The sequence below is a fragment of the Streptomyces sp. NPDC025721 genome (assembly GCF_055558595.1).
Genome location: NZ_JBVHMF010000016.1, coordinates 135603 through 182457, shown reverse-complemented (window position 1 = coordinate 182457; position 46855 = coordinate 135603). Strand labels below are relative to the sequence as shown.

At 73.6% G+C, this 46855-nt stretch carries 34 protein-coding genes and 2 pseudogenes; 16 read left to right on the top strand and 20 right to left on the bottom strand.

Annotated features, from left to right (window positions below; all coding sequences use genetic code 11):
* Positions 1-401 precede the first annotated feature (401 nt).
* Both ACZ4EF_RS22795 and ptsP read left to right on the top strand, forming a co-directional pair.
* Positions 402-851: a PTS sugar transporter subunit IIA gene (locus ACZ4EF_RS22795; protein WP_402711294.1), complete on the top strand. Its 450-nt coding sequence runs from the start codon at positions 402-404 to the stop codon at positions 849-851.
* Positions 852-941: 90 nt separating this feature from the next.
* Entirely contained in the window at positions 942-2612 is a 1671-nt protein-coding gene (gene ptsP, locus ACZ4EF_RS22790; RefSeq protein WP_391050064.1) for a phosphoenolpyruvate--protein phosphotransferase, read from the top strand.
* Between the two features lie 133 nt (positions 2613-2745).
* On the opposite strand, the gene ACZ4EF_RS22785 is transcribed toward ptsP, so the two are convergent.
* Together ACZ4EF_RS22785 and ACZ4EF_RS22780 are read right to left on the bottom strand one after the other, a co-directional pair.
* Entirely contained in the window at positions 2746-3729 is a 984-nt protein-coding gene (locus ACZ4EF_RS22785) for a hypothetical protein (protein WP_401724820.1), read from the bottom strand.
* Between the two features lie 38 nt (positions 3730-3767).
* Positions 3768-5075, bottom strand: coding sequence for an MFS transporter (locus ACZ4EF_RS22780; RefSeq protein ID WP_467506270.1), 1308 nt, complete (start codon positions 5073-5075; stop codon positions 3768-3770).
* A 94-nt stretch (positions 5076-5169) separates the two neighbouring features.
* Between ACZ4EF_RS22780 and ACZ4EF_RS22775 the strand changes: the two genes are divergently transcribed.
* Positions 5170-6498, top strand: a complete 1329-nt coding sequence (locus ACZ4EF_RS22775; RefSeq protein ID WP_467506269.1) for an aminotransferase class I/II-fold pyridoxal phosphate-dependent enzyme — start codon at positions 5170-5172, stop codon at positions 6496-6498.
* A gap of 118 nt (positions 6499-6616) precedes the next feature.
* Complete coding sequence (locus ACZ4EF_RS22770; protein ID WP_401724811.1) at positions 6617-8212, top strand: cellulose binding domain-containing protein; 1596 nt, start codon at positions 6617-6619, stop codon at positions 8210-8212.
* A 40-nt stretch (positions 8213-8252) separates the two neighbouring features.
* On the opposite strand, the gene ACZ4EF_RS22765 is transcribed toward ACZ4EF_RS22770, so the two are convergent.
* Entirely contained in the window at positions 8253-10271 is a 2019-nt protein-coding gene (locus ACZ4EF_RS22765; RefSeq protein ID WP_467506268.1) for an acetoacetate--CoA ligase, read from the bottom strand.
* A gap of 422 nt (positions 10272-10693) precedes the next feature.
* Here ACZ4EF_RS22765 and ACZ4EF_RS22760 point away from each other — a divergent pair, with 422 nt between their 5' ends.
* Complete coding sequence (locus ACZ4EF_RS22760) at positions 10694-13054, top strand: glycoside hydrolase family 31 protein (RefSeq protein ID WP_467506267.1); 2361 nt, start codon at positions 10694-10696, stop codon at positions 13052-13054.
* A 3-nt stretch (positions 13055-13057) separates the two neighbouring features.
* Here the strand turns inward: ACZ4EF_RS22760 and ACZ4EF_RS22755 are convergent, their stop codons facing one another.
* Genes ACZ4EF_RS22755 through ACZ4EF_RS22735 form a run of 5 tightly spaced genes read right to left on the bottom strand, consistent with a single transcriptional unit; the run spans position 13058 to position 17997 of the window.
* A complete protein-coding gene (locus ACZ4EF_RS22755) occupies positions 13058-13582 on the bottom strand; it encodes an NUDIX domain-containing protein (RefSeq protein ID WP_467506266.1) in 525 nt (174 codons plus the stop codon).
* Between the two features lie 9 nt (positions 13583-13591).
* Complete coding sequence (locus ACZ4EF_RS22750) at positions 13592-14926, bottom strand: adenylosuccinate synthetase (RefSeq protein ID WP_467506265.1); 1335 nt, start codon at positions 14924-14926, stop codon at positions 13592-13594.
* On the bottom strand, positions 14926-15936 hold the full coding sequence (locus tag ACZ4EF_RS22745; protein ID WP_467506264.1) for a hypothetical protein: 1011 nt from the start codon (positions 15934-15936) through the stop codon (positions 14926-14928). The genes ACZ4EF_RS22750 and ACZ4EF_RS22745 overlap by 1 nt, the downstream gene beginning before the upstream one ends.
* A 37-nt stretch (positions 15937-15973) precedes the next feature.
* The gene (locus ACZ4EF_RS22740) at positions 15974-17092 is read right to left on the bottom strand and encodes a protein kinase family protein (RefSeq protein ID WP_467506263.1); all 1119 of its coding nucleotides are present in this window, start codon (positions 17090-17092) and stop codon (positions 15974-15976) included.
* Positions 17089-17997, bottom strand: a complete 909-nt coding sequence (locus ACZ4EF_RS22735; protein ID WP_467506262.1) for an NUDIX hydrolase — start codon at positions 17995-17997, stop codon at positions 17089-17091. Before ACZ4EF_RS22735 ends, ACZ4EF_RS22740 begins: the two co-directional genes overlap by 4 nt.
* A gap of 122 nt (positions 17998-18119) precedes the next feature.
* On the opposite strand from ACZ4EF_RS22735, the gene ACZ4EF_RS22730 reads away from it, so the two are divergent.
* The 5 genes and pseudogenes from ACZ4EF_RS22730 to ACZ4EF_RS22710 all read left to right on the top strand — a co-directional run.
* Entirely contained in the window at positions 18120-18485 is a 366-nt protein-coding gene (locus tag ACZ4EF_RS22730) for an Mpo1-like protein (RefSeq protein ID WP_467506261.1), read from the top strand.
* A gap of 119 nt (positions 18486-18604) precedes the next feature.
* Positions 18605-19081 (top strand): Zn-ribbon domain-containing OB-fold protein, encoded by a 477-nt coding sequence (locus ACZ4EF_RS22725; RefSeq protein WP_467506260.1) that lies wholly within the window; start codon positions 18605-18607, stop codon positions 19079-19081.
* Complete coding sequence (locus tag ACZ4EF_RS22720) at positions 19078-20265, top strand: lipid-transfer protein (RefSeq protein WP_467506259.1); 1188 nt, start codon at positions 19078-19080, stop codon at positions 20263-20265. Before ACZ4EF_RS22725 ends, ACZ4EF_RS22720 begins: the two co-directional genes overlap by 4 nt.
* 302 nt (positions 20266-20567) lie before the next feature.
* Positions 20568-20765: pseudogene (locus tag ACZ4EF_RS22715) on the top strand (FGGY family carbohydrate kinase); the annotation flags it as partial.
* 53 nt (positions 20766-20818) lie between these two features.
* Positions 20819-21439: pseudogene (locus ACZ4EF_RS22710) on the top strand (FGGY family carbohydrate kinase); the annotation flags it as partial.
* Positions 21440-21569: 130 nt separating this feature from the next.
* Here ACZ4EF_RS22710 and ACZ4EF_RS22705 read toward each other — a convergent pair.
* The 4 genes from ACZ4EF_RS22705 to ACZ4EF_RS22690 all read right to left on the bottom strand — a co-directional run bounded on the left by ACZ4EF_RS22705 (position 21570) and on the right by ACZ4EF_RS22690 (position 25847).
* Positions 21570-22181 carry a GTP-binding protein gene (locus tag ACZ4EF_RS22705; protein ID WP_355344059.1) on the bottom strand — a complete coding sequence of 204 codons (612 nt, stop codon included), beginning with the start codon at positions 22179-22181 and terminating at the stop codon, positions 21570-21572.
* 131 nt (positions 22182-22312) lie between these two features.
* Positions 22313-22708, bottom strand: a complete 396-nt coding sequence (locus ACZ4EF_RS22700) for a DUF742 domain-containing protein (RefSeq protein WP_355344056.1) — start codon at positions 22706-22708, stop codon at positions 22313-22315.
* A gap of 32 nt (positions 22709-22740) precedes the next feature.
* Positions 22741-23163 carry a roadblock/LC7 domain-containing protein gene (locus tag ACZ4EF_RS22695; protein ID WP_188286155.1) on the bottom strand — a complete coding sequence of 141 codons (423 nt, stop codon included), beginning with the start codon at positions 23161-23163 and terminating at the stop codon, positions 22741-22743.
* Positions 23160-25847, bottom strand: coding sequence for a nitrate- and nitrite sensing domain-containing protein (locus ACZ4EF_RS22690; protein WP_402711306.1), 2688 nt, complete (start codon positions 25845-25847; stop codon positions 23160-23162). The genes ACZ4EF_RS22695 and ACZ4EF_RS22690 overlap by 4 nt, the downstream gene beginning before the upstream one ends.
* Before the next feature lie 166 nt (positions 25848-26013).
* Between ACZ4EF_RS22690 and ACZ4EF_RS22685 the strand changes: the two genes are divergently transcribed.
* Positions 26014-26421 carry a hypothetical protein gene (locus ACZ4EF_RS22685; protein WP_391050091.1) on the top strand — a complete coding sequence of 136 codons (408 nt, stop codon included), beginning with the start codon at positions 26014-26016 and terminating at the stop codon, positions 26419-26421.
* 120 nt (positions 26422-26541) lie between these two features.
* On the opposite strand, the gene ACZ4EF_RS22680 is transcribed toward ACZ4EF_RS22685, so the two are convergent.
* From ACZ4EF_RS22680 to ACZ4EF_RS22670, 3 genes are all read right to left on the bottom strand, one after another.
* Positions 26542-31494, bottom strand: a complete 4953-nt coding sequence (locus tag ACZ4EF_RS22680; RefSeq protein WP_467506258.1) for a hypothetical protein — start codon at positions 31492-31494, stop codon at positions 26542-26544.
* Positions 31495-31609: 115 nt separating this feature from the next.
* Positions 31610-32524 carry a hypothetical protein gene (locus tag ACZ4EF_RS22675; protein ID WP_355344044.1) on the bottom strand — a complete coding sequence of 305 codons (915 nt, stop codon included), beginning with the start codon at positions 32522-32524 and terminating at the stop codon, positions 31610-31612.
* Positions 32525-32633: 109 nt separating this feature from the next.
* On the bottom strand, positions 32634-34145 hold the full coding sequence (locus ACZ4EF_RS22670; protein ID WP_355344041.1) for a hypothetical protein: 1512 nt from the start codon (positions 34143-34145) through the stop codon (positions 32634-32636).
* A gap of 207 nt (positions 34146-34352) precedes the next feature.
* Here ACZ4EF_RS22670 and ACZ4EF_RS22665 point away from each other — a divergent pair, with 207 nt between their 5' ends.
* From ACZ4EF_RS22665 to ACZ4EF_RS22655, 3 genes are read left to right on the top strand one after another with little or no spacing between them, the layout of a single operon-like run.
* Entirely contained in the window at positions 34353-35186 is an 834-nt protein-coding gene (locus tag ACZ4EF_RS22665; RefSeq protein WP_467506257.1) for a LamB/YcsF family protein, read from the top strand.
* Positions 35183-35833, top strand: a complete 651-nt coding sequence (locus ACZ4EF_RS22660; protein WP_467506256.1) for a 5-oxoprolinase subunit B family protein — start codon at positions 35183-35185, stop codon at positions 35831-35833. Before ACZ4EF_RS22665 ends, ACZ4EF_RS22660 begins: the two co-directional genes overlap by 4 nt.
* Positions 35830-36762: a 5-oxoprolinase subunit C family protein gene (locus tag ACZ4EF_RS22655; protein ID WP_467506255.1), complete on the top strand. Its 933-nt coding sequence runs from the start codon at positions 35830-35832 to the stop codon at positions 36760-36762. Before ACZ4EF_RS22660 ends, ACZ4EF_RS22655 begins: the two co-directional genes overlap by 4 nt.
* On the opposite strand, the gene ACZ4EF_RS22650 is transcribed toward ACZ4EF_RS22655, so the two are convergent.
* The 4 genes from ACZ4EF_RS22650 to ACZ4EF_RS22635 form a co-directional block, all read right to left on the bottom strand.
* Positions 36663-37652, bottom strand: coding sequence for an SGNH/GDSL hydrolase family protein (locus tag ACZ4EF_RS22650; RefSeq protein ID WP_467506254.1), 990 nt, complete (start codon positions 37650-37652; stop codon positions 36663-36665). The two genes, ACZ4EF_RS22655 and ACZ4EF_RS22650, sit on opposite strands and share 100 nt — an antisense overlap.
* The gene (locus ACZ4EF_RS22645; RefSeq protein WP_467506253.1) at positions 37649-39073 is read right to left on the bottom strand and encodes a glycosyltransferase; all 1425 of its coding nucleotides are present in this window, start codon (positions 39071-39073) and stop codon (positions 37649-37651) included. Before ACZ4EF_RS22645 ends, ACZ4EF_RS22650 begins: the two co-directional genes overlap by 4 nt.
* Entirely contained in the window at positions 39070-40191 is a 1122-nt protein-coding gene (locus ACZ4EF_RS22640) for a glycosyltransferase family 4 protein (RefSeq protein ID WP_391164184.1), read from the bottom strand. Before ACZ4EF_RS22640 ends, ACZ4EF_RS22645 begins: the two co-directional genes overlap by 4 nt.
* A gap of 191 nt (positions 40192-40382) precedes the next feature.
* Positions 40383-41810: a HEAT repeat domain-containing protein gene (locus tag ACZ4EF_RS22635; protein ID WP_467506252.1), complete on the bottom strand. Its 1428-nt coding sequence runs from the start codon at positions 41808-41810 to the stop codon at positions 40383-40385.
* Positions 41811-42195: 385 nt separating this feature from the next.
* On the opposite strand from ACZ4EF_RS22635, the gene ACZ4EF_RS22630 reads away from it, so the two are divergent.
* Positions 42196-43665 (top strand): PP2C family protein-serine/threonine phosphatase, encoded by a 1470-nt coding sequence (locus tag ACZ4EF_RS22630; RefSeq protein ID WP_467506251.1) that lies wholly within the window; start codon positions 42196-42198, stop codon positions 43663-43665.
* A 214-nt stretch (positions 43666-43879) separates the two neighbouring features.
* Here ACZ4EF_RS22630 and ACZ4EF_RS22625 read toward each other — a convergent pair whose 3' ends face one another.
* Positions 43880-45361, bottom strand: coding sequence for a DNA-binding protein NsdB (locus tag ACZ4EF_RS22625; protein ID WP_355344015.1), 1482 nt, complete (start codon positions 45359-45361; stop codon positions 43880-43882).
* Positions 45362-45587: 226 nt separating this feature from the next.
* Between ACZ4EF_RS22625 and ACZ4EF_RS22620 the strand changes: the two genes are divergently transcribed.
* Positions 45588-46676: an aminoglycoside phosphotransferase family protein gene (locus ACZ4EF_RS22620; RefSeq protein ID WP_355344012.1), complete on the top strand. Its 1089-nt coding sequence runs from the start codon at positions 45588-45590 to the stop codon at positions 46674-46676.
* Positions 46677-46855: the final 179 nt, after the last annotated feature.

The window sequence follows — 46855 nt, the reverse complement described above, 5'->3', positions numbered from 1 at the left end:
ACGCTGTTGAGTTCTCAAGGAACGGAAGCTTCCTTCAGACCGTTTCACCGGCCCTCCGGGCTTTCCCTTCGTCGTGTCTCCGACTTTAGCAGAAGCTATTCGGTCGGAATTACCAACCCCGTTCCGAGCACACACGTTTCCGCGGGTCTCGTCGAGGCGGTTGTGCCAACGTACTGGACTCCCTCGCTCGGAGCAAATCGACCGCGGCCGTTACGGTCGCGGTGACAGTCACGGTGGCTGAGGGTGGCCGGATGACAGACTTCCGATCGGGAAGGGTCATCATGTGGTCGCTTCCGCTCGGGCGGAATCCATACTTGACATGACTTAGGCTGCTCTCGCGGCCTCGCCGTCCGGTGACAGGCAGTGACGGCGTCTTGAGCTCCGCATATAGGAGGCTTCCCATGACGACCGTTTCTTCTCCGCTGGCCGGACGGGCCATCGGGCTCGCGGCAGTGCCCGACCCCGTGTTCTCCGGCGCCATGGTGGGACCGGGTACGGCCATCGACCCCGTGCGCGAGTCGACGGTGGCGGTGTCCCCGGTGGACGGAGTCGTTGTTTCTCTGCACCCGCACGCGTTCGTCGTCGTGGACGACGAAGGGCACGGAGTGCTGACGCACCTCGGCATCGACACCGTTCAGCTCAATGGCGAGGGATTCGAGTTGCTGGTGTCCAAGGGCGACACCGTCAGCCGCGGCCAGGAGGTCGTCCGGTGGAATCCGGCGGCCGTCGAGGAGGCCGGGAAGTCGCCGGTGTGCCCCGTGGTCGCGCTCGAGGCCACGGTGGAAGCGCTCGGCGAGGTCGCGGAGAGCGGCGAGATCGAAGCGGGCGGCACTCTCTTCATCTGGAAGTAGTCCCGCGCTCCGCCAGGAGTCAGGCCAGCGGGGGCACGCAACCTAAGCGGCGGCGTCATCGACCCGCCGCATCGACCGGAGACGGGTGAGATGGAGACAACGCTGCGAGGCGTCGGTGTCAGCCACGGTGTGGCGATCGGCGAGGTACGGCACATGGGCACCGCTGTTCTGGAGCCGCCCGCCAAGCAGATCCCGGCGGACGACGCTCCGCGCGAGCAGGGTCGGGCGCGGCAGGCCGTCGAGGCGGTGGCCGCCGATCTGACCGCGCGTGGTCATCTCGCGGGCGGCGAGGCGCAGGCGGTGCTTGAGGCGCAGGCGCTGATGGCGCAGGACCCGGAGCTGCTGGCCGACGCCGAGCGCCGGATCGCGGTGGGGAGTACGGCCGAGCGCGCGGTGTACGACGCTTTCGCCTCCTACCGGGCGCTGTTGGCGGGCGCTGGTGAGTATCTGGCCGGTCGGGTCGCGGATCTGGACGACGTGCGGAACCGGATCGTGGCGCGGCTGCTGGGTGTGCCGATGCCGGGTGTGCCGGACAGCGACGAGCCGTATGTGCTGATCGCGCGTGATCTGGCGCCTGCGGACACGGCGCTGCTCGACCCTGCGTTGGTGCTCGGTTTCGTCACCGAGGAGGGCGGGCCGACCAGTCACAGCGCGATTCTGGCGCGGGCGCTCGGGGTGCCGGCCGTGGTGGCGCTGCCGGGTGCGGGTGAGCTGGCCGAGGGGACGCTGATCGCGGTCGACGGCAGCACCGGTGAGGTGTTCGTCGAGCCGGACGAGGAGAAGCGGACCGCGCTGTCCGAGGCGGCCGCGGCCCGGAAGGCGGCGCTGTCGGCGTCGTCGGGTCCTGGTGCGACGTCGGACGGGCACAAGGTGCCGTTGCTGGCGAATGTCGGCGGGCCGGCCGACGTGCCCGCGGCGGTGGCGGCGGGGGCGGAGGGCGTGGGTCTGTTCCGTACGGAGTTCCTGTTCCTGGACGACTCCTCGAAGGCGCCGACGGAGGACAAGCAGGTTCAGGCGTACCGCCAGGTGCTCGAGGCGTTCCCCGAGGGCCGGGTGGTGGTGCGCGTGCTCGACGCGGGCGCCGACAAGCCGCTGGAGTTCCTGACGCCCGCGGACGAGCCCAACCCGGCGCTGGGTGTGCGGGGGCTGCGGTCGCTGCTCGACCACCCGGAGGTGCTGCGGACGCAGCTCACCGCGCTGGCGAAGGCGTCGGAGGGGCTTCCGGTGTATCTGGAGGTCATGGCGCCGATGGTGGCGGACCGTCAGGACGCGAAGGCGTTCGCGGACGCGTGCCGTGCGGCGGGGCTGCGGGCGAAGTTCGGTGCGATGGTGGAGATTCCGTCGGCGGCGCTGCGGGCGCGGTCGATTCTCCAGGAGGTCGAGTTCCTGTCGCTCGGCACCAATGACCTGGCGCAGTACACCTTCGCGGCGGACCGGCAGGTCGGTGCGGTGTCGCGGCTTCAGGACCCGTGGCAGCCCGCGCTGCTCGACCTGGTGGCGGCGTCCGCGGACGCGGCTCGGGCCGAGGGCAAGAGCTGTGGTGTGTGCGGTGAGGCGGCGGCGGATCCGTTGCTCGCGTGTGTGCTGACGGGTCTGGGTGTCACCAGCCTTTCGATGGGTGCGGCGTCGATTCCTTATGTGCGGGCGACGTTGGCGAAGTACACGCTGGCGCAGTGCGAGCGTGCGGCTGCCGCGGCTCGGGCGACCGACAGCGCCGATGATGCGCGGCGGGCGGCGCAGGGCGTGCTGTCCGGCGAGTGAGCCGACGACGGCTACGACGGCGGTCGGGCCGGTTGGCGGAGGGCGTTCCACCCGTGCGGGGTGGGGCGCCCTCCGCCGTTTTGTCATCGGCCCGGTGTTCCGCGCCAGCCGGTCCCGTACTGCGGCCTCTCCCTCATGTGAGGGGTCCGAAGGGACCCGTCGGGCCGATGTGGTCGACGGGCGGTGGCGGCAGGGGGAGTCCCGCGCGGTAGACGACGCCGTGCTCGGGCGGTACGGGGTCGCCGGTGGCGGCGTCGGTGCAGTAGGCGTTGAAGACCTCCGCTTCGGTGAGCGGGTGGAGGTGGCCGTCGCGCAGGGACCAGCCGCGTACGGTGTCGGGCCGTTCGTCGTCGTGGGTGGTGCGCAGGACGACGCCTCCGGTCCGGCCGGTGGCGGTGCTGGCGGCCATGACGGTGCAGAGCACGAGGGCGTCGTTCTCCGCGAGTTCGATCGTGTCGTCGGTGTCGGCGTGTACGTGGACGGCGGCGAGCAGTGGGCCGTCGTCGGCGGGGAGGCTGCACACGACGTGGTGGGTGCCGGGGCCGACGGTCTCGATGAGGCGCAGCAGGGTGTCGGAGGCGCGGTCGAAGGCGCAGTGGGCGAGGTCCTGTCCGCAGTCGGGGCAGGTGCCGGCCCGGGTGAGGGCGTCGGTGGCGCTCTCCCAGGTGGCGCGGCGGTCGGCTTCGTGGGCGAGTTGGGCGCGCAGCAGGGTGAGGGACTGGCGGGTGTAGGCGATGGAGGGGCCCGCGGCGGTCGCCTCCGCGGTGTAGTGGGTGCGGGTGGTGGCGCTGTCCGGGGGCTGGCGGGTGGTGGTGCAGTAGGCGGCGTAGGCGTCGGGGTCGAAGAGTGTGACGGCGATGTGGTGGCCCTGGGCGTGCAGGTGGCGGAGGAAGGCGTCGACGGCGTGCAGATACTGTGCGTAGTTGTCGAAGGCGAAGCTGCGGTGGTCGGTCAGGGCCGCGAAGTCCTCGTCGTCCAGGAGCAGGGCGACGACAGTGGGGGCTTCGCGGCGCAGCGCCCTGCGGTGGGCCGCGCGGTGCCGGGGCGGGCGTTGTGCCTGGTCGGCGCGGGCGTGGCGGTTCTTGCGGTGGGTGGTGCGGTTCTTGGTGCTGGACATGCTTCCCCCTCGGTGTGGCACCGGGGTCCCGATGACCCCTAGTGCTCACTCACCGTAACCGGGGGCACTGACAACGGCGGTTCTGCGGCGGTCGGGTGCGGTCGGTCGAGGCGGCGCAGGACCAGGCGGCGTTGCAGGAGCGCTGCGGCGGCGAGTACGGCGCCGAGCGCGATCCAGCCGGTCGGTCCTGTGGCGATGACGACGGAGGTCATGAGCAGCGGGCCGACGCAGCGTGAGGTGGACTGGGCGAGGCCGTGCACGCCGACGTAGCTGCCCTGTGCGTCGTCGGGTGCGAGGGCGACGGACAGTTCCCAGGAGATGGCGGACTGGATCATCTCGACGACGGTGAAGGCGATGGCGGCGGCGAGGATCGCGGCGGTCGCGGCCCATCGCGTGTGGACGACGGCGACGGCCGTGGCGGCTCCGGAGAGCAGGAACCATACGGCGACCCGGCGCAGAGAGTCGGCGGCGACGCGTGGGGTCCTGCCGTGCCGGGAGAGCCGGACCTGGAAGGCGACCACGATGACGGTGTTGACGACGAAGATGGCGGCTGCGAGGCCGTGCGGGGCGTCGGTGCGGGTGATGATCCACAGCGGCATGCCGACGCTGAGCGCGCAGCCGTACAGGAACATCGCCGAGTCGAGGGCGGCGTAGAGGAGGTATCCGCGGTCCCGCCAGGGGTTCGACCGGGCGCCGACTTCGCGGTGCGGGAGGGAGGTTGTGGCCGTGGTGGCGGTCGGGCCGGTGTGGGCGGCGACGGTTCTGCTGGCCGAGGGGGGTTCGGCGCAGCGGGCGACCAGGGCGGCGACGAGGACGAAGGACAGGGCGTCGCCGAGGAGCAGGCCGCGGTAGACCGCGCTGGTGCCGATGGCCAGGGCGGCGGAGGCCCCGAGGCCGCCGACGGTGTAGCCGACGTTGACGACGGTGCGCTGTACGGCCTGGTAGCGGGCGCGGTCGGGTCCCGCGACGCGGGCGGCGAAGAGTTTGGTGAGGACGGAGGCGGAGCGTTCGCCGAAGCTGCCGAGGGCGACCAGGGGCAGCAGTTGCCAGAAGCCGTGGGCGAGCAGGAGCAGCAGGCTGGAGGCGCCGCGCAGGAGTTGGACGGCGAACAGCACGCGGGTGAGCGGCACGCGGTCGGCCAGGCGGCCCGCGACGGGCGCGCCCGCGATGCCGGCCGCGCCGCCGAGGCCGAGCAGCAGTCCGGCCTGGCCGGTGCTGAGTCCGCCGATGAGGACGAAGTAGAGGGCGGTGACGGCGACCCAGAGTCCTGAGCCGGTCTTGTCGATGAGGTTGATCCAGAGCATCCGCCGCCCGTCCGGGCCTCCTGGTATCGGCGGTATCCGCATCGTGTCCGCTCCCCCTCGTCACCGGGTCCGTTCGCCGCTCGTCCGCCACGTACTCGCTTGCCGTACGGCTTTGTATTGGTACATACTCATGTATGTGGCAACACAATATGCGATCAGCGGTGCGACGGCCAGGGAGATTGCCGCGTCGGCCGAACGGGCGGTGACCGAAGGGCGGTTGCGGCCGGGGGACGCGCTGCCGCCGGTGCGGACGCTGGCGGACGGGCTCGGCGTGAGTCCGGGGACGGTGGCGACGGCGTACAAGGAGCTGCGGCGGCGCGGGATCGTGGTGACGCGCGGGCGCGGCGGGACGGTGGTCGCGTCGGCGCCCTCGGTGGCCTCGCGGCGTCCGCCCCGGGTGCCAGAGGGGCTGCGGGATCTGGCGGGCGGCCATCCGGACCCGGCCTTCCTGCCGGATCTGGTGCCGCCGGGACGGCTGTCGCCCGGCGCACGTTCGCACCGCGCCTCGCCCCGGCTGCCGCAGTTGGAGGAGCTGGCGCGGGCGTGGTTCCGCCGGGACGGGGTGCCCGACGCGCAGGTGACCTTCGCGCACGGCGCGCTGGACTGCGTCGCGCGGCTGCTGTCGGTGGAGCTGCGGCCCGGCGACGCGGTGGCCGTCGAGGACCCCGGCTTCCACCATCTGCTCGATCTCGTACCGGCGTTGGGGCTGCGGACGCTCGCGGTGGCGGTGGACGACGAGGGGATGCGGCCGGAAGCGCTGCGGTCGGCGCTGCGGGCCGGCGCGCGGGCGGTGGTGCTGTGTCCGCGCGCGCAGAATCCGTACGGGTCGCGGGTGTCGGAGGCGCGCCGGGAGGAGTTGCTCGCGGTGCTGGCGGGGTCGCCCGAGGTGCTGGTCGTCGAGGACGACCACAGCGCGGACACGGCGGGCGGTCCGCTGCACTCGCTGACCACGGCGGGGGCGCGGGGTCCGGGGCGATGGGCGCAGATCCGTACGGTCTCCAAGCATCTGGGCACCGATCTGCGATGGACGGCGATGGCCTGCGACCCGGTCACGCTCGCCCGGCACGACGGCCGGATGCTGCTGACGTCAGGCTGGGTCAGCCATGTGCTCCAGGAGACGGTGGTCCGGCTGGTGACCGATCCGGCGACGGCGGAACTGGTCGCCGCGGCGGGGACGGCGTACACCGAGCGCCGCGAGGCGCTGATCGCGGCGCTCGCGGAGCACGGGATCACCGGGGCCGGGGTGAGCGGTCTGAATGTGTGGGTGCCGGTGCGCGACGAGGCCGCGGTCGTCAACGGCCTGCGGTCGCAGGGCTGGTGGGTGGCGGGCGGCTCGCGGTTCCGGATCGGTGCGGGTCCGGGCGTACGGATCACCGTCGCGGACCTTCGGGTGCCGGAAGCGGCCGTGCTGGCCGCCGACTTCGGTCGCGTGCTCGCCGACTCCGCGAGCACGTACGGGGGTTGAGGCACCGCACCGTGACGGGGGTGGTCAGTGAGGTGCCAGCGGCGCTATTGACGGGGGCGGCGCCGGTCAAGTATCCAGATCCTGGGCGGCATTGGTACAGACCAAATGGGAGTCCGGCATGCGAAGATCCCTCACACTCCTCCTCGCGCTCTTCGGCACGCTCGTCCTGTTCCTCGTTCCTCCCGCCTCGGCGGCCGGCGGCGTCGGCGCGGCCTTCGCCAAGACCTCGGACTGGGGCAGCGGCTACCAGGCGCAGTACACGATCACCAACGGCAGCGGTTCCGCGATCAGTTCCTGGAAGGTCGAGTTCGACCTGGCCTCCGGCAGCAGCGTCGGCAGCTACTGGGACGCGCTGCTGACCCAGTCCGCCACGTCCGGCGGCACGCACTACACGTTCACCAACCGCGACTACAACGGGACGCTCGCGCCGGGCGCCTCGGCCGTCTTCGGCTGGGTGGGTTCGGGAACCGCCACCCCCGCCAACTGCAAGCTCAACGGGGCTTCTTGCGACGCGGGCGGCGGTGGCGGCGGTTCCGACACCACGCCTCCGACCGTGCCCGGCGGCGTCACCGTGGGCTCGCCGACCAGCTCCTCGCTGACGGTGAAGTGGAACGCCTCGACCGACAACTCCGGTTCCGTGGCCGGTTACGAGGTCTCACGCAACGGCGGCACGCCGGTCGCCGTGACCGGCACCTCGTACACCGCGACGGGTCTCGCGGCGTCCACCGCGTACTCCTTCCAGGTCCGCGCCAAGGACGCGGCGGGCAACTACTCGGCGTACAGCGCGGCCGTCAGCGGCACCACGAGCGCGACCGGTGGCGGCGGGAATCCGAGCCCCGGCGTGATCCGTACCGCGCCGTACGTGGACATGGGCGCCTGGCCGACGCCGAGTCTCACGGCGATGTCCCAGGCAAGCGGCGTGAAGAGCTTCACGCTCGCCTTCGTCACCTCGGCGGGCTGCAAGGCGTCGTGGTTCAACGCCTATGACCCGCGCCAGGCGTGGGCGAAGGACCAGATCGACGCCATCAGGGCGGCCGGCGGGGACGTGAAGGTCTCCTTCGGCGGCGCGAGCGGCATCGAGCTGGCCCAGGCGTGCGGTTCGGCCAGTGCGCTGGCCACCGAGTACGGCGCCGTGGTCGACGCGTACAACCTGTCCTACGTCGACTTCGACATCGAGGGCTCGGCGGTCGCGGAACCCGCGTCGATCGCCCTGCGCTCACAGGCGTTGGCGCTGCTCCAGCAGTCCCACCCGAGTCTGCGGATCTCGCTGACCCTGCCCGTGCTGCCCAACGGTCTCGACACGAACGGGTTGAACGTGGTCACCTCCGCGAAGAACGCGGGCGTCAACCTGGACATGGTCAATGTGATGGCCATGGACTACTACCAGAGCGTCGACTACGGCGACGCGGCGGTCCAGGCCGCCAACAGCCTGTTCGGACAGCTCAAGTCCCTCTATCCGACCAAGTCCGACGCGCAGCTCTGGGCGATGGTCGGCGTGACGCCGATGCTCGGCCAGAACGACGACGGACACGTCTACGACCAGGCCGACGCCCGTCAGCTCGTCGCCTTCGCGCAGAGCAAGCACCTGGGCATGCTCTCGTTCTGGGAGGAGGGCCGGGACGCAAACGCGTGCACCGGCGCCACCTACAAGTGCACCAACATCTCGCAGACGCCGTACGAGTTCTCGAAGATCTTCGCGGCGTACACCGGATGACGGCGACGCGGACGTGACCGTCGGCGCCTGAAGTGACCTTCTACGAGCGGCCCTTCGCGCGTTCGGCGGCGAGCCGCTCGTAGAAGCGCAGCACCCCGAGGTCGTCCACCGAACCCGGGTTGACGGCCTTGTCGAGCGCGGTGCCCTGGAGAAGCCGTTTGACGGGGACCTCGATGCGCTTGCCGGTGAGGGTGTGGGGGACGCCGGGGACGGCGATGACCTCGTCGGGTACGTGGCGCGGCGAGAGCTGGGCGCGGATCGCGGTGCGGATCCGGTCGCGCAGCGCGTCGTTCAGTTCCGCGCCGTCGGCGAGCTGCACGAACAGCGGCATCCAGTAGCCGCCGTCGGGCTGTTCGATCCCGATGACCAGCGACTCGCGGATCTCCGGCAGGCGTTCGACAACCTCGTAGATGTCGGAGGAACCCATGCGGACGCCCTGGCGGTTGAGGGTGGAGTCGGAGCGGCCGTGGATGACGACGCTGCCGCGCGCGGTGAGGGTGATCCAGTCGCCGTGCCGCCACACGCCGGGGAACATCTCGAAGTAGCTCTCGCGGTAGCGGGCGCCGTCCGGGTCGTTCCAGAACCTGATGGGCATGGACGGCATGGGGTTGGTGACGACCAGCTCGCCGACCTCGTCGACGACCGGGCGGCCCTGCGCGTCCCACGCCTGCAAGTCGGTCCCCAGGCACGGCGCTTGGAGCTCACCGATGTGCACGGGGAGGGTGGGGACACCGCCCGCGAAGCAACTGCACACATCGGTGCCGCCGCTGACCGACGCGATCCACAGGTCTTCCTTGACCTCGTCGTGCAGCCAGCGGAAGCCGTCGGGCGGCAGCGGCGAGCCGGTGGTGGCCACGCACTTGACGGCCGACAGGTCGACGTCACGGCCGGGGTGGATGTCCGCCTTGCGGCAGGCGATCACATACGCGGCGGAGGTGCCGAAGACGGTGGTGCCGGTCTGTTCCGCCACCCGCCACTGGGCGGCGACGTCGGGGTAGCCGGGGCTGCCGTCGTAGAGCACGACGGTGGAACCGGCCAGGAGCCCGGAGACCAGGAAATTCCACATCATCCAGCCGGTGGAGGTGTACCAGAAGAAGCGGTCGTCCGGGCCGAGGTCAAGGTGGAGGCCGGTCTGCTTGAGGTGTTCGAGCAGGATGCCGCCCTGGGACTGCACGATGGCCTTGGGCAGTCCCGTGGTGCCGGAGGAGTAGAGCACCCACAGCGGGTGGTCGAAGGGCACGGCCTCGTAGGCGGGCGCGGTGTCGTCTGCGGTCAGGTCCGCCCAGTCCAGGGCGCCTTCGGGGGCGGGCGTGCCGAGCAGCGGGATGTGCACGGTGGCGCGCAACGAGGGCAGCCCGGCGCGCAGTTCGGTGACGACGTCGGTCCGTTCGTGCCGCTTGCCGCCGTAGCGGTAGCCGTCCACGGTGAACAGCACGACGGGCTCGACCTGCTGGAAGCGGTCGAGGACGCTGCGGGCGCCGAAGTCCGGGGCGCAGGAGGTCCATACGCCGCCGACGGCCGCGGTGGCGAGCAGCGCGACGACGGCCTGCGGGATGTTGGGCAGGTAGCCGCTGACGCGGTCGCCGGGGGTGACGCCGAGGCGGCGCAGGGCCGCGGCGAGCGAGGCGACCTGGCGGCTGAGTTCGGTCCAGCTCACCGTGCCGGTCTCGTGGCTCTCGTCCAGGTGCAGCAGGGCGGGGGTGTCCGCGCGGGCCGGGTCGAGGGCCGGGCGCAGCGCGTGCTCCGCGTAGTTGAGGGTCCCGCCGGGGAACCAGCGGGCGCCGGGCATCGAGGCGTCGGCGAGCACCGTCTCGTACGGGGTGCTGAAGCGGACGTCGTACCACTCGGTGATCGCGCGCCAGAAGGCGTCGGGGTCGCGGACCGACCAGGCGTGCAGCGCGTGGTAGCTGGCGGCGGGGTCGCCGGGCACGGCGGCCGGGGCGCCGTACCGCTCGGCCGTCCAGTCCTGGAACCGGGTCACCTGCGCGCGGGCGATCCGCTCGGGTCCCGGCGTCCACAGGGGTTCCGGGCTGTCGGCGGGCTCGGGCGTGGTGCTCATATGGGCGGCTCCCCGGACGGTACGCGTCGTCGCGTATCTGCGGCTGGTCCCCTGCGGGCGGAATGTCCCGCCCCGGGCCTGGGCAGGACGATGCCATGTGATCGTCTTCGGCGCCAGGGCGGGGTGGCCACGGGTCGCGCGGCGGGTGTCGGCGGGGGCTTTGACGAGGGGTTCCGAGGGGGTGGTCCGGGCGGCGGGGCGGCTCTGTTTCCGGCTCCCGCCGGGGTTCCCGCCAAGATCCCTGGGAAGATCACTCACCGGGCCCGCGCGGGCCCGGCCCCGCCGCCGGGAGGGCACGGGCGCGCGGGGTGCGGTCCGGGTCGGCGGCGCCGGCGACCGGCGCGGGTCGCGCACCGCCCCCTCCAGGTGAACGGTGGCTGAACGAGCGGCGCGACCGGCGGTTTCGATGGAAGGGTGGGGGCATGGACGCTCGGGACCTGCTGCGGTCGGTGCGGACGGCGGGTTCCGCCGAGGGCCGGCGTGCCACACGCTCGGCCTGGCGGCGGCGGCGCACGGACGCGCGGGATCTGCCGCGGCGCGGCGCCGAGCGCGCCCGGGTGCCGGGCGCCGCGCAGGAGGTGGAGCCGCTGCCCGGCGGCGGCCGGGTGCGGTTCGCGCGCTCGGTGCTGCGGGTACGGGTGGCGATCGGCGGCGCTGTCTTCTGCGGCTGGGACGGCGCGGATCCCGACCCGTCGTACGCGCTGGCCGGCGGGCGGCCCGAGGCGGATCTGCGGGCGATCCTCGAACCGGACAAGGACGGCTGGCGGGTGGTGTCCGAGCGCGTCACCGTCCTGGTGTCGCGGCACGGCGCGGTGGAGATCCGCACGCCCGGCGGCGTGCTGCTGCGCAGGGAGCTGCCGCCGCGCTGGTGGGAGCCGACCGGCGGTGAGCCGGGGGTGGGCGCGCGCTGGGTGCAGCGCTCGGAGACCCCGGCCGACGCGCGGGTGTACGGGCTCGGCGGCCGGGCCGTGGGACCGCGGCTGCCCGCGGGCGGCTACCGGTTGTGGAACACCGACCCCGACGGCTCCTTCGAGCCGGGCGACGACCCGCTGTACATCACCATGCCGGTGCAGCTCGTGGTCGCCGACGCGGGCTGCCACCTGGTCTTCCACGACAACACGTGGGACGGCAGGGTGACGCTGCGGGACGGTGAGGAGGGTGCGGGCTCGGGCCACGACCGGCCGGGCGGCTGCGAGCTGCGGATGGACGGCGGGCCGCTGCGCTACTGGGTGATCACCGGTACACCGTCACGGGTGCTCAACGGCTGGACGGCGCTGACCGGCAGGCCCGCGCTGCCGCCGAGCTGGGCGCTGGGCCACCACCACTCGCGCTGGGGCTTCGGCAGCGAGCGGGAGGTGCGGCGGGTCGTGGCGGGCTACCGCGAGCGCGAACTGCCCCTGTCGGTGCTGCATCTGGACATCGACCACTTCGACGGCCACCAGGTCTTCACCGTCGACAAGGGCCGGTTTCCCGATCTGCCCGGTCTGGCCGCGGAGTTGGCCGAGTCCGGGATCCGGACGGTGTCGATCGTGGACCCGGCGGTGAAGGCGGAGCCCGGCGTGGCGGTCTACGACAGCGGCACCGAGGAAGGCGCGTTCGTGCGGGACGCGCGGGGCCGGGAGGTCAACGGCGTGGTCTGGCCGGGCGATGCGGCCTTCCCCGACTTCACCGACCCCCAGGTGCGGGCGTGGTGGGGCCGGTTGTACGCCGAGCGCCTCGATCAGGGCTTCTCCGGGGTCTGGCACGACATGAACGAGCCGGTGTCCTTCGTGTCCTTCGGCGAGAACACCCTGCCGCGCTCGGCGCGGCACTCTTTGGAGGGCCGAGGCGGCGACCACCGCGAGGCGCACAATGTGTACGGCCTGACGATGGCCCGCGCGGGCTACGAGGGGCTGCGCGAACTGCGCCCCGAGCAGCGGCCGTTCCTCTTCTCGCGCTCCGGCTGGGCGGGCATGCAGCGGTACGGCGGCACCTGGTCGGGCGATGTGGCGACCGGCTGGCCGGGGCTGCGCGCGTCCCTGTCGCTGGTCCTCGGGCTCGGCCTGTGCGGGGTGCCGTACTCGGGCCCCGATGTGGGCGGCTTCACCGGTTCACCGTCGCCGGAGCTGTATCTGCGCTGGTTCCAACTCGCCGCGTATCTGCCGTTCTTCCGCACCCATTCGGCGATCGACGCGGGGCGGCGCGAGCCGTGGGAGTTCGGCCCCGAGGTGCTGGAGCACGCGCGGGCCGCGCTGACCGAGCGGGTGCGGCTGCTGCCGTATTTGGAGTCGCTGGCGCACGTCGCGCACCGCACCGGCGCCCCGTACGTCCGCCCGCTGTGGTGGAACGCGCCGGGTGACCGGGCGTTGCGCGAGTGCGGTGACGCTTTCCTGCTAGGCGACGCGCTGTTGGTGGCTCCGGTGCTCGAACCGGGTTCGCTGACGCGGGCGATACGGCTGCCGCGCGGCCTGTGGTACGACACCGCGACCGGTACGGCGCACCGCGGGCCCGGTCAGGTGCTGCTCGACGCGCCGCTGGGCCGGATTCCGGTACTGGCGCGGGCGGGTGCGCTCGTGCCGGTGGCCGGGGCGGACGGCGAGGTCGAACTGGAGGTGTGGGCACCGCGACTCGGCCGTACCGGGAGCGGTGTCGTCTTCAGCGGCGACCCGGAGGGCTGGGGCACGGCACGGATGGAACGGTTCACCTCTCGGTGGGCGGACGGCGAGGTCGTGGTGGAGCGGGACGGCGCGGACGCCGGGGAGCCGGTCGGCTACCGGGTGCGGGTGCGCGGCACGGCGTCGTAAAAGTTACCGGGTGCGCGGTGCCGTGTCGTAAGCGCCGTCGAACCAGCGGCGGGCGGCCAGGGTGTGCAGGGGAAAGCCCAACTCGGCCGGGCGCGGCAGGATCTGGTGCCCATCGGTCTCGTCGGTCGGTACGGACGGCGGCAGTTCGGCCGCGTCGCGCTCCGGCAGCAGGCCGAACAGCAGCAGATATCCGCCGTCCTCGTCGGTGAGCGCGTCGGCGAGGGTGACGTCCGCCGCCGAGGCGCGGATGCCGGTCTCCTCCGACAGCTCCCGGACGACGGCCTGTTCCCAGCTCTCGCCGAAGTCGATGAAGCCGCCGGGCAGGGCGAGTCGGCCCAGGCGCGGCTCGATCGTCCGGCGGATCACGACGAGCCCCGTGCCGTCGGTGTGCCGTACCGGGAGCAGGGCGACGGCGACGGGCAGCGGGTTGCGGTAGCTGACGGCCCCGCAGTTTCCGCAGGTGCGCGGCCATCCGGGGTCGGCGCCGAAGGGCGCGCCGCATGACGAGCAGTGAGAGTCCTTGGCCACGGCGGGACCTTATCGGACAGCGGTCGTGCGGGTGGGGTGCCGAACCGCTTCAGAGGCGGGCTCACGGGTCGGGCCGGCTTTTGGGCCGCGGGGCGGCTTGCGCAGGACCTGGCGGGTCGGGGACGAGGACTCCAGCAGGACGGGGGCGCCCAGGGCCGCGCCGATCGCGTCCGACCAGCGGCGCGGGTCGCGTCCGGGCGTGTCCCACAGGGCCGGTCGGGCGCGCTGGAGGCGCGCGGTGAGGGCGGCCTGGCGGGCCAGGTCGCCGGGCGGACCCGGCGGGAGGCGTTCGACGAGGGTGCCGTCGATGCCGTAGGCGCGGCAGATGCGCAGGCCGCGGGCGCGGGCGGGCGCGTCGAGGTGGGTGACGGCGAGGGCGTCCACTCCCCCGCAGACCTCCACGGCGTACGCGTGCGCGACGGCGTCGAAGTGGCCGGTGCGGAAGGCGCCTTGCCAGCGGCCGTGGCCGTTGTGCGGCTCGGGCAGCAGCGGTGTCAGCTCCGGGTCCTCGGTGACGAGCGGGCCCGGCCCGTGCCGGGTGGTGTAGGTGCGCACGACGCCCAGCCGCCGTGCCTCGCCCGGTGTGCCCACCTCGGCCAGCAGCGTCTCGGCGTTGGCGAAGGTGGTGGTGGACCAGGTGGTGTACGGGTGGAAGCCGTGCCATTCGTCCAGCAGGACGCCCTGGGCGCCCTCGAAGACCACCGGGCCCCGCCGCAGGAGGTCGTGCAGCGCGGCCCCGTCGGTCAGGGTGACCGTACGGGCGAAGGCGGCGAGGACTTCCGCGCAGTCCTCGACCGGCGGCGCGGAAAGCGGGCCCAACTCGTCCGCCAACCGGTCGCGCAGCAGGCGCAGTTGGCGCAGCAGCCGGGGGCGTGACGCGCAGTCGCCGACGGTCGGCGCGTCGCCGGGGTGGGCGAGCGCGTACGCGGCGGCCTCGCCCACGCCCATCCCGCAGGAGCCGTGCCGGTCGGCGCCGCGCGCCTGCTCCCGCAGCCGGTTGGCGGCGGCGTGGTACGGGGTGGCGATCGGCGCCGCACGGTCGACGGACAGCAGGGCGTACGGGTCGGGGACGCCGACCGTGCGCAGGTGGTCGGCCTCGGCGGCCAGCGCGAGCGGGTCGACGGTCATGAACCGCGACAGGTGGGTGCGGACCCCGCGCAGCGTGCCGGAGCCGAACTGCGCGAAGGTGTGGTGGCGGCCGTCGGCGGTGACGACGTTGTGCGCGGCCTGGGCGCCGCCGTTGAACCGGACGACCGCCTGGACCGTACCGTCCTGGCAGAGCCGGTCGACGGCGACGCCCTTGCCCGCGTCCCCGAATCCGAGGTCGACGACGATGGTGTGCACTACAGCCTCGTGGTGGTGGCGGGACCCGCGTCGCCGTCGGTGAGGGGCGCGTCGGAGACGGCGAGGGCGCTGCCGCGGGCCGCGCCGTCCCTGCCGCGGTCGAGTCCGGCGAGCGCCTTGCTGACGCTGTCGCCCGCCGCCGAGCCGACGTCGGCCAGGTCGGCCAGGCCCGCGGCGAGGTCGATCGCCTCCTCGCCGAGGCCGACGGTCAGCGCGATGGTCTCGCAGACCGCGTCGAGGTCGTCCAGCTCGATGACGTTCTGGCCGAGCAACTTCCGCCAGATGCCGAGCACTTCGGTGTTGCCGACGTAGGAGGAGCCCGCCGGGAGGATGTAGTGGACGTGGTAGGTGCGCTGGAGTTCGGTGACGATGTCGGTGATCGGGATGTCCTGCGGGATGCGCTCGCCGAGGACGTCCCACACCTCGCGCGCCTTGACCTTGCCGTACGGCATCTCGTCGCCGATCAGGAACAGGTAGCCTCGCCGCCCGCGCTTCTCGTGGCAGTCCAGCGCGGTGTGCCGGGCCATGGTGTAGAGCGCGAGTTCGTACGACTCGCTCATCTGGCCGCCGCCCCCGCCCTCCAGGAGGATGTTGCCGAGGTCGTCGTCCATCCGGTTGTCGGACTCGAACTGCCCGATCTGGAGGGGCACCCGGTCGCAGGTGGCGTCGCCGACCGCGCCGAACATCACCTGCGGGTGCTCGGTGTAGCCCTTGCGCAGCAGCAGGCCGAACAGCTCGGGGAGCTTGGTCTGGAGCACCTGCGGCACGGTGCGCATCGAGCCGGTGACGTCGAAGAGCACGGCGATGGCGAGCGAGGTGGGGTGTTCCGCGGAGTCGCGGCTCTCCCGCAGGGTGATGTTCTTGGGGTCGAGTGACGGGTGGGCCGCCCAACTGCTGCGCGGGGACGAGCCGGTGACGTGGTCGCTGTAGGCGAAGGCGCCGGAGCCGGACGCGGCGCGGTAGCGCGCGGCGGCGTCGTAGACATTGGTGGACCAGCTTCCGCTGCCCATGGTGGTTCCCCCTTGTGTCGTGGTGGTGTCGCGGTTGTCAGATGTGCGGCATGGCGAACGGGCGGAAGGTGCGCGGCCCGTAGAGCCGTTCCAGCAGGTCGTCCAGCTCGCCGAGGAGCTGCCAGGCGTCCTGCGGGCGTGCGTTCTGCGAGGGCAGTACGCACGCGCGCAGGAAGGCGCGCATCGGCGCCGGTGCCCGGTCGCCCATGAGCTGCCGCACGCAGAGCGCGGCGAGGTGGATGTCGGTGGCCGGGGAGGCCGGTCGGCGCTCCGGGACCTCGGGCGGATAGGCGTCCCTGTGCCGGTCGACGAGGACCGGCACATGGGTGTCGAAGGCGGTCGCGTAGCACCAGTCGACCAGGACCAGGCCGTGCAACTCGGGGTGGATGAGGACGTGTTCGGGGAAGACGGCGCCGTGCACCAGCCGGGCGCGGTGGGCCCAGCCGAGCGCGGTCAGCAGGCGGCGCCACATCCAGGCCGCGTCGCGCGGGTCGAGGCCGCCGGGGTGGGCGGCGGCGACCTCGGCGAGCGTGTGGAAGCCGGTGAGCGGTACGAGCGCGTTGACGTGCCGCTCGACGCCGTCGGTGTCGCGGTGCCTGAAGCTCTCGATCAGTTGCGGGGCGTACGCGCGGTGCCGCCGTTCGCCGACGGTGTCGAGGCGGCGCAGCACGTCGGCCTCGTGCTCCAACAGGTCGTTGTCGCGGGGCCGTTGCGGGATCTTCAGTACGGCCTCGCGCCGGTCGCCGTTCTCGTCGTAGTGGGCGGTCCGCAGGACGGCGAGGTCGCCGGTGGCCAGGACCGGGCCGAGGACGTAGCGGCGGTCCGCGGTGGTGACGATGGGAGCGGTGGCCCTTTCGTCGGTGTGGTGGTGGCGGGCGGACAGCCGGGCGAAGGCCGCGGCGGCCTCCGCGGTGCGGCCGGGCGGTGCGGCGTCGGGGTGCAGCAGCCGGGCGAGCCGCCGGTAGTGGCGGACCGCGTCGTGGGCGTCGGCCGGGAAGTCGGCGTCGAGGGCGGCGAGGGCGTCCTCGAAAGTGCGTATCGGTGCGCCCGCCGGGTCGTTGCCGGGGTCGCCGAGGGGTCCGCGACTCGCGCCACGCGTCGGGCCGTTGGTCCGGTCACCGGCCGGGTCACCGAGCGGATTCGTGGTGGCGGTCATCGGACGTCGTCCTCCCGGTCGGGGCGGAGCAGCGCCGGGTGCAGCAACCGGGCATCGCCTGCCCGGTAGAGACGGGCGCGCGGACCGCCCTTGCTGCCGGGGCGGCTGTCGGTCTCGCCGGTGGACTCCACGAAGCCCGGCACGGAGAGCACTTTGCGGTGGAAGTTGCCCGCGTGCAGCGGCGCGCCCCACACCGTCTCGTAGACCGCGCGCAATTCGCTGATGGTGAAGGTCTCGCCGAGGAAAGCCGTGGCCAGCGGGGTGTACTCGATCTTTCCGCGGGCGCGTTCCAGACCGTCCGCGAGGATGCGGTCGTGGTCGAAGGCGAGCCGGGGAGCGCTCCCGTGAGAAGCGGGCCGGCGGCCGGTACCACCCCCGTAGATTCCGGTCCGCCGACCCTGCTCGAAGGGACGCGGCGGCGCCGTGTCCGGTTGCCCTTTCGGGAGGATTGCTTCGACGGGGATCCAGGCGGCGCCCGCGGCGTCGCTCCCCGGCGTGGCATCGGGCAGTCCCGGCGCGAAGGCGAGGTACGCGATCGAGACCACGTGCATGCGCGGGTCGCGGTCGGGGACGCCGTAGGAGCCGAGCTGTTCCAGGTGGACCCGGCCGAGCGCCGTGGCGTCCAGGCCGGTCTCCTCGGCCAACTCCCGCGCCGCCGCCTCGTCCAGGGACTCGCGTCCCGCGCGGACGAATCCGCCCGGCAGTGCCCGCTCCCCCGCGAACGGCGGTCCGCCCCGCTCGACGGCCAGTACGTGCAGCCGGTCGGCGCGCAGGGTCAGCGCGACGATGTCGACGGTCACGGCGATCGGGTCGAAGGTGCGCGGATCGTAGGAGTCGAGGAAGTCCCGCTCCCGCCGCGCCGCCGACTCCCCCGCCGACTCCGGCGTGTTCACCGCGTCCGTCATGATCGCCCCCATCTCGCGCCGAACCCACCCCGTATGTTGTTCTCAGGGTGAGTCATTCTCACTACGAGAAGACCATAGCACCGACCCCTGACACCGTCCAGCGGCGGCGCTACTCTGCGGTAATGACGAAGCAGACGTTCAGCACTTTCGAGGAGTTCTGGCCGTACTACGTGGCGATGCACTCGAAGGCCGCCACCCGCTGGGTGCACCTGGTGGGCACGCTCACCGGCCTCGCGGTCACCGGGTACGGCCTGGCGCGGGGCCGCAAGCGGTACGCGGCGGCGCTGCCGCTGATCGGGTACGGAACGGCGTGGCCCGCCCACTTCCTGATCGAGAAGAACAATCCGGCGACCTTCGGGCACCCGGCGTGGTCACTGCGCGGCGACGTCAAGATGATCACCACCATGCTCGCCGGACGGGACGCCGAACTGGCCGAGACGGCGGAAAAGTGGCTGGCGGAGCAGGGCGGCACGGGCGACGACGCCTGACACCGCCTCGCACCGGCCCTTCCGGCCCGCCGACGTCGCGCGGTCCGGCGCTGTTCCGCCGGCGGGCCGCCCGTGGCACACTACTGACGATCCGTCAGATGGCGAGCCGGGGAGGCCGCGTGGAGCAGCACAGGCGCACACCGCCGGTGGTCGAGGGCTGGTTCACCGAGGGGACGGGAGCCGACTTCCGGCTGCTCGGCACCCGGTGCCGCGACTGCGGAAGCGTGTTCTTCCCCCGTGAGGACTCCTTCTGCCGCAACCCCGCGTGCGCGGGTACCGACTTGGACGAGTTCCCGCTCTCCAGGACCGGGCACGTCTGGTCGTACACCGACGCCCGCTACCGGACGCCGCCGCCGTATCCCTCGGACCCCGGACACGCGTGGCAGCCGTACACCCTGGTCGCCGTCGAGCTGGCGGACGAGCGGATGGTCGTGCTGGGACAGGCGGCGCCCGGAGTGACCCCGGCCGATCTCGCGGTCGGGATGCCGGTCGAGCTGGTGCCCGGGGTGCTCGGGGAGACGGCAGCCGACGGTACGGGCGGCGCCGACACCGGGCGCGGCACCTGGAACTGGCGGCCCGTGGGCGGTGCCCGATGACCGCCGACATCGCGGTGCTCGGCGCCGGCATGCACCCCTGGGGCAAGTGGGGGCGGCCGTTCACCGAATACGGGGTCACCGCCGCTCGCGCGGCCCTCGCGGACGCGGGCCTCGACTGGCGCGAGGTGCGGTCGGTGGTGGGCGCCGACACCGTACGCGGCGGCTATCCCGGATACGTGGCGGGCGCGACCTTCGCGCGGGCGCTCGGCTGGCAGGGCGCCCGCGTCACCAGCGTCTACGCCGCGTGCGCCTCCGGGGCGCAGGCCATCGCGACCGCCCGCGCGCAGATCCTGGCGGGCCTCACCGACGTGGCGCTCGTGGTCGGCGCCGACTCCGCGCCCAAGGGCTTCTTCGCCCCCGCGGGCGGCGAGCGGCCCGACGACCCCGACTGGCTGCGCTTCCGGGTCCTCGGCGCCACCAACCCCGGCTACTTCGGCCTGTACGCGCGCCGCAGGATGGCCGTGCACGGTGACACACTCGACGACTTCGCGCAGGTCAAGGTCAAGAACTCCCGTGCGGGCGCGGCCAATCCACTGGCCCGCTACCGCGAGCCGGTCAGCGCCGAAGAGGTCGCGGCCTCCGCGGTCGTCGCCGATCCGCTGCGACTGCTGGACATCTGCGCCACCTCGGACGGCGGCGCCGCGCTCGTGCTGTCGAGCATGGACTTCGCCCGGCGGCACACCTCCGCCCCGGTACGGATCCGCGCGGTCTCCACCGTGACGCCCCAATACCCGCGCACCGTACCGGACTTGCCGGACATCGCAGGTGACTCCGCCGTCGCCGTGCCCCCGCCCGAACGGGAGCCGCGCGCCTCGATCGCGGCGGCGGCGTACGAGGAAGCCGGGATCGCGCCGGGAGACCTCGACCTGGCGGAGGTCTACGACCTGTCGACCGCCCTGGAACTCCAGTGGTACGAGGATCTGGGCCTGTGCCCGGCGGGTGAGGGCGCCAAACTGCTGCGATCGGGGGCGACCGCGCTGGGCGGCGCCATCCCGGTCAACACCAGCGGCGGCCTGGCGTCCTTCGGCGAGGCCGTACCCGCCCAGGCCATCGCGCAGGTCTGCGAGCTGGTCCGCCAGATCCGCGGCCGGGCGGAAGGGCGGCAGGTCGCGGGCGCGCGGCTCGGAATCACCGCCAACCAGGGGCTGTTCGGGCACGGCTCCGCGGTGGTCGTGGTGAAGTGACCGGGCACCGGGGGGCGCGTAGCGGATCGTACGGGCCGGGCGGACGCGCACCGGGCCGCACGGGTTGGTCGGACGCGCACCGGGCCGGACCGTACCGACGCGTGTCGGGTCACACGGTGGGGATCGGTCGCGGCTTCGTCGTGAAGTGACCTGATCGGTCACGCTTCTTGACGCTCCGTCACCCCTGGAGAACACTTCCGGTGGCGCGGAGCCGGTCGGCGGGAGGGGCACCGGCCACCGGCGGTCCGCGCCGCCGCCCGTTCCCGACACGGTCCCGCGCGGACCGGGCAAGGGAGACCGACATGAGCGACCAGCCCGTGAGCTACGTAGCCGCCATCGACCAGGGCACCACGTCCACCCGGTGCGTCGTCTTCGACAGCGGCGGCCGGATAGTCGCCGCCGACCAGCGCGACCACCGGCAGATCCTCCCCAGGCCCGGCTGGGTGGAGCACGACGCGACCGAGATCTGGGCGAAGACGCAGGCCGTGGCGGCGGGCGCGCTCGCCAGGGCCGGGCTGCGCCCCGACCAGCTCAGCGCCCTCGGGATCGCCAACTGGAGGGCTCGATCGCCGTCACCGGGGCCCTCGTCCACTGGCTGCGCGACCAACTCGGCCTCATCCGCAGCGTGGACGAGATCGAGCCGCTGGCCGCGAGCGTGCCCGACAACGGCGGCGCCTACGTCGTGCCGGCCTTCTCCGGGCTGTTCGCGCCCTATTGGCGGTCCGACGCGCGCGGTGTGATCACCGGGCTCACCGGCTTCGTCACCAAGGCGCACCTGGCGCGGGCCGTGCTGGAGGCCACGAGCTGGCAGACCCGCGAGGTGGTCGACGCGATGCAGGAGGACTCCGGCGTACGCATCGCCGAACTGCGCGTGGACGGCGGCATGACCGTCAACAGCCTGCTGATGCAGCATCAGGCCGACGTGCTGGGCGTGCCGGTGGTCCGGCCGGTCGTCGCCGAGACCACCAGCCGCGGCGCGGCCTACGCCGCGGGTCTGGCGACCGGTGTGTGGGACGGCCTCGACACGCTCAGGGCACAGTGGGAGCGCGACACCGAGTGGAAGCCGCGCATGGCCGAGCCGCGACGTGAACTCGGTTACCGGCGTTGGAAGATGGCCGTCGAGCGGAGCTTCGGCTGGCTGGAGGAGGACGGCGAGGACGGCTCCGCCGGATAACGATCGTCTCTGAACGGCGGCCGGTTGGCCGTCTCGCAGAAGAACCGGGCTCAGGCGGCGGCCAGTCAGCGGAAGCGTCGGAGGCGGCGGCCGGGCTGCGGAAGCGTCCGGCCCCAGGCAGCCGCCGGGCTCAGGTGGCGGCGGGCTCCTTGCGCCCCGTCGCCATCTGCGCCGCGTGTTCCACCACGGTGATCAGGACGTTCTTCGCCGAGTCCCGCTCGCGCGCGTCGCACATCACCACCGGCACGGAAGCGTCCAGGTCGAGGGCGTCGCGCACGATGTCCGGCGCGTGCAGCTCGGCGCCGTCGAAGCAGTTGACGGCGACCGTGAAGGGGATGCCGCGCCGCTCGAAGTAGTCGACGGCCGCGAAGCAGTCCTCCAGGCGGCGGGTGTCGGCGAGCACGACCGCGCCGAGCGCGCCCTGCGCCAACTCGTCCCACAGGAACCAGAACCGGTCCTGTCCTGGCGTGCCGAACAGATACAGCACCAGGTTGTCCCTGAGCGTGATCCGCCCGAAGTCCATGGCGACGGTGGTGGTGCGCTTGCCCTCCACGCCCTCGATGTCGTCCACCGGGCGGCCCGCCTCGCTGAGCGACTCCTCGGTGCGCAGCGGCCTGATCTCGCTGACCGCGCCCACCAGCGTGGTCTTGCCCACGCCGAAGCCGCCCGCCACCAGCAGCTTGAGTGCCACCGGCTCGTCGGCGGACGGCTTGCGGCGGCGATCCGATCGCGCGAAAGCCATGTTGTGTCTACTTCCCTGCCGGCGTTGTCAGTTGTACGTCGATCTGTACGTCGGTTGCGCTTCGTCGTACGTCTGCGGAGAGCCTAGTCCTGTTCGAACATGACCGGCACGCCGCAGTGGATCACGATCCACTACAGCGCGCGCAGCCCGTTGATGACCTCGCGCAGGATGTTCTCGTCCACCAACTCGGCCGGTGGGACCGGCTGGTGGAGTTGTACGTGCGACGCCTCCAGCAGGTCCCCGACCAGGACGCGGACCACCCCGACCGGCAGGTCGAGGTCGGCGGCCAGCTCCGCGACGGAGACGGCCTGGACCTGACAGCGTTCGACGATGTCGAGGTGCTCGGGTGACAGCGTGTGGTCGTCCTGCGCGCCTCCGTCGTCCCCGGCCTCGGTCTCCGTGATCACCAGGGCGATCAGGTCGATCTTCGTCTCAGCGGCGTTGCTGGTGCGGCCCCTTGTCATCGCATAGGGCCGCACCACCGGTCCTGCCGCGTCGTCGTACCACCGGTCCGAATCAGAAGTCATGACACCCGTCACCCCGTTGTCAGATCATCCGGTCAGCCGCTGAGTGCCGCGCCGCCGTCGTTCCGAGCCGCGGTGCCCAGGTGGGCACCGACCCGCTTGACCAGTAGCGCCATCTCGTACGCGACCTGGCCGACGTCGGACTCGGCCGCGCTGAGTACGGCCAGGCAGCTTCCGTCGCCCGCCGCCGTCACGAAGAGGAAGGCGTCGTCCAGTTCGACCATGGTCTGCCGGACGCGCCCGGCCTCGAAGTGCCGTCCTACGCCCTTGGCGAGGCTGTGGAAGCCGGATGCGACGGCGGCGAGGTGCTCGGAGTCCTCGCGGGTCAGTCCGTCCGACGCGCCGATGGCCAGGCCGTCGCCGGAGAGGACCAGGGCCTTGCGGATGCTGGCCACGCGCGAGACCAGATCGTCAAGGAGCCAGCTCAGCTCGCGTGTCGGGCTCGATGGTGCGGTCATCGACCGTTCCCCTCAGGTGTCGTTCTCGGTGCGGATGCCGACGGGTCGTCTTGCGTGCCGTCGTTCTCGGTCACTTCCCGGCCGCGCTGCCAGCCGCGCTGGAGTGCCGCCATCCGGTCGCGGACCTCGTCCGCCGACCGCTCGCGGCCGGCGCCCTCGCCGGTCGCGCCGCCGCTGTCGTGGGCGGTGGTCTCCACCCTCAACTGCGGCGCCAGATTGGCCTGCCTGACCCGGCGGGGCAGTGCGCTGCCGCTCGCGCCGGACGCGGTCGTCTTCTTCGCGGCCGTCAAAGGCGGGGACCCGGACGGGGGTTCGGGCGTGGGTTCGGACGCGGGCCGAGACGGGGACCGGCGCGCGGGCAGCGGCTGGGGCTCCGCCGGAGCCGGTGCCTGCGCCGGGGTCTGTGCCTGCGGCTGGCCCTGTGGGTACAGCTCGCCGCGGGCCTGCGCCTGCGCCACGGCCCGCTCCGCGGCCTGTTCCAGCGCTCCCCGGTCGGCCTGCGAGGTCTGCGCGGAGGGTCCGCCGACCGGTCGGCCGCGGTCGGAGACCAGTACGGGCGCGGTACGGCGGCGGCGCGGCAACGGCAGCGGCCCGTCGAGTTCCGGGTCGCCCGCCTCGCCGACCGGCGCGCCGACGGGTTCGTCCGCCGGGTGCGCCTCGTGCTCCTTCTGCGTCTCGCCGCCGATGCCGTCCAGGCCCCACTGCCGGAAGGTGTGCTCGGTGTCGGAGGGCACCCGCGCCGGGCGGGACTCGGTGAGGTCGCCGATCTTGGTCGCGCCGGTGTCGTCGCCGGTCTCGGTGAGCAGATTCGCCGGGATGAGGACGACGGCGGTGGTGCCGCCGTACGGGGACTGCCGCAGCGAGACCCTGACGCCCTGGCGCTGCGCGAGGCGGCTGACCACGAACAGGCCGAGCCGGTCGGTGTCCGACAGTTCGAATTCCGGGGTCTCGGCCAGCCGGAGGTTGGACTCCAGCAGCGCGTCGGGCGTCAGGCCGAGGCCGCGGTCGTCGATCTCCAGCACGAAGCCGTTGGCGACCGGCTCGCCGTGCAGCCGTACCGCGGTGTGCGGCGGCGAGAACACGGCGGCGTTCTCGATGAGTTCGGCGAGCAGGTGGGTGAGGTCGCCGACCGCGGAGCCGGTGACGGCCAGCCGGGGCAGACGCCGTACCTCGATCCGCTCGTAGTCCTCGACCTCGGCGACGGCGGCGCGGACCACGTCCATGAGCTGGACGGGCTTGCGCCACTGCCGGGAGGGGGCGACACCGGAGAGGATGACCAGGCCCTCGGCGTGCCGCCGCATGCGGGTGGTCATGTGGTCGAGGCGGAAGAGGTCGGCCAGTTCCTCGGCGTTCTCGGTGCGGCGCTCCATCGCGTCCAGCAAGGTGAGCTGACGGTGCAGCAGGACCTGGCTGCGGCGGGCGAGGTTGACGAAGACCTCGGAGACGCCCTTGCGCATGTCGGCCTGGCGGACGGCGGCCTCGACGGCGGCCCGCTGGAGGGTGTTGAGCGCCTTGCCGACCTGTCCGATCTCGTCGTCGGAGTACTGGAGGCGCGGCACCTCGGTCTCGACGTCGACCTGTTCGCCCGCGGCCAGCCGCCGCATGACGCGGGGCAGCCGGGTGCCGGAGACCTCCTGGGCCTCGCGGCGCAGCCCGGACAGGTCGCGGATCAGGCTGCGGCCGATCCGTACCGACACGATCAGCGAGGCGATCACCGCGACCAGACCGAGGACACCGATGACGGCGGCTTCGACGACCAGCGTGGTGGACAGCGGCCTGGCCTGCTTGCTGAACTTCGCGATGGCCTCGCCGTCGAGCTTGCCGAGGTCGGTCATCACGGTGGCGGCGGTCGCGGGCCACGCCTTCTGGGCGGCCACGACCGGCGCCTCCTCCACGCCCGCGACGATGATCGCGTTCTCGGCGGCCCGCAGCGCCTTGCCGCTGGCGCTCTGCCAGTACGTGTCGAAGGGCGCGCGCGCCTCGTCGGTGAGGGTCTTGAGGTCGACGGCGTAGTAGTTGCGCTGCTCGGCGACCGCGAAGGTGAAGGAGCGCAGTTCGTCCTTGCTGGTGTGGCCGGTGCTGATCGCGGCGGCCATCAGCGCGTCCTCGCGGCTGACCTCCTCCTGCGCCCGGTAGAGGCCGATCACCGCGCGCCGCTGGCTGTCCAGCGTGACGTCGCTGAGCGGGAGGTACTCCTCGAAGAGGTCGAAGGTGGGATCGACCAGCGAGTTGTACGCCTGGTAGGCGTCGTCGCGGGTGATCCGCTGGTTGTCGATCCGCTGGCGGAGCGAGGTGAGGCCCTCGACGGTGTTGAGGAGGTCGTCGAGGCGGTCGCGGGACCGCGCGTTGAGGTCGTCGCGGACGCCGGACGCGTCGATGGTCGTCCGCATCTTGGCGATGGACGCGTCGGTGGCGTGTTCCTGCTTGTCGTAGGCGATCCGCGCCTCGGAGTCACGGGTGTTGGCCAGAAAGACCAGAGCGACCCTGCGCTCCTGCTGAAGGTTCCGAACCGCGTCGTCGGCGGGATAGCCGACATTGTCGACTATTCGCTGGATGTCCGGCCGTCCGAACACCTCGCGCCCGGTGATGGTGGCGGCGAAGGCCCAGATGAGGGTGAGGGACACCAGTGGGATCAGCAGCAGCGCCACGATCTTCCGGCGGATCGTCGTACCGCGAAAGCGCATGGCCTCCCCAACGTCTTCCCCGGTATGGGGATCGTCTGTCGCGTTTAAACGGCGTGAGCCTACTACTGCCGATGCGGTAACTCGAAAGCCAGTGCGTAGGGTTGGGCAGGTCTGGCCGGATACGTACCCCGGAATGCATCGTGAAGATTCGGGGCAGGCACCTTGTATGGACTTCGAACAAGGGCGGGTGTGGACCGAGGACCCGGTCGGCACTCCCCGAATGCCCGATCCGGTACGAGCGGCGGCGGTGCGGGCGGTGCTGATCGTGGCCGTCGCGCTGATCCTCGCGGTGATGGCCGTACTGCTGGCCGCCGGACACTCCTGGCTGTCGGCGCCCGCGCTGATCTCCGCCGTCTTCACCAGCGTCGTCGCCACGTGGGCGGTGTTGGACGTGTGGGTGACGCGACAGGTGTGGAACCAGCGCAACGGGGTGCTCTCCAGCCCGAGCAGCGCGGCCCGTGCCCTGCGCAGGGAGCGGCGCAGAAGGCACCGTGCGGCGCGGTCGGCCGCGCGCGGCAGGCCGACGCGGCGGGTGCACATACCGCGTCATCTGCCCTGGCACCTCGGGGTCTGACTCCGGCCGCTCGCGGTCTGCCGTCGGTACCTGGTGGTCGGGCGACGGTCCGGGAGCTGATCGCGGTCATTACCAGCGGCGGCCGGTAGCAGCGGCGGCCACCGCCGGCGGCGGTCCGGACTAGCCTCTGTCCGGCTGGAGTTCCCTGCCCGGTCCGGGCACGGCGGCGCGCGCGGACCCGGAAACGGGCACGTCCGATTCCCCGTCTCCCCCGTCCCGCTCCGGCTCGGGCGGCCGTCGGTACATCCGGGTGGCGGTGATCTCGCCGTGCACCTGCTCGCCCTGCGGGTCGGGGACCGGAAGTCCCGGCCGCAGGTGCTCCTCGACGCTGATGTATTTCAGGCCCGCCCGCAGATCCGCGTCATTGCGGAGCCTGACCACCAGCGGGAATTCGGCGAGTGCCGTGGTGTCGAACAGTCCCGTGGTGTAAATGAGCTGTACGCCCAAGGCGTCGGCCACCGCGCGCTGCAATTCCAGGAGATAGGTGGCGTTGGCGCGACCGATGGGATTGTCGAGGAACAAGGTGCCCGCGTGCCGCTGCTTGTCCCGGCCCCGGTCGTTGCTGCGCAGCGCGGCCATCGTGCAATAGAGGGCGATGGCGGCGGTGAGGAGCTGCCCGCCGGAGAACACATCGCCCATCTGTCCGACCGGCACCCGCTCGGCGCGCAGCACCGCGTCCGGTTTGAGGATCTCCACGGCGATGCCGCGCGGTTCGAGCGCGGACCCGACGCCGCGCAGCAGCAGGGACATCCCGTCCCGCCGCAGGTCCGAATTCTTGCGTACGGCGGCCCTGGTGGCCTCGTCGATGACCTCGCCGAGGCGTTCGGTGAGAACGGACTGGTCCGGGTCCTCGAAGCGGATCCGCAGGAACTCCTGGCCCGACCATTCGCCGAGCCCTTCCGGCAGCCGTGACAGGCGCTGCGCCGAGCGCAGGGTGGCGAGCGAGGACTCGACCAGGCCGCGCAGCCGGTCCACGATGCTGTCGCGGTTGCGCTCCAGCTGGGTCAGCTCGTCGGTCAGCACGCGCAGCCGCGGGGCGAAGGCGGTCGCCCAGGCGGCGGCGTGCTCGGGCAGCGCGGCGGCGGGCAGTTCCCTGATCTGCTGGCGCGCGGGCGTCCTGACCTGCTCGTAGCGCACCGCGTTGGCGTGCCGGACCAGGACGTCGGAGGCTTCGCGGAGCTGGGTCTCCGCGGTGGACAGGTCGGCCGCGCAGCCGCGCAGACCGCGCCGGGCCTCCGCCGCGGCCTGCCGGGCCTCCTCGGTGCTGCCGGGGTACGGCTCCGGCTCGTCCTCGTCCTGCTGTCCCGGCGCGTTGTCCCGCAGCAGGTCGCGCAGCATCGCGGCGATCTCGTCGAAGCCGCCCGCCGCGTCCTCGGCGGCGCGGTGGGCGTGGACCATGTCCGTGTGGGCGGCCCTCGCCTGCTCCAACGCGTCGGTGCGGGAGGCCAGTTCGGCGTTGGCGGCGCGCAGCAGCTCCTGCGCGTGCTCGGCGTCGCGCGGCGCCAGTCCGTCGGGCAGGTCGGTGTGCCGGTCGCCGTCCGCGGGCGCGAGCCGTTCCGCCTCGCCGCGCAGCCGCCCCAACTGCTCGCTGGCGGCGGAGGCGCGCGACTCCAGGGTCTGTACGAGCTGTTCCGCGCGGGCCGCCGCGGCCTGCCGTGAGGGGCCGTCGGCGCCGTCCGGGCCTTCGAGCAACTGGGCGGCGCGGCTGCGGACCTTGTTGGTGAGCCGGTCCAGTTCGACCAGGGCCGCGTTCTCGGTGCTCTCCGCGCGGGCCTGCTCGGCGCGCAGGTCGGCGCCCACACCGACCTTCTCGTACACCTGGGAGGCCGAGTGGTACGCCTCGCGGAGCGCGGGCAGCGACTCGGTGGCCGCGGGGGCCTGCGCCCGGTCCTGCGCGCTCTCGTCGGGGGCTCCGGCGATCTCGGACCGCTCGGCGCGCAGGACGCGTGCGGTGCGGCGGGCGTCGTCGGAGGCGCGCTGGGCGGCGCGGCGGTCCTCGTCCGCGGCGCGGGCCTGCGCCAGGCAGGTCTCGGCGCGGGTCTCCGCCTCGGCCGCGTCGGCGGCCAACTCCCGTGCCCTGCGCTGCCAGTTGGCGCGCTCGCGGAGCCGGTGGGCGAGACCGGCGAGCGCGTCGGCGCGGCGCCGGGCCTGCTCGGCGGCGGCGCGGCGGGCGTCGTTGTCCCGCGCGCTCTCGGCGGCGGCGGCCTCGGCCTCCGCGCGTTCGGCGCGCAGCGCGGCCAGCTCCGCGCGGGCCTGCTCCGCGCTCTGCCGCGCGGCGGTGACCTCCGCCTCCAGCTCGGCGAGGCGGTCCGGCGGGCAGGAGGCGCGCCACGAGGCGAGGCGGGCCGACAGCGTCCGGTCGTGCGCGAGCCGGGCCGCGAGCGTCCTGATGTCCTCCTCGCGGGCGGTGGCGCGGGCCCGCAGCTCCTGGCGTTCGCCGTCGGCGGCCAGTTCGTCGTGCATCGCCGGGTTCGGCGGGACCAGGAACACGTCCTGGTCCGCGCTGCCCGCCGCCGTCGCGGGCGGCGGCGCGAGCAGCGCCGCCGCGGTGCCGACCGCGACCGTCGAGCGCGGCAGCAGCGCGGCCTGCGCCAGCACGTCCCTGGCCCGCTGGTACGAGCCGGGTTCCGTGACCACGACGCCGTCGACCAGCTCGGGGCGGGAGGCCAGCACGACCGCGTGGTCCACCGGGTCCACGGCCTGTGCGAGGTAGCGCCAGCCGGGCAGCGCCGGAATGCCGTGCTCCCCCAGGAATTCGACGGTCGCCAGGACGTCGGGGCCCGGCGGCAGCAGGCCGCCGTCGCCGAGCGCGGCGAGGATGCGCGCGTCGTCGGCCGCCGCGGTCCGCAGCTCGAAGAGTTTGCGCTCGGCGGAGGCGACGGCGCTGTCCAGCAGTTCCCGCAGCGGCTCGGCGAAGCCGTCGAGCTCCGCGGCGGTGAGGGGTCCGTCCGCGGACGGGCGCGTGGCGGCGGGGCGGAGGGGCGACGCGCCCGCGCCGTCCCGGTCGGAGGCTCCCGAGCCCTGGCCGGTGCGGCCCGCGGCCGTATCCGCGGCGCCGGAGCCCGTACGGCCGTGCCGTCCTGCCGAACCCTCCCGGGCGTCACGGCCCGTACCGCCGTGCGGCCCGGTCGCGCTGTCACCGGCCGAGGCGTCGGAGGTTCTGCCGGAGCGGGCGCCGACCGGGTGTCCGGCGTCCTGGCCCGCCGCGGAATCCGTGCCGTCGCGCGGGCCCGGCACGCTCAGCAGGGCGGCCAGGCGGGGGTCGGCGGCGAGCGCGGTGGCCGCCACGGTCGCGGCGGTTCTGGCGGCTTCCGCGGTGGTGAGGGCGTCAGCGGCGCGGGCGGCGGCCAGGTCGGCGCGGGCCTCGGCGGAGGCGGCCTCGCGGGCGCGGGCGGCGGCGCTGTGGGCGGTGTCGGTGGCGGAACGGGCCAGGGCCGCCGCGGTCTGTTCCGCGTCGGAGGCGGCGAGGGCCGCGCGGGCCGGGTCGGCGTCGGGTGCGGTGTCGTCGAGCCAGCCCGCGCTGACCGCCTCCGCGGTCTCCTGCTCGACCTCGGCGAGCCGCTGCCCGAGGTGTCCGCTCTCGCTGCGGGCGCGCTGCGCCTCGGTGGCGGCGGCGGTCGCGTCGCGGTGCGCGGCCTCGGACTCCGCCTGGAGCGCGGCGGACCGCTCCTCCTCGGCGTCGGCCTGCTGCTCGGCGCGTGCGGCGGCGGCGTGCAGGGCGCGTACGAGATCGGCGGCGGCGCGGGTGCGGGCGGCCAGCGCCGGGGCCGCGTCGCGTTCGGCCTCGCGGATCGCGGCGGTGACGCGGGCCAGCCGGTCGCCCGCGGCGCGCTGCCGCAGTACGGTCTCGGCCGCCTGCCAGGCGGCGTGCAGCGTACGGGCGTCGCCCAGCTCGCGGCGGAGTCCCGCGGCGCTCTTGTCCGCGGCGGCCAGCGCCAACGAGGCGTGCCGGTAGGCAAGTTCGGCGGCGATCAGGGCGCTGCCGCCGCGGGCCTGGTCGGCGTCGGTGACGCTGTGCGCGGCGCGCGCCATGTGCTCGGCCAGTTCGGTGGTCCTGCCGCGCTCCTGCTGGGCGCGGGCGGACAGGCGACGGGCGAGGGCGCGGGTGCGGCGCTCGGACTGGGCGTGGACGCCGCGGGCCTGGTCGCGGGTGGCGGCGGCCTCCACGATCCGCTCCAGCAGGTCGAGCGAGCCCGCGGTGAAGTCGCGTTCCGCGGTGAGTTCAGCGCGGCGGCCAAGCTTGTTGGCGAAGCCGTGCACGAGGTCGGCGAGGCCGTCGGTGTCACGGGTGTCGGTGACGGCGCGCAGCAGGAGGTCGGTGAAGTCGGAGTCCTTCTTGACGGCGAACAGGCCCGCGGCCTCGCCCTCGTCGGCGTTCATCTCCCGCTGGTAGCGGAAGAGTTCGGGGTCGAGGCCGAGGTCGCCGAGGTGTTCGTTCCACCGGTCGTGGATCTCCTCCCACACCACTTCCAGGTGCGGGTACGCCTTGCCAGCCTCGGTGACCGCGTCCCGGAAGCCCTTCATGGTGCGGCGCCTGCCGCGCGCGCCGGACATGCCCTCGACCGGCGGCCGGACGCTGGCGGCCTCGGCGACGGGCAGCGAGTCCAGGCTGAGGCCGGGTCCCGGCCGGAACGAATACCACGCCTCGGCGAATTTCCGCGGGTCGGTGGAGACCTGGCGGCCTCGCCACTCGCTGACCTTGCCGACCACGACCAGCTCGCCTGTGACGGTGTGCTGCCACTCCAGGGCGACGTGGCCGCAGTCCTCGGCCAGCAGGAATTTCCGCAGGACGCCGGAGCTGGCGCCGCCCAGGGTGTTGCGGTGGCCGGGCAGCATCACCGAGAAAATCAGCTTGAGCAGGACCGACTTGCCGCCGCCGTTCTCCAGGAAGAGCACGCCCGCGGGCGCCGGGCGGCGCGGCGGTCCTGCGGGCTCGTCGGCGAAGAACTCGCCCTGCGCGGGGGCGGGTTGCGGCACCGGCTCGCCGACGCCCCGCAGGTCCAGGACGGTGTCGGCGTAGCGCGCGCCCGCGGGCCCGATGGAGTAGAGGCGGAGTCGGGAAAGCTCGTACATGCGGCGGACTCTCGTGGCTCGTGGTTCAGGTCGGAAGTGGACTGGAGGTCGGGGGCGAGTGGGAGGCGGGGCGGGTGGGAGGCGGTGGCGGTGGCGGGTGGGAGGCGGGCCCCGGTCAGGTGTGGGCGTGGAACGGCAGACCGGCGTCCGCGGCCAGGTCGAGGCCGCTGTCGTCGGCGGCGGCCGGGACGAGGCTGGCGCTGCCGTCGCCGACCGGGACGATGCCGAGGTCGAGCAGTTCGGCCATGGCGGCGCTGCCCGCCATGTCGCGGACCTGCAACTGGTAGCGGGCGGTGGTGCGGTAGGTGCCTCCCGACTCGTCCCCGGTGCGCTGGAGGAAGCCGGAGTCGACGAGGAAGGCGACGGCCTTGCCGATGATGCCGGTGGTGGAACTGGCCAGCCTGCGGGCGTCCTTGGTGGCGCCGGTCGCGCTGCGCCGGGTGTAGACCCGCCAGGCGGCTTCCAGTCCCGGTGCGTCGCTGGCCGGGTCGGTGTTCTCACCGGTCTCGTCGGCCTGCTCCTCCAGGCGGCGGCAGGCCTGGCGGATGAAGGCGTCGATGCCGTTGACGGTGATCCGGCCGATGTAGCCGTCGTCGGCGAGGTCCTCGGGGCGCGGGAAGGCGAGCGCCGCCGCGGCGAGGTGGGCCAGGCCGTGCAGGAAGCGGTCACCGGAGTCGGAGGCGGCGCGGCGGGCGTAGTCGCCCATCCGGACGGCGAACACCGAGTCCTCGCCCGCCGCCAGGGCCATTCCGGCGCGGGGCGAGACCTCCAGCACGATCAGGCCGAGTCCGGCCGCGACCGCGTCGGCCAGGCGCGCGAAGGCGGGGTCCTCGCGGTGGCGGCGGATCAGTTCCGCGTACTCCGCGTCGCGGGCGGGCAGCAGCTTGGGCTGGAGCCCGAAGCCCACGAGGCGGGCGGCGTCCGCCGCGTCGCCGGGCGTCACTCCCCCGGTGCGCGCCGGTCCGGTGCTCCCGGCCTCGTACGCCGCGGCCTCGGGCGTGTCCGCCGCCGTCTCCCGGTACTCGCTCACTTCTCGCTCTCCTCGGTCCAGGCGATGACGCCGGTCGGCACCGTCGCGTCCGCCGTACGTGGTCGCCCGCCGCCGGGCCGGAAACGGCGGGCGGCCGCCGTGCCGGGCCTCACGCGGGCTCCGCGCGCGCGGCCGTCATCGCCGCCGCGTCCAGCCGCGCGGTGCCGACGATGAGGTCGGCGCCGCCGAATTCGTGGTCGTCCAGCGGCGTGCCGTCGTCCACCGCGAAGAGCAGGCGCTGTTCGCCCTGGCGGTAGGCGGTGCCGACCGGCGGGGAGGCGGCGTGGATCGCCAGCAGGGCCAGCAGATAGGGCAGTTCGGGGTCACGGCGGCGGGCGTCGGCCAGGAGCCCCGACAGGCGGCGCGGCGCGTCGTGCGGCAGGTCGAGCAGATCGAGCGCGGATTCGAGCTGTTCCTCGCTGAACCGGCTGTCGTCCGGGGTGGCGACCAGGTCGGGCTCCGGCATCTCCGCGCCCAGGTGCTCCCGCTCCAGCGGCGGGGTGAGCAGCAGTTCGACCAGGTCGGTGACGCGTACGGCGGACGGGGTGCGCAGGCCCGCGCCGCGGGCGAAGAACGCGTCGGTGACCCGCGACGCGCGCTCGACCGGGATCGGCAGCAGGGGCGCGACGAGCTGCCCGTACAGGTCGAGTCCGGCGCGCGCGGGGGGCGCGGCGAACGCCTGCCGGTCCTGCTCGGCGCGGAACAGCGGCCCGGCCTCCAACAGCCTGGACTGGAGCTGGGTGTGGCGCCGGATGCAGTCCTTGACGATGTCGACCAGTTCGGCGGCGCGGCGCTTGTGCTCCGGCTCCTCCGCCTCGTCGCGCGCCTTGCGGATGTTGGTGAGGATCGCGTTCTCGTGCCGGTAGCGGTCGGCGACGTGGTCGAGGGCCTCGGCGATCATGTCGGGGACGGTCCGCAGCCAGTCGACCGCCCGGACGTTGCGCCGGGTGGCCTCCAGGGTGCGGCGCAGCGTCTCCGCGTACTGCACGGTGCGGTACCTGGCCTGTTCCGCGGCGAGTTGGGCGTCGGCGAGCCTGCCGCGGCTGATCAGCACCTCCAGCTTGACCTCGGCGGCGATCTGCGCGCTGGTGACGTCGGTGTCGAGCGCGCCGACCAGGACGTTGACCGCCTCGTCGGTGGTGCGCAGGTAGACGCTGCCGCCGGGGCCCGGCACTTCCTCGATCAGCTTGAAGTCGTAGTCCCGCCGCACATATCCGCCGTCGGCGCCGAACGTGCCGTAGACGGCGCGGAATCCGCGGTCGGCGCTGCCGACGTTGATCAGATTCTCCAGCACCCAGCGGGCGACGCGCTCGTGCTCGGCCTGGCCGCGGACGGGGGCCTGCGCGGCGACGCGGGGCAGCAGTCTGGCCACTATCTGGTCGTGGTCCGCGCCGGTGTCGAAGTCCATGTTGAGCGTGACCAGGTCGATCGCGGCCAGCGCGATCTCCGCCATCGCGTACACCGAGTACTCGCCCGCGAGGTTGGCTTTGCGGGTGTCGAGGTCGTGCAGCGGCGCCGTGCAGGCGAGCGCCTTGAGCCTGCGGGCCAGGCCCTCGTCGGCGGCCGGGCCCGGGGCGGGCCGGGCGGCGCCCGGCAGCGAGTACGGGATCGTGGTGGTCACGCCCCACACATTAGGCGGTGGCACCGACAACGAACGAAACGGCACGGATCGCCACGGGGCGGGCACCCGGCGCGTCGGCCCGCGGGAGTGCCATGATCGGTCCCGCGACAGGTACGGCACGGGCACGGAAGACTCGCGGGCGGCGCGCGGAGCACCTTCGGCGCCGTTCGTAGGCGGATACGAGGATACGAGGACGGGCTGATCATCATGGCGGACGCGGTCACCGGGGCAGCACCCGGCACGGCTCCTCGGACACCTCCCGGCGCGGCACCCGACACCGACCCCGGCACGGTCATCGATCTCAACGCCGACCTCGGCGAGGGCTTCGGCCGCTGGCGGCTGACCGACGACGAGGCGCTGCTGTCCGTCGTCACCAGCGCGAATGTCGCGTGCGGCTTCCACGCGGGCGACCCGTCGACGATGTGGCGGGTGTGCGAACTGGCGGCGGAGCGGGGCGTACGGATCGGCGCGCAGGTCTCCTACCGCGACCTCGCCGGTTTCGGCCGGCGCTCGATGGACGTGCCTCCGGAGGAACTGGCCGCCGAAGTCGCCTATCAGATCGGCGCGTTGGAGGTCTTCGCCCGCGCGGCGGGCACCACGGTGGCGTACGTCAAGCCGCACGGCGCCCTCTACAACCGGGCGGTGCACGACGCCGAGCAGGCGGTGGCCGTCGTCGCGGGCGTGCGGCTCGCGGGGGAACTGCCCGTACTCGGCCTGCCCGGCTCGCAGTTGCTGCTCGCGGCGGCCCGCGAAGGGCTGCCCACGGTCCACGAGGCGTTCGCCGACCGCGCCTACACCTCGGGCGGCACGCTGGTCCCGCGCCGCGAGCCGGGCGCGGTCCTGGAGTCGGAGGACGAGGTGGTGGCCCGCTCGGTGGGCATCGCCCGCGACGGGCGGGTGACGGCGATCAGCGGCGAAAGGGTGCCGGTCGCGGCGCGGTCCTTGTGCGTGCACGGCGACACACCGGGCGCGGCCCGGCTGGCGGCCCGCGTCCGGGAGTCGCTGGAGGCGTCGGGTCTGCGGATCGCGGCCTTCGCGTGAGCCGGGCGGGTTCCGGGGCGGGCACGGGGCCGCGGGTGCTGCGCGCCGGGGCGGACGCCGTACTGGTGGAGTCCGCGACCGGTGAGGAGACGGAGGCGCTGCACGCCGAGTTGCTGCGCAGGCGGGCGGCCGGGGAACTGGCCGGGGTGACGGAGATCGTGCCCGCCGCCCGTACCGTGCTGGTGTGCGGACTCGCCGATCCGCGGGCCTTCGCCGCCGAGGTGGCCGCGTGGGACGTGCCCGCGGTGCCGCGGGGGCGGGGCGCGGCCGTGGAGATCGCGGTGCGCTTCGACGGGCCCGACCTCGCGGAGGTGGCCGGGCTGTGGCAGGTCTCCCCCGAGGAGGTGGCAGGGACTGTGACCTCGACGCCCTTCCGTGTGGCCTTCTGCGGCTTCGCGCCCGGCTTCGGCTATCTGACCGGACTGCCCGAGCACCTGCGCGTACCGCGCCGGGCCGAGCCCCGTACCGCCGTACCGCCCGGCTCCGTCGCGCTGGCCGGACCGTACGCGGGGGTGTATCCGCGCTCCTCGCCCGGCGGTTGGCAACTGGTCGGCACGACGGACGCCGTGCTCTGGGACCCCGAGCGGGAGCCCGCGGCGCTGCTGAGCCCCGGCACCGAGGTGCGGTTCACGGAGGTGCGGGGGTGAGGGAAACGGCGTCAGGGCAGGCCGAGTTGGCCGTCGTACGGGCGGGGGCGCTCACCACCGTGCAGGACCTCGGGCGGCCGGGCCACGCGCATCTGGGGGTGCCGCGGTCCGGCGCGCTGGACGGTCCGGCGCTGCGGGCGGCGAACCGGCTGGTCGGCAATCCGGCGGAGGCCGCCGGTCTGGAGACGACGGTCGACGGCTGCGCGCTGCGGGCCTCGCACGCGGTGCTGGTGGCGGTGACGGGCGCGCCGTGCGCGGTACGGGTCGACGGGCGTCCCGCGGCGTGGGGCGCGCCGGTACGGGTGCCGGGCGGGGCGGAGCTCGACGTGGGGCGGGCGGAGCCGGGGCTGCGCAGCTATCTGGCGGTGTCCGGCGGTGTGGCCGTACGGCCGGTGCTGGGCAGCAGGTCGACGGACCTGCTGTCGGGGCTCGGCCCCGCGCCGCTCGCGAGGGGTGACGTGCTGCCTGTCGGCGGCCGGTCCGGGGACGTCATCGGGGGCTCCGACGTGAGCTCTGACGGAGACTTCGTCAGCCTCTTCGGCGAGGGCGATGTGGTGGCACTGCCCGGTCCCGGAGCCGAGTTGGTCCTTCCGTTGGCGCGCGGGCCGCGTGACGACTGGTTCGCGCCGGACGCCTTCCGTACGTTGTTCGGCGGCGGTTACACCGTCTCACCCGCGTCCAACCGGATCGGGCTGCGCACGCGGGGCCCGGCGCTGCGCCGGGCCCGCGGCGGTGAACTGCCCAGTGAGGGCATGGTGCTCGGCGCTGTGCAGGTGCCTCCGGACGGCTGTCCTGTGGTCTTTCTCGCCGACCATCCGACCACCGGCGGCTATCCGGTCATCGGCGTGGTCCCCGAGGGTTCGCTGCCGGCCGCCGCCCAGTCACCGCCGGGGACGCCGGTCCGCTTCGTGCCGCTCAGCACGCGCTGACCCGGCGCCGGTGGGCGCGGCGGGGTATACGGCCGCGCCGCCGGGCCCGGCGGGACCTTGAGCGCGGCGAGCGCCGCGACCGTGGCGCGCCGCGCGTCCTCCTCCAACACCGCTGTGCCGCCCTGCCGGTGGTGGCGCAGTTCGGCGCCCGCCAGCCGGATCAGGTCGGGCAGCAGGTCGGTGCAGCGGTCGGCGATCCACCGGGTGCCGCGGGTGGCCATCCACCACGCGGCGGCCCGGCGGCCGGGCGGCGCGCCGTCCGGCTCGGGGCGGGGCGCGGGCCCCTGGGCGAGGCCCGCGGCGGTGAGCAGGGCGTGGAAGTCGCGGGCGAGCAGCCGGTGTCCGGTCTCGCTGGGGTGCAGCCGGTCGGCGCTCAGCGCTCCCGGCATGGTCGCCCAGTGGCGCTCCGCGGCGTGGAGGTGGTGCGCGCCGTGGTGCGCGGACAGGGCGTGCACGGTGTCGTTGAGCGCGCGCATCCTGCGGCCCAGCGGCCGGGCCAGCGGCCACGGCAGCCCGAGCACGGTTCCGGGGTCCGGCAGGCACGCGGTGAGCACGTCGCAGCCCTCGGCGCGCAACGCGCCCATCACGACGTGCAGTTCGGCGGCCACCGCCTGGATGTCGAAGCCGCCGCGCAGCGTGTCGTTCCCGCCGACCAGCACGGACGCGAGGTCCGGCCGGTGCCGCAGCGCCGCTTCGAGCTGCGGACCCGCCACGTCGCCCGAACGGGCCCCGCTCCGGGCGAGGTTGAGCGTCCGGGTGTCGTACGGGGCCGCCGCGAGCCCGTCGGCGAGCAGCGCCGCCCAGCCGCGCCACCCGCCGTCGGGCAGCGGGTCGCCGACCCCTTCGCTGAGCGAGTCGCCGAGTACGGCGAAGCGCACGGCGCCGGTCACGGCCTGACCCCGTCGGACTCCGGTGCGGTCCGGCGGCGCGCGGACGGTGCGGCGGCGCCGACGGCGGCCCGGTGCGCGGTGAGGAAGGCGTTGACGGCGGCGGGCCAGGTGTACAGCTCGGCGCGGGTGCGGGCCATGGCGCGGCGGCCCTCCTCGGGCGCGGCCAGGATTCGCTGTACGGCGGCGGCGTACTCGGCGGGTGTGTCGGCGCAGCCGCCCGCCGGACCGATGAGGGTGGGCAGCGCGGAGCGGGAGCTGGCCACCACGGGGGTGCCGCACGCGAGGGCTTCGAGGGCGGCCAGACCGAAGGTCTCGACGGGTCCCGGTGCCAGTGCCACGTCGGCGGTGGCGAGCAGTGCGGCGAGGTCGGCGCGCCGCGGCACATGGCCGAGGAAGGTGACCGGCAGCCGGGCGGCCCTGGCCTGGGCGGTGAGCCGGGGCCGCAGGGGTCCCTCGCCCGCGACCACCAGCGCCGCGTCGACGCCGGAGCCGCGCAGGTGGGCCAGGGTCTCCAGCGCCATGCCCGGCCGCTTCTCGGGCGAGAGCCGCGAGCAGAGCACCAGCAGCACGGCGGCGCCGTGCCCGTGCGTCTCGCGCAGCCGCGGGTTCCGGGCACCGGGGTGGCAGCCTTCGAGGTCGACGCCGAGCGGGGCGCGTACGACGTTGCGGGCGCCGATCCGCTCGAATTCGGCGGCGGCCCAGGCCGTGGTGCACACCACACGCGTGTAGGCCAGCGCGGTACGGCGGTTGAGGGCGTCGGCGGCGCGGCGGGCGGGTCCCGAGGGCAGGCCCCAGGTGCCGAGCACACCGTCGGCGCTCTCGTGGGACACCATCAGGGAGGGCACGCGGTGCCGCCTGGCCCACTCCCCCGTCCAGCGCAGGGTGGTGCGGTCGGAGACCTCGATCCGGTCGGGGGCGAGCGAGGCGAGTGCGGCCTCCACGGGGGCGCGGCGGGCCAGTACGCAGTAGCCGCCGGTGCCGGGGATCTCAGGACCCGGCAGGGTGATCACCCGCCCCTGCGGGGTGAGTTCGTCGGAGGCGGTGGCGCCGGGGACGATCAGCACGGGTTCGTGGCCCGCCGCCGCGTAGCCCTCGCCGAGGTGGCGCAGCGCGGTGCGCAGGCCGCCGGAGACGGGCGTGACGAAGTTGGCGAGCCGCACGATGCGCAGGGCGGACTCGGGGTCGCGGTCGAGGGGGTGCGGGGCGGTGCGGGCGCCGCCGTCGGATGATGCGAGGTCGTCCTGGCCGTACATGACGTCGTCCCTGCCGTCGGTGGGGTCGGTGGGGTCGGTGCCGAAATCTGTGACGGCGCCGGTTCGCGCGCCGCTCGCCGTACCGGCCGTTCGCGTACCGGTGGTCATGCAGTCGCCCGCGGCGCTCATGCCGTCGCCGTTGACGCCGCCGCTCATGTCGGTGGTCATGCCGCTGCCGCCTCGCGCTCGCCGAGCACCTGGTCGTAGTGGCCGAGGAGTTGGTCGCCGACGGCCTCCCACGTACGGTCGGCGACCGCTGTGCGAGCCGCGCTCCCGTAGCGCTCGCGCAGCCCGTCGTCGCCGAGCAGGAACTGGACGGCCGAGCGGACGGCCGCCGGGTCGAGCGGCGGCACCAGCAGGCCGGTGCGGCCGTGCTGGACGAGGTCGAGGGGGCCGCCGGCCGCCGGGGCGACGACGGGGACTCCACTGGCCATCGCCTCCTGCACGGTCTGGCAGAAGGTCTCGAACGGTCCTGTGTGGCAGAAGACGTCGAAGGAGGCGTGGATGCGGGCGAGTTCGGTGCCGGTCCTGCGGCCCATGAAGACCGCGCCCGGCAGGGCGGTGCGCAGGCTCGGCGCGCTGGGGCCGTCGCCGACGACGACCACGCGCACACCGGGCAGTTCGCAGAGCCCGGCGAGCAGTTCGACGTGCTTCTCCGGCGCGAGCCTGCCGACGTATCCGACGATCAGCTCGCCGTTCGGGGCCAGTTCGCGGCGCAGCGACCCGTCGCGGCGCGCGGGGTGGAAGCGGTCGGAGTCGACGCCGCGCGGCCACAAGTGGACGCGCGGCACGCCCTGTTCCGCCAGCGCGCTGACGGACGCGGAGGAGGGGGCCAGGGTGCGGGCAGCGGCGGAGTGCACCGCGCGGATCCGGCGCCAGGCGGCGGACTCGCCCGCGTTCAGATACGTCCTGGCGTATCCGGCGAGGTCGGTCTGGTAGACGGCGACGGCAGGGATACGCAACCGAGTGGCGGCGGCCAGGCCGCGCGCGCCGAGCACGAAGGGACTGGCCAGGTGGACCAGCTCCGTCCGGTGCGCGGCGATGGCGGCGGCGGTACGGCGGCCCGGCAGCGCGACCCGCACCTGCGGGTAGCCGGGCAGCGGGAGGGAGGGGACGCGGATGACGGGACAGGGGTCGGGACCGGGGTCCTGGTCGGCCGGGCCCGCGGGCGCGACCACGAGCGGTTCGTGGCCGCGCCGGGCGAGGTGTTCGGCCGTGCGCAGGGCGCAGTGGGCCACTCCGTTGACGTCGGGTGGGAAGGACTCTGTGACGATGGCGACACGCATACCGTGGTTGTCGCCGCATTGAGCGTTGTCAGGGCCACGTGGATCTTTCCCGAAGTGGAACGCCCCATGAGCGTTAGGGCCCGCCCCGCGGATCATGGGCGGTCCGGGTGCCGAAGGGGCCGTTCGTGATCCGCCGGACACGCCCTGAGACCCGCGCCGGGTTCTCCGTGGTCCGCCCGCGGGTCGGCCGCCTACCTGGACGTACCGCCGGAACTGAGCCGGCCGCGGACGGCGGTCTGTACTTCGGCCTCTTCCGCGGGGTCCGCGGCCAGTCTGCGCAGCTGCGCCAGGACCCTCACGTCACCGGACGTCGCGCGGTGCGCGGCCAGCTCGCGGGTGCTCTCCTCGCAGTCCCACAGGCACTCGACGGCGAAACCGGCGGCGAAACCGGGGTCGGTGACGGCGAGCGCGACGGCGGCGGTGCCGCGGAGCTGGGAGGACGACGTCTCCCGGTAGATGTGCCGCAGGACGGGTGCGGCCAGGCAGGCGGAGAGCCGGCCGACTCCCTCGACGAGCGCGTCGAGCCCTTCGGCGTCCGCGCCGCCGGTCTGTACGGTCCTGCGCAGCGCGCCCAGCACGTGCTCGGCGTCCTGCGGTCCGCCGTGGCGGGCGAGCAGCCGGGCGGCGGCGGAGCCGAGCGGGTCGGTGCGGGCGGCCCAGACGCGGGCGCGGGCCATCGCCTCGTCGTCCCTGAGCCGTTCCAGGGATTCGAGGGCGGCGCGTACGACGAGGTCGTCGGTGGAGACCGCGGCCGTCTCGATCAGGTCCAGGCGCCGGGGGTCGCAGCGGTCGGTGAGGTGGCGCAGCGCGGCGGCGCGGGCGGCTGAGGGGCCGTGCAGGGCCGCTTCCAGCAGTTCCGCGTGGTCCTCGGGGCCCGCGACGGCGGCCAGGCAGCGGGCGGCGGGCTGGTCGCGTTCGAGGCGGGGGTGGCGGGTCAGTCCCTGCTGCGCCCATTCGAGGACGGCGGTGACGCTCCAGCCGGGGGCCGGGCCCGCGGAGCGCATCTGGCGCTGCCAGCGGTCGAACGAGACCTGTTCCGCGGCCTTGGCCACGCGGGTCGCGGTGGCCGGTTGCGAGGCGTCCTCGGCCCAGAGCTGCCACGGGCGGGGTTCGTAGGCTTCGCGGACGGCGCGGGCCAGTTCCGCGTCGCCTTCGGGGGTGTGCGGGAAGCGGGCGACGACGGCGGGGCCCAGCGCGCGCAGTCCCGCCTCGTCGTCGCGGACCGCCAGCTCGTCGAGCGCCCATTCCCAGCAGCCGCCGGTGGCCGCGTACCGCCGCAGCAGGTGCAGCGCGTCGCGGCGGCCGTATCCGGCGAGGTGGCCGAGGACGGACAGGGCGAGGCCGCAGCGGTGCTCGTCCGGGGCGACCAGGTCGTCCGGGTGGAAGAGGTGGTGTTCGATCCCGTCGAGCGGGCTCTCCAGGTCCGAGTAGAGGCGCGCGTAATACAAGGAGCGCGACTCGACCCGCCAGTCGAGCCGGGGATCGCGCAGCACGCACTGCTCCAAAGCGGCGAGGGCTTCCGTCCGCGGCGCCGCCAGGGCATGCAGGGGCCCGTCTCCGCGTCCTCGCTGGAGGAGGCCGAGAAGGGATCCACTGGGCGCTATGTCTGGGTCGAACATGAGGTCAGCATCCGGTGCGGGGGGTTCCATGGCAACGGGATTTCCGCTACCGGTGCCCGGCATCCTTACCGGCCGTCGTCGGTTTCATGCCGGACGGGAACGGAGGATTCCGTGGGGACGGGCGGCGGAAGCCTACCGACTCGGGGTGTGCCGTGTCGCTTCCGGGCGGCGGGCGGGTGTCGAACGGGTGGCGCGGGAACGGCCGGTGGGGTGGCGCGGAGGGTGGCGTTATGCCGCTGGGCTGGTGGCATATGCCAGAAGCACCACCGTATCGGGTATCGCGGAAACCCTTACGGCCGATCGCTCCCTGTGCAACAGTCGTTACCGGTCCTTCCGTCCGCGACGGCCGTTCAGCGCCTGCCAGCAGACACGTTCGGAGTGTGTCATGCCGTTCCCCACGCACGCGGAGCACAACTCCGCGCAGCCACCGGATCCCGGTGCGGTGGACGCCCTGATCTCTCAGGCGCGTCGCCTCAGGACCCAGGTGGATTCGGTGCTGCGCGAGAGCGCCGCCGCCGCCGAGGACCCCCAGTTGCGCTGGCAGCGCGCCCTGTGCGATCTGGCCGTGCACCAGCTCGACGACGTGGACACCCACCTCGGCCAGCTCAGGGACGGCCTGGACACCGGGCATCCGGGCGGCGACCCGCTGACCGCCGACCTGCTGGTGGACCTGCCGTCGCAGACGTCCCTGCCGCCGGGGCCCGACGCGGTCAGCGCGCTGGGCCGGGCGGGCAGCGCGGAGTGGGACCTGCTCACCGATGACGCGCAGTGGTCGGACGAGCTGTACCGGATCTTCGGCCGGGAGTCCGCCGACGGTCCGCTGACCCTGGACGAGCTGCCCTCGTGGCTGTTCTCCGAGGACCAGCAGATCCTCACCGAGATGGTGACCGGCTGCCTGGTCGACGGCCGTCCGATCGACGGCGAATTCCGTATCGTGCGCGCGGACGGGTCCGTGCGTACGGTGCACATGGTCGGCGAGCCGGTACTCGGCGCCGACGGGGACACCGTGTCCATGTGGGCGGTGTTGCGGGACGTCAGCGACCTGCGGCGCAGCCAGCGCACGCTCCGGGAGACCCGTGACTCCCTCCAGCGGCAGCGGCAGATCGCGCAGACCGAGCGTCGGCTGGCGGTTGAGCTGCAGGAGGCCGTGCTGCCGCCCTGGCGCGGCACCCTGCGGTTCCCGCAGGACGGGGGGCCCACCACGATGGACCTGGCAGCGCATTATCTGCCGTCCGGCACCAGCGCCCTGATCGGCGGCGACTGGTACGACGCGATGCAGTTGCCCGACGGGTCCTCCTTACTCACGGTCGGCGACCTCACCGGACACGGGGTGGCCGCCACCTCCGGCATGGCGATGCTGCTGGGCGCGCTGCGCGGCATGGCCGTCGCGGGCCTCCAGCCCGGCCCCCTGATGGGCTGGCTCAACGAACTGCTCGACACCTCGGCGCAGCCCGCGCTCGGCAGCGCCCTGTGCTGCCGGTACGAGCCGTCGACCCGGCTGCTGCGCTGGGCCCAGGCGGGCCACCCCGCCCCGCTGCTGTTCCGCGACGGGGCGGGGCGGGTGCTCGATTCCCCCGAGGGCGTCCTGCTCGGAGCGACCTCCGGTGCCCTGTACGGGCAGGCCGACGAGCAACTGGCCGCCGGTGATCTGCTGGTGCTGCACACCGACGGCCTCGTGCCGCGCCGTTCCGCGCTGGACACCGACACCGAGAGCGGCTCGGGACGACTCCTGGCGATGGCACCGCTGTTCGCACGCGCCCGGACCGCACAGGACTGCGTACGGATCGTCGCCGAGGAGTTCGGCACCCCGGAGCGCGAGGACGACGCCTGTGTGCTGATCGCCAGGATCGCCTGAGCCTTCTTTCCTGCCTCCTTTCCCGTGGACACGTTCCGCGGACAGGTCGCGCGCACGAATTCCGTACAGCATTCCGTACGGGCATTCCGCGCGTGCGCTCCGCGGGTGAATCGCGATCTATTTTTTCGAGACCCCTCGAGAGCCCGGCAGGGATCTCATCCGTGCTGTCGTACGAGCTGTCCGACCCGTTCGGCGGCAGGCCGGCCGGTCGCTGTTACACGGAGCGGGTCTTCCCGGTGGTTCCCTTCCCCTTGGATTTCGGCAGTGCCGTCTCGATCTCGGTGCGCAGATCCTGGATCTTGGTGTAGCCGGAATACCGGCCGGTGAGCCGGTACATCTCGCGCAGCCGGTCCCAGGTGCGGTGCGAGGAGGTCTCCCCGATGGTGAGCAGCGCCATCCGGGCGTAGCGGTCGGCCTCCTCCGGGTCGTCGGCGATGAAGCAGGCCGACGCCAGCGACAGATAGTCGAAGATCATCGACCGCTCGTGGCCGCCGCCCCGCAGCACCAGCGCCTTCTTGGCGTGGAGTTGCGCCTCGGCCGCGGCCGACGGGTCGTGGTCGGCCAGGGTGCGGAAGGCGAGCGCCTGCATCCCGTGCAGGTCGGCCTCGTCGAAATTCTGCATCCAACTGGGCGCCGGTACATCGCCCTTGTCGGAGACGAACAGGTCCTCGGCCTCGCCGAGGGTCCGCCGCATCGCCTGGCCGCGGCCCATGGACGCCTGCGCCCACGCCTCGATGGTGCGCAGCATGGCGCGGGTGCGCGGCAGCGCGGACTCGCCGGAACCCGACTTGGCGAGCTTCATCAGGTCCAGCGCGTCGTCCGGCCGCCCCAGGTGCACCATCTGGCGGGCGGCCCTGGACAGCGCCTCACCGGCCCTGGGCCGGTCGCCGCCCTCCCGCGCGGCGTGTGCGGCGATCACGAAGTACTTCTGGGCGGTGGGTTCCAGGCCCACGTCGTGCGACATCCAGCCCGCCAGCACCGCGAGGTTGGCGGCCACGCCCCACAACCGGCGCTGGAGATGCGCGGGGTGGGCGTAGGAGAGCATGCCTCCCACCTCGTTGAGCTGGCCGACCACGGCCTTGCGCTGGAGGCCGCCGCCGCGTGAGGCGTCCCAGGCGCGGAACACCTCGACCGAGCGTTCCAGCGATTCGATCTCCTGGGAGCCGACCGGTACCGCCTCGTACTGGTCGTAGGCGGCGGGGTCGGCGTCGAGCGGATCGTCGAGGACTGGCGCGTCGGCCGCGAGGGCCGGGTCGGTGTGCAGCCAGTCGTGCATGGCGGTGCTGAGTACGGAACCGGTGGCGAGCGCGGCGCCCGCGCCCACCAGACCGCGTCGGTTGAGCATGAGGTCCATTCCCGTGAATTCGGTGAGGACCGCGGCGGTTCGTTCCGGCGGCCACGGGAGGCCGTCTCCGGTCTGTCTTCTTCCCGTCTTCCGGCGCCGGTCGAACCCGAGATCCTCGATGGTCACGACACGGCCGAGACGCTCGGTGAACAGCGCGGCCAACACCTTCGGCACGGGATCGCGCGGCGACTCACCGGTCTCGATCCAACGGCGTACGCGCGATGTGTCGGTCGAGAGCTGCGGATGGCCCATGGCCGCCGCCTGCCGGTTGACCAACCGTGCGAGTTCGCCCTTGGACCAGCCGGTGAGGCCGAACAGGTCCGCGAGTCGGGTGTTGGCTTCATTGCCCACGTCAAGCCCCCAGGTTCCTCGGCTGAATTGACACTATTCCCCCTGACAATGGCCTCGCGACTATTCGCCAGGGTTCGCCAGGGTCCGCTACGTGGTGTGCCACCCGCGGCCGGGTGTCAGGTAGGAACGCGCCACCCCGGTCCGTCTCCGCATTCCCCAGGGTGCGGTACCGGACCGGCCGTGGCACCCCTGAACCGTTGGCACACGAAGGGATCTGCTTCTCCTCATGTATTCGGCATCGTCCTCCGTGTCCGCACCGCCCCGGCCGTCGTACCCCGCCGTCGCGGAATCCGCCCTCCGCCCCCGCCAGGCCACCGCCGTACGGCGCGTCGGCCGGCCCGCGGGCAGCTCCCATCCGCTCAGCGGGAGACTCGACTTGACCGGCCCACAGGGCGCCCAGTTGCGCACCGCCGTCGCCGCCGTGCAGCGCATCTGCCCCGAGTTCGCCCCGGTCCAGCTCCTGCGCCGCGGCGGCCGTACCGCGCTGCTGATCGGCACCTCGGGGCGCGCTCCGGCCGTCGCGAAGTGTCTGCTCGACCAGTCCCCCGCCTGGGCGGAGCGTTTCCGCCAGGAGATAGCGGCCTACCGCACGTTCGTCCGGCACCGGCCGCCGGTCCGGGTGCCGCGGCTGATCGCCGCGGACCCCGAGAGCTGTGTGCTGGTGATGGAGCGGATGCCCGGACGGGTGGTGTCGCCGCAGCGGCACCCGGTGCAGCCGCCGACCAAGGGCGATGTGCGGGCGGCGCTCTCGGCGTACTCGCGCGTCAACATGTGGCGCCCGCCCGCTGGTTCCTTCGACGCGCCGATCGACTATCCCGTCCGCATCAACCGCTACCACGAGTTGGGGCTGCTGACCGACCGGGACATGGGCGACCTCCAGCAGCTTCTGCACGGACTGGCCCATGTGCAGGGGCAGTTCTGCCACGGCGACGCGCAGTTGTCGAATGTGCTGCTGTCGCCCGCGGGTCCCTCGCTGGTCGACTGGGAGCACTCGGGCTGGTATCTGCCGGGGTACGACCTGGCGGTGCTGTGGTCGGTGCTCGGCGACGACCCGGCGGCGCGGCGGCAGATCAGCCAGCAGGCGCAGGCGCAGGGTCCGGCGGCGCGGGACTCCTTCCTGGTCAATCTGATGCTGGTGCTGACCCGGGAGATCCGCACCTACGAGACGGCCGTCCAGCGCACGATGCGGGCCGTGGGACCCGTGGCGCCCGGCGCGGCCGAGGCGGGCGAGGAGCAGCGGCTGCTGCTGCGCCGCCTGCACGACGACTGCGGCATGGCCCGCAGGGCGGTGCGCGCCGCGGTCGGCACCCGGTAGGAGCGGACCGGACGGGTACACCGTGACCGCGGCCGGCCACGAGTTCCGCGCGCCGTCCCGCGCGCCCCACTGGTCCACACCACTGACGAGGAGCAGGCCAGCACGCCGCAGCGGGGAAACTTCCGAAATACGCCGCTGACGTGCGAAGACGGCCTCGTGTCCGGATGCCTGACGGATGG

Excerpts from the sequence above, each read along its gene's own strand:
- ACZ4EF_RS22795 (WP_402711294.1), top strand. The coding sequence starts at position 402 with ATGACGACCGTTTCTTCTCCGCTGGCCGGACGGGCCATCGGGCTCGCG.
- ptsP (WP_391050064.1), top strand. The coding sequence starts at position 942 with ATGGAGACAACGCTGCGAGGCGTCGGTGTCAGCCACGGTGTGGCGATC.
- ACZ4EF_RS22785 (WP_401724820.1), bottom strand. The coding sequence starts at position 3,729 with ATGTCCAGCACCAAGAACCGCACCACCCACCGCAAGAACCGCCACGCC.
- ACZ4EF_RS22780 (WP_467506270.1), bottom strand. The coding sequence starts at position 5,075 with ATGCGGATACCGCCGATACCAGGAGGCCCGGACGGGCGGCGGATGCTC.
- ACZ4EF_RS22770 (WP_401724811.1), top strand. The coding sequence starts at position 6,617 with ATGCGAAGATCCCTCACACTCCTCCTCGCGCTCTTCGGCACGCTCGTC.
- ACZ4EF_RS22765 (WP_467506268.1), bottom strand. The coding sequence starts at position 10,271 with ATGAGCACCACGCCCGAGCCCGCCGACAGCCCGGAACCCCTGTGGACG.
- ACZ4EF_RS22760 (WP_467506267.1), top strand. The coding sequence starts at position 10,694 with ATGGACGCTCGGGACCTGCTGCGGTCGGTGCGGACGGCGGGTTCCGCC.
- ACZ4EF_RS22745 (WP_467506264.1), bottom strand. The coding sequence starts at position 15,936 with ATGGGCAGCGGAAGCTGGTCCACCAATGTCTACGACGCCGCCGCGCGC.
- ACZ4EF_RS22740 (WP_467506263.1), bottom strand. The coding sequence starts at position 17,092 with ATGACCGCCACCACGAATCCGCTCGGTGACCCGGCCGGTGACCGGACC.
- ACZ4EF_RS22735 (WP_467506262.1), bottom strand. The coding sequence starts at position 17,997 with ATGACGGACGCGGTGAACACGCCGGAGTCGGCGGGGGAGTCGGCGGCG.
- ACZ4EF_RS22730 (WP_467506261.1), top strand. The coding sequence starts at position 18,120 with ATGACGAAGCAGACGTTCAGCACTTTCGAGGAGTTCTGGCCGTACTAC.
- ACZ4EF_RS22720 (WP_467506259.1), top strand. The coding sequence starts at position 19,078 with ATGACCGCCGACATCGCGGTGCTCGGCGCCGGCATGCACCCCTGGGGC.
- ACZ4EF_RS22705 (WP_355344059.1), bottom strand. The coding sequence starts at position 22,181 with ATGGCTTTCGCGCGATCGGATCGCCGCCGCAAGCCGTCCGCCGACGAG.
- ACZ4EF_RS22700 (WP_355344056.1), bottom strand. The coding sequence starts at position 22,708 with ATGACTTCTGATTCGGACCGGTGGTACGACGACGCGGCAGGACCGGTG.
- ACZ4EF_RS22695 (WP_188286155.1), bottom strand. The coding sequence starts at position 23,163 with ATGACCGCACCATCGAGCCCGACACGCGAGCTGAGCTGGCTCCTTGAC.
- ACZ4EF_RS22690 (WP_402711306.1), bottom strand. The coding sequence starts at position 25,847 with ATGCGCTTTCGCGGTACGACGATCCGCCGGAAGATCGTGGCGCTGCTG.
- ACZ4EF_RS22685 (WP_391050091.1), top strand. The coding sequence starts at position 26,014 with ATGGACTTCGAACAAGGGCGGGTGTGGACCGAGGACCCGGTCGGCACT.
- ACZ4EF_RS22680 (WP_467506258.1), bottom strand. The coding sequence starts at position 31,494 with ATGTACGAGCTTTCCCGACTCCGCCTCTACTCCATCGGGCCCGCGGGC.
- ACZ4EF_RS22665 (WP_467506257.1), top strand. The coding sequence starts at position 34,353 with ATGGCGGACGCGGTCACCGGGGCAGCACCCGGCACGGCTCCTCGGACA.
- ACZ4EF_RS22645 (WP_467506253.1), bottom strand. The coding sequence starts at position 39,073 with ATGACCACCGACATGAGCGGCGGCGTCAACGGCGACGGCATGAGCGCC.
- ACZ4EF_RS22640 (WP_391164184.1), bottom strand. The coding sequence starts at position 40,191 with ATGCGTGTCGCCATCGTCACAGAGTCCTTCCCACCCGACGTCAACGGA.
- ACZ4EF_RS22635 (WP_467506252.1), bottom strand. The coding sequence starts at position 41,810 with ATGTTCGACCCAGACATAGCGCCCAGTGGATCCCTTCTCGGCCTCCTC.
- ACZ4EF_RS22630 (WP_467506251.1), top strand. The coding sequence starts at position 42,196 with ATGCCGTTCCCCACGCACGCGGAGCACAACTCCGCGCAGCCACCGGAT.
- ACZ4EF_RS22620 (WP_355344012.1), top strand. The coding sequence starts at position 45,588 with ATGTATTCGGCATCGTCCTCCGTGTCCGCACCGCCCCGGCCGTCGTAC.